This is a genomic window from Pseudomonas sp. R11F (assembly GCF_050312575.1).
Taxonomy (GTDB): Bacteria; Pseudomonadota; Gammaproteobacteria; order Pseudomonadales; family Pseudomonadaceae; genus Aquipseudomonas; species Aquipseudomonas palleroniana.
In genome coordinates this window covers 1-57315 of sequence record NZ_JBNPJU010000006.1, presented here as the reverse complement: position 1 = coordinate 57315, position 57315 = coordinate 1, and the positions used below count along the sequence as shown (strand labels likewise).

The 57315-nt window shown below is 57.7% G+C and carries 53 protein-coding genes and 1 pseudogene (1 of these 54 only partly in view); 44 read left to right on the top strand and 10 right to left on the bottom strand.

The window, feature by feature from the left end; all coding sequences use genetic code 11:
* On the top strand, positions 1–204 hold the end of the coding sequence (locus ACQRBV_RS01230; protein ID WP_244384011.1) for a nucleobase:cation symporter-2 family protein. Its footprint begins 1299 nt before the window's first position; 204 of the gene's 1503 nt are visible here — the last part of the coding sequence; its start codon lies beyond the left edge, outside the window; its stop codon occupies positions 202–204.
* A 169-nt stretch (positions 205–373) separates the two neighbouring features.
* Here the strand turns inward: ACQRBV_RS01230 and ACQRBV_RS01225 are convergent, their stop codons facing one another.
* Positions 374–1306: a proline iminopeptidase-family hydrolase gene (locus ACQRBV_RS01225; RefSeq protein WP_060753194.1), complete on the bottom strand. Its 933-nt coding sequence runs from the start codon at positions 1304–1306 to the stop codon at positions 374–376.
* Positions 1307–1400: 94 nt separating this feature from the next.
* The gene (locus ACQRBV_RS01220; RefSeq protein WP_104995858.1) at positions 1401–2165 is read right to left on the bottom strand and encodes a LuxR family transcriptional regulator; all 765 of its coding nucleotides are present in this window, start codon (positions 2163–2165) and stop codon (positions 1401–1403) included.
* A gap of 183 nt (positions 2166–2348) precedes the next feature.
* Here ACQRBV_RS01220 and ACQRBV_RS01215 point away from each other — a divergent pair, with 183 nt between their 5' ends.
* Genes ACQRBV_RS01215 through ACQRBV_RS01190 form a run of 6 tightly spaced genes read left to right on the top strand, consistent with a single transcriptional unit; the run spans position 2349 to position 8508 of the window.
* On the top strand, positions 2349–3236 hold the full coding sequence (locus ACQRBV_RS01215) for a proline iminopeptidase-family hydrolase (protein WP_161548802.1): 888 nt from the start codon (positions 2349–2351) through the stop codon (positions 3234–3236).
* A gap of 3 nt (positions 3237–3239) precedes the next feature.
* On the top strand, positions 3240–4187 hold the full coding sequence (locus ACQRBV_RS01210) for an ABC transporter permease (RefSeq protein WP_161548803.1): 948 nt from the start codon (positions 3240–3242) through the stop codon (positions 4185–4187).
* Positions 4184–5041, top strand: a complete 858-nt coding sequence (locus ACQRBV_RS01205) for an ABC transporter permease (RefSeq protein WP_198761439.1) — start codon at positions 4184–4186, stop codon at positions 5039–5041. The genes ACQRBV_RS01210 and ACQRBV_RS01205 overlap by 4 nt, the downstream gene beginning before the upstream one ends.
* Positions 5038–5994, top strand: a complete 957-nt coding sequence (locus ACQRBV_RS01200; RefSeq protein ID WP_090366101.1) for an ABC transporter ATP-binding protein — start codon at positions 5038–5040, stop codon at positions 5992–5994. The genes ACQRBV_RS01205 and ACQRBV_RS01200 overlap by 4 nt, the downstream gene beginning before the upstream one ends.
* Positions 5991–6977, top strand: a complete 987-nt coding sequence (locus ACQRBV_RS01195) for an ABC transporter ATP-binding protein (protein WP_411984520.1) — start codon at positions 5991–5993, stop codon at positions 6975–6977. The genes ACQRBV_RS01200 and ACQRBV_RS01195 overlap by 4 nt, the downstream gene beginning before the upstream one ends.
* 16 nt (positions 6978–6993) lie before the next feature.
* A complete protein-coding gene (locus ACQRBV_RS01190; protein ID WP_411984521.1) occupies positions 6994–8508 on the top strand; it encodes an ABC transporter substrate-binding protein in 1515 nt (504 codons plus the stop codon).
* 64 nt (positions 8509–8572) lie between these two features.
* Here the strand turns inward: ACQRBV_RS01190 and ACQRBV_RS01185 are convergent, their stop codons facing one another.
* Entirely contained in the window at positions 8573–9313 is a 741-nt protein-coding gene (locus ACQRBV_RS01185; RefSeq protein ID WP_411984522.1) for a YciK family oxidoreductase, read from the bottom strand.
* A 33-nt stretch (positions 9314–9346) separates the two neighbouring features.
* Here ACQRBV_RS01185 and ACQRBV_RS01180 point away from each other — a divergent pair.
* Positions 9347–9454 (top strand): annotated as a pseudogene (locus ACQRBV_RS01180) (outer membrane lipoprotein carrier protein LolA); the annotation flags it as partial.
* Between the two features lie 15 nt (positions 9455–9469).
* Here the strand turns inward: ACQRBV_RS01180 and mupP are convergent.
* From mupP to ACQRBV_RS01165, 3 genes are all read right to left on the bottom strand, one after another.
* A complete protein-coding gene (mupP, locus tag ACQRBV_RS01175; RefSeq protein WP_060753203.1) occupies positions 9470–10141 on the bottom strand; it encodes an N-acetylmuramic acid 6-phosphate phosphatase MupP in 672 nt (223 codons plus the stop codon).
* Between the two features lie 4 nt (positions 10142–10145).
* Positions 10146–10844 carry a bifunctional 2-polyprenyl-6-hydroxyphenol methylase/3-demethylubiquinol 3-O-methyltransferase UbiG gene (gene ubiG, locus ACQRBV_RS01170; protein WP_060753204.1) on the bottom strand — a complete coding sequence of 233 codons (699 nt, stop codon included), beginning with the start codon at positions 10842–10844 and terminating at the stop codon, positions 10146–10148.
* Positions 10845–10908: 64 nt separating this feature from the next.
* Positions 10909–12240 carry a TRZ/ATZ family hydrolase gene (locus ACQRBV_RS01165; RefSeq protein ID WP_411984523.1) on the bottom strand — a complete coding sequence of 444 codons (1332 nt, stop codon included), beginning with the start codon at positions 12238–12240 and terminating at the stop codon, positions 10909–10911.
* Between the two features lie 109 nt (positions 12241–12349).
* On the opposite strand from ACQRBV_RS01165, the gene mtnA reads away from it, so the two are divergent.
* The 27 genes from mtnA to ACQRBV_RS01030 all read left to right on the top strand — a co-directional run bounded on the left by mtnA (position 12350) and on the right by ACQRBV_RS01030 (position 43532).
* A complete protein-coding gene (gene mtnA, locus ACQRBV_RS01160; RefSeq protein ID WP_411984524.1) occupies positions 12350–13420 on the top strand; it encodes an S-methyl-5-thioribose-1-phosphate isomerase in 1071 nt (356 codons plus the stop codon).
* A gap of 345 nt (positions 13421–13765) precedes the next feature.
* Entirely contained in the window at positions 13766–16420 is a 2655-nt protein-coding gene (gene gyrA / locus ACQRBV_RS01155) for a DNA gyrase subunit A (RefSeq protein WP_060753207.1), read from the top strand.
* Positions 16421–16651: 231 nt separating this feature from the next.
* Entirely contained in the window at positions 16652–17737 is a 1086-nt protein-coding gene (gene serC, locus ACQRBV_RS01150; RefSeq protein ID WP_104995866.1) for a 3-phosphoserine/phosphohydroxythreonine transaminase, read from the top strand.
* A complete protein-coding gene (pheA, locus tag ACQRBV_RS01145; protein WP_003218812.1) occupies positions 17737–18831 on the top strand; it encodes a prephenate dehydratase in 1095 nt (364 codons plus the stop codon). Before serC ends, pheA begins: the two co-directional genes overlap by 1 nt.
* A gap of 9 nt (positions 18832–18840) precedes the next feature.
* On the top strand, positions 18841–19953 hold the full coding sequence (hisC, locus tag ACQRBV_RS01140; RefSeq protein WP_090366095.1) for a histidinol-phosphate transaminase: 1113 nt from the start codon (positions 18841–18843) through the stop codon (positions 19951–19953).
* 28 nt (positions 19954–19981) lie between these two features.
* Positions 19982–22192, top strand: a complete 2211-nt coding sequence (locus ACQRBV_RS01135; protein WP_060753318.1) for a bifunctional prephenate dehydrogenase/3-phosphoshikimate 1-carboxyvinyltransferase — start codon at positions 19982–19984, stop codon at positions 22190–22192.
* Positions 22189–22878 (top strand): (d)CMP kinase, encoded by a 690-nt coding sequence (cmk, locus tag ACQRBV_RS01130; protein WP_003172653.1) that lies wholly within the window; start codon positions 22189–22191, stop codon positions 22876–22878. Before ACQRBV_RS01135 ends, cmk begins: the two co-directional genes overlap by 4 nt.
* A gap of 119 nt (positions 22879–22997) precedes the next feature.
* Positions 22998–24683 carry a 30S ribosomal protein S1 gene (gene rpsA, locus ACQRBV_RS01125; RefSeq protein ID WP_060753210.1) on the top strand — a complete coding sequence of 562 codons (1686 nt, stop codon included), beginning with the start codon at positions 22998–23000 and terminating at the stop codon, positions 24681–24683.
* 161 nt (positions 24684–24844) lie between these two features.
* A complete protein-coding gene (locus ACQRBV_RS01120) occupies positions 24845–25129 on the top strand; it encodes a hypothetical protein (protein ID WP_060753211.1) in 285 nt (94 codons plus the stop codon).
* 131 nt (positions 25130–25260) lie between these two features.
* The gene (gene ihfB / locus ACQRBV_RS01115; protein WP_003189779.1) at positions 25261–25557 is read left to right on the top strand and encodes an integration host factor subunit beta; all 297 of its coding nucleotides are present in this window, start codon (positions 25261–25263) and stop codon (positions 25555–25557) included.
* A gap of 25 nt (positions 25558–25582) precedes the next feature.
* Entirely contained in the window at positions 25583–25825 is a 243-nt protein-coding gene (locus ACQRBV_RS01110) for a lipopolysaccharide assembly protein LapA domain-containing protein (protein ID WP_161548810.1), read from the top strand.
* Positions 25826–26250: 425 nt separating this feature from the next.
* Positions 26251–27528, top strand: a complete 1278-nt coding sequence (locus ACQRBV_RS01105) for a Wzz/FepE/Etk N-terminal domain-containing protein (RefSeq protein WP_161548811.1) — start codon at positions 26251–26253, stop codon at positions 27526–27528.
* 267 nt (positions 27529–27795) lie between these two features.
* Complete coding sequence (locus tag ACQRBV_RS01100) at positions 27796–28368, top strand: acyltransferase (RefSeq protein ID WP_161548812.1); 573 nt, start codon at positions 27796–27798, stop codon at positions 28366–28368.
* Positions 28352–29497: a dTDP-4-amino-4,6-dideoxygalactose transaminase gene (rffA, locus tag ACQRBV_RS01095; RefSeq protein WP_104996218.1), complete on the top strand. Its 1146-nt coding sequence runs from the start codon at positions 28352–28354 to the stop codon at positions 29495–29497. Before ACQRBV_RS01100 ends, rffA begins: the two co-directional genes overlap by 17 nt.
* Positions 29481–30761: an O-antigen translocase gene (locus tag ACQRBV_RS01090; protein ID WP_244384003.1), complete on the top strand. Its 1281-nt coding sequence runs from the start codon at positions 29481–29483 to the stop codon at positions 30759–30761. The genes rffA and ACQRBV_RS01090 overlap by 17 nt, the downstream gene beginning before the upstream one ends.
* Positions 30746–31876, top strand: a complete 1131-nt coding sequence (locus ACQRBV_RS01085) for an EpsG family protein (protein ID WP_161548813.1) — start codon at positions 30746–30748, stop codon at positions 31874–31876. The genes ACQRBV_RS01090 and ACQRBV_RS01085 overlap by 16 nt, the downstream gene beginning before the upstream one ends.
* Before the next feature lie 15 nt (positions 31877–31891).
* A complete protein-coding gene (locus tag ACQRBV_RS01080; protein ID WP_104995871.1) occupies positions 31892–33103 on the top strand; it encodes a glycosyltransferase family 4 protein in 1212 nt (403 codons plus the stop codon).
* Position 33104: 1 nt separating this feature from the next.
* A complete protein-coding gene (locus tag ACQRBV_RS01075) occupies positions 33105–34337 on the top strand; it encodes a glycosyltransferase family 4 protein (RefSeq protein WP_411984525.1) in 1233 nt (410 codons plus the stop codon).
* 9 nt (positions 34338–34346) lie between these two features.
* Positions 34347–35204 (top strand): dTDP-4-dehydrorhamnose reductase family protein, encoded by an 858-nt coding sequence (locus ACQRBV_RS01070; protein ID WP_244384001.1) that lies wholly within the window; start codon positions 34347–34349, stop codon positions 35202–35204.
* A 15-nt stretch (positions 35205–35219) separates the two neighbouring features.
* Entirely contained in the window at positions 35220–36230 is a 1011-nt protein-coding gene (locus tag ACQRBV_RS01065) for a nucleoside-diphosphate sugar epimerase/dehydratase (protein WP_104995872.1), read from the top strand.
* Positions 36223–37350: a non-hydrolyzing UDP-N-acetylglucosamine 2-epimerase gene (gene wecB / locus ACQRBV_RS01060; RefSeq protein WP_161548814.1), complete on the top strand. Its 1128-nt coding sequence runs from the start codon at positions 36223–36225 to the stop codon at positions 37348–37350. The genes ACQRBV_RS01065 and wecB overlap by 8 nt, the downstream gene beginning before the upstream one ends.
* Positions 37351–37364: 14 nt before the next feature.
* On the top strand, positions 37365–38324 hold the full coding sequence (locus tag ACQRBV_RS01055) for a UDP-glucose 4-epimerase family protein (protein WP_104995874.1): 960 nt from the start codon (positions 37365–37367) through the stop codon (positions 38322–38324).
* Positions 38321–39349: an MraY family glycosyltransferase gene (locus ACQRBV_RS01050; RefSeq protein WP_411984526.1), complete on the top strand. Its 1029-nt coding sequence runs from the start codon at positions 38321–38323 to the stop codon at positions 39347–39349. The genes ACQRBV_RS01055 and ACQRBV_RS01050 overlap by 4 nt, the downstream gene beginning before the upstream one ends.
* 94 nt (positions 39350–39443) lie before the next feature.
* Complete coding sequence (locus tag ACQRBV_RS01045; protein WP_104995876.1) at positions 39444–41438, top strand: polysaccharide biosynthesis protein; 1995 nt, start codon at positions 39444–39446, stop codon at positions 41436–41438.
* A gap of 111 nt (positions 41439–41549) precedes the next feature.
* Complete coding sequence (locus ACQRBV_RS01040; protein ID WP_060753225.1) at positions 41550–41882, top strand: ComEA family DNA-binding protein; 333 nt, start codon at positions 41550–41552, stop codon at positions 41880–41882.
* Positions 41883–42024: 142 nt separating this feature from the next.
* On the top strand, positions 42025–42669 hold the full coding sequence (locus ACQRBV_RS01035) for a GntR family transcriptional regulator (protein WP_060753226.1): 645 nt from the start codon (positions 42025–42027) through the stop codon (positions 42667–42669).
* Between the two features lie 14 nt (positions 42670–42683).
* Positions 42684–43532 carry an urea carboxylase-associated family protein gene (locus tag ACQRBV_RS01030; protein ID WP_060753227.1) on the top strand — a complete coding sequence of 283 codons (849 nt, stop codon included), beginning with the start codon at positions 42684–42686 and terminating at the stop codon, positions 43530–43532.
* Positions 43533–43538: 6 nt separating this feature from the next.
* On the opposite strand, the gene ACQRBV_RS01025 is transcribed toward ACQRBV_RS01030, so the two are convergent.
* Both ACQRBV_RS01025 and eat read right to left on the bottom strand, forming a co-directional pair.
* Positions 43539–43706 (bottom strand): DUF2897 family protein, encoded by a 168-nt coding sequence (locus ACQRBV_RS01025; protein ID WP_076017312.1) that lies wholly within the window; start codon positions 43704–43706, stop codon positions 43539–43541.
* A gap of 109 nt (positions 43707–43815) precedes the next feature.
* Complete coding sequence (gene eat, locus ACQRBV_RS01020; protein ID WP_060753228.1) at positions 43816–45180, bottom strand: ethanolamine permease; 1365 nt, start codon at positions 45178–45180, stop codon at positions 43816–43818.
* Positions 45181–45580: 400 nt separating this feature from the next.
* Between eat and kdpF the strand changes: the two genes are divergently transcribed.
* From kdpF to ACQRBV_RS00990, 6 genes are all read left to right on the top strand, one after another.
* Entirely contained in the window at positions 45581–45670 is a 90-nt protein-coding gene (gene kdpF / locus ACQRBV_RS01015; protein ID WP_057703805.1) for a K(+)-transporting ATPase subunit F, read from the top strand.
* Positions 45671–45679: 9 nt separating this feature from the next.
* Entirely contained in the window at positions 45680–47374 is a 1695-nt protein-coding gene (gene kdpA, locus ACQRBV_RS01010; RefSeq protein WP_411984527.1) for a potassium-transporting ATPase subunit KdpA, read from the top strand.
* A 14-nt stretch (positions 47375–47388) separates the two neighbouring features.
* Positions 47389–49446: a potassium-transporting ATPase subunit KdpB gene (gene kdpB, locus ACQRBV_RS01005; protein WP_411984528.1), complete on the top strand. Its 2058-nt coding sequence runs from the start codon at positions 47389–47391 to the stop codon at positions 49444–49446.
* Between the two features lie 39 nt (positions 49447–49485).
* Complete coding sequence (gene kdpC, locus ACQRBV_RS01000) at positions 49486–50031, top strand: potassium-transporting ATPase subunit KdpC (RefSeq protein WP_090366052.1); 546 nt, start codon at positions 49486–49488, stop codon at positions 50029–50031.
* Between the two features lie 145 nt (positions 50032–50176).
* The gene (locus tag ACQRBV_RS00995; RefSeq protein WP_205344908.1) at positions 50177–52828 is read left to right on the top strand and encodes a sensor histidine kinase; all 2652 of its coding nucleotides are present in this window, start codon (positions 50177–50179) and stop codon (positions 52826–52828) included.
* A gap of 37 nt (positions 52829–52865) precedes the next feature.
* Positions 52866–53555 (top strand): response regulator, encoded by a 690-nt coding sequence (locus tag ACQRBV_RS00990; protein ID WP_411984529.1) that lies wholly within the window; start codon positions 52866–52868, stop codon positions 53553–53555.
* 126 nt (positions 53556–53681) lie between these two features.
* Here ACQRBV_RS00990 and ACQRBV_RS00985 read toward each other — a convergent pair whose 3' ends face one another.
* On the bottom strand, positions 53682–54719 hold the full coding sequence (locus ACQRBV_RS00985) for a patatin-like phospholipase family protein (RefSeq protein WP_060753234.1): 1038 nt from the start codon (positions 54717–54719) through the stop codon (positions 53682–53684).
* Between the two features lie 216 nt (positions 54720–54935).
* Between ACQRBV_RS00985 and ACQRBV_RS00980 the strand changes: the two genes are divergently transcribed.
* The 3 genes from ACQRBV_RS00980 to ACQRBV_RS00970 all read left to right on the top strand — a co-directional run bounded on the left by ACQRBV_RS00980 (position 54936) and on the right by ACQRBV_RS00970 (position 56904).
* Positions 54936–55214, top strand: a complete 279-nt coding sequence (locus tag ACQRBV_RS00980) for a hypothetical protein (protein WP_017734442.1) — start codon at positions 54936–54938, stop codon at positions 55212–55214.
* A 40-nt stretch (positions 55215–55254) separates the two neighbouring features.
* Entirely contained in the window at positions 55255–56016 is a 762-nt protein-coding gene (locus ACQRBV_RS00975; RefSeq protein WP_244383999.1) for a CHAD domain-containing protein, read from the top strand.
* Between the two features lie 90 nt (positions 56017–56106).
* Positions 56107–56904 (top strand): acyl-CoA thioesterase, encoded by a 798-nt coding sequence (locus ACQRBV_RS00970; protein WP_411984530.1) that lies wholly within the window; start codon positions 56107–56109, stop codon positions 56902–56904.
* Positions 56905–56906: 2 nt separating this feature from the next.
* On the opposite strand, the gene ACQRBV_RS00965 is transcribed toward ACQRBV_RS00970, so the two are convergent.
* Positions 56907–57269 carry an Mpo1-like protein gene (locus ACQRBV_RS00965; protein ID WP_090366044.1) on the bottom strand — a complete coding sequence of 121 codons (363 nt, stop codon included), beginning with the start codon at positions 57267–57269 and terminating at the stop codon, positions 56907–56909.
* Positions 57270–57315 lie beyond the last annotated feature (46 nt).

Sequence of the window (57315 nt, the reverse complement as noted above, 5' to 3'; positions counted from 1 at the left end):
AACCACTTCACCGCCGGTAACTCGGACCAGCAATCGGTGTTCGTGGCGGGGACGGAGCGCAGTTTGTGCTTCCACGATGTGGCGGCGTTGCGCGATGGGGATTACTTCAGTGGCGGCAAGTTGTTTGACGCTGAAGGGAAGGAGATTCCGTTGGTGGCCGATGCCCCCAGGAAGGCCGTAAGACCTGAAGCCACCAACGTCTGATGTAGTGAGCGGGCTTGCCCGGCGCTGGGGGGCGAAGCCGCCCTAAACCTTGCCGCTGCGGTGTTTCAGGAAGACAGCGGTGTTTGGTTTTGGGGCGGCTTTGCCACCCAGCGCGGGGCAAGCCCGCTCACTACAAGGGTGGGGCAAAGCCCGCTCCCACATTTGGATCTCAACTGGCTTTCAGTACGTTGTGCGGCACCGAACACGCCTCATCCAGAAACTTCACCACGGTCCCCATGCACGCCTGGCGTTCTTCCACGTGGGGCATGTGGCTGGAATCTTCGAACAGTGCCCAGCGCACGTCCGCGATCTCATCCAGGAACGGCTTGACCACCAGCGGCGTGGCCTCGTCGTGCCGACCGGAGATCACCAGCGTCGGTACGTTGATCGCCGACAGGCGGCCGATCACGTTCCAGTCTTTCAAGCTGCCGATGACGTGAAACTCGGTCGGGCCGCTCATGGCGTGGTACACCGTCGGGTCTGAATCGACCTGGGCGAAGGTACGCGCCACTTCTTCCGGCCATGGGTTGACCCGGCATACGTGCTGGTCATAGAAAATCCGCGAAGCGGCTACGTATTCCGGGTCCTGGTAGCTGCCGGCCTGTTCATGCTTGAGCAGGGTTTCATGCACGCCTTCCGGCAACAATTTGCGCAGGCGGTTGGCCTCACTGACCCAGGTACGCATGCAGGTCGGCGAGTTGGCCGGGATAAAGGCACGCAGGCCCTTGGGTTGCAAAATCGCGTGTTCGCTGCCGAGCATACCGCCCCAAGATTGGCCGAGGATCGCGTAGTTATCGCTGATTTGCAGGTGGTCCAGCAGGTTGTTCAGTTCTTCGAGGAACAGGCTGATGGTCCAGAACGACGGGTCTTTGTCGGGCAAGTGGGTGGAGCGGCCATTGCCCAGTTGGTCGTAGTGAATGACCGCGTGGCCGCTGGCGGCGACGTCCTTGAAGGCGTCGACATAGTCATGGGTGCAACCAGGGCCGCCATGGATGACCACCAAGGGAGTGCGGCCGCTGCTCAGGTCGCCGGTGACGCGGTACCAGGTCTGGTAGGCGCCAAAGGTTGCATAGCCTTCGCGGACTTTGTCGATGAATTCCATTTCGTACCCTGCTGTGAAAAAAAGGATCAGGGACACGATAGTCTGCACGCAAAATTTAGGTAACTAGCAAAACAGATAGGTTTTTGCCGGCGGCTCAATCTTCGAGCAGGCGGTAATGGGTGGCGCGTACCACCGCCTGCACACGGTTCTTGGCCCCCAATTTGTGCATGGCTGAAGTCAGGTGCAGGGTGACCACCGCCAATGAGCGGCTCAGTTGCTTGGCGATCTCGGCGGCGGTCAAGCCGTCGGCGGCCCATTTCAGGCACTCGCGTTCACGCTTGGTCAAATGGATGTGCGGGTAGGTGCGTAGCTCCTTGCTGAACAGCGGGTAGGCCGCTTCCTGCAGGGCATGGGTAATCAGGCTGAAATCCGTCAGGGTTTGCTGGGCATCCTTCAGCACCGTGTGCGCCTTTCCGGTGCGCAGGCCGGTCAGGGAGGCAAAACCGCCACGGGGCAAATGAATAGGCACGCTGACCCCGCAGGTCAGTTGCTGTTCATGTAGGTAGGACGATACCGGCGCGTGGCAGGGGTCGATGATTTTCTGCAAGGCCGTCTCGGCTTTCGCCTCGTAGGACCAGACAAACGGCGACACCGTGCTCAGTGCCAGATGCTGCACCGGGTCAATCTGGTAAAACCCTTCGCTGCACCACAAGGCCTGCCAGTCGTTGGGCGTGTTGCGCAGTTGCAGCACCGAGGGGGTGATGAGCGTGCCATTGAGGTCGATGGGCACCGGGGTGTAGTCATACACCAGTGCATCGAAGCCCAATTGTTGGGCGAGGATGAAAGTGTTGTCCATCTGTTCATCCAGGCTCCTGCCCGGCATGAGGCGATTATTGAAGGCGGTCAGCTTGGCCAGCATCCGTTCTGCTCCCGAATTCATTTGAATCTCGACTTGCTGCAAGTAGAATGCCACGCCCCGGCGAAGGACTGCCAGGCCAAACCTATAAGAAATACCAGGTTATGGCCGCGTGGCATCCTCGGTAGTGTTGGCCTGATCAGCGGCCGCTACCCGCCAGGCCGATACAACACAAGGAATGTATGCATGTGGCGTGAAATTGCCCCCGACCAGCAGTACAACGTGCAAGTCGATGGCCATAACCTCGTGGCCTACAGCTTTGGGGACGGCGATGAGGTGCTCTTGTGTCTCAACGGCGGTCCCGGCTTGCCGTGTGATTACTTGCGCGACGCCCATGGCTGGCTCAAGGACCATAACCTGCGAGTGGTTGCATTCGACCAGCTTGGCACGGGCGCATCAGCCAGACCGACCGATGTTTCCCTGTGGGAAATCCGCCGTTATGTGGAAGAAGTCGAAACCGTGCGCCAAACCTTGGGCCTGGGCCGTGTGCACTTGCTGGGGCATTCCTGGGGCGGTTGGCTGGGCATCGAATACGCCATTCACTACCCCGATGCGCTGAAAAGCCTGATCCTGGAAAACACCGTCGGCGACATCCCGCACCTGTCCCAAGAGCTTGACCGCCTGCGCGGTGCCCTGGGCAGCGAAACCGTGGCCATGATGCAGCGCCACGAAGCCATGGGCACCCTCGAGCACCCGCAGTACCAGGCGGCAATCACCTTGCTCAACTACCGCCACGTGTGCCGCCTGGACGAATGGCCCGAGCCGGTCAAGCGCTCCCTTGGCGACTGGAACATGGGCCCGTACGAAACCATGCAAGGCCCCAACGAGTTCCTGTATATCGGCAATCTCAAGGACTGGAACCGCATCCCCGAGATGGCCGAGTTCAAGATGCCGATATTGATCACCACCGGCCAGCATGACGAGCTGACCCCGGCCTGCGCGATGCGCATGAAGCAAGCCGCCAGGCACGCCGAGTTGCACGTTTTTCCCAACAGCAGCCATATGCCGTTTTATGAGGAGCCCCAAGCGTACTTCCCGGTGTTGCTGGACTTCCTCGCTCGCCACCGAGGCTAACGGATGAACCTGGCGCGCTATCGCTTTGTGCTCTCCCGGCCGCTGCAATTGCTGCCGGTGTTGTTCGGCATCAGCTTGATCACCTTCGTGCTGGTGCGTTCCATTCCCGGCGATCCGGCGCGGGCCTTGCTCGGCTCGCGCAGCACGCCGGATGCGCTGCTGAAAATTCGCGTCCAGTACGGTCTTGATCAGCCTCTGTGGCTGCAGTATTTCTACTTCCTCAAGAACCTGCTCAAGGGCGATCTCGGCCAGTCGTTGTTGTACAAGGTCGATGCCCTGAAGCTGATCGTCACCCGCATCGAACCGACTTTAGTACTAGTGCTGGGCAGCGTGGTGCTGGCGCTGCTGATTGCGCTGCCGCTGGCGACGCTGGCGGCACGCAATAAAGGCGGGTGGGTGGACAACCTGATCCGCGTGTTCACGACGGTCGGCCTGGGCATGCCGGCATTCTGGCTGGGCTTGATGTTGATCCTGTTGTTGAGTGTGCAGTGGGGCTTGTTCCCGGTGTCCGGCTATGGGCGGACCTGGCTGGATAAGGCTCACCATATGCTGCTGCCATGCCTGACCATCGCACTGGCGCTGTCGGCGGTGCTGGTACGCAACCTGCGGGCGAGCATGTTGATGGAGCTGCAGGCCGATCACGTCACCGCCGCGCGCGCGCGTGGACTGTCGGAGGCGGCCGTATTTCGCCGGCATGTGCTGCCCAATTCGCTGGTGCCGGCGGTCAACCTGCTGGCCGTCAACATCGGCTGGCTGATCAGCGGCACGGTGGTGATCGAGAGCCTGTTTGCGATTCCGGGCATTGGCCAATTGTTGGTGCGCGGGATCTTTACCCGCGACTACATGGTGGTGCAGGGCGTGGCTATGGTGCTGGCCTGTGCGACGGTGGTGGTCAACTTCCTTGCCGATGTGGTGACGGTGGCCCTCGACCCGCGAGTGAAGATGCAATGAGCAGTCGCCCACTGATCGCTCCGTGGCGCGTGCGCCTGCGTTTTGGTTTTCGCAATGGTCGGCTGACTGCGGCGTGGGGCCTGTTGATACTGTTCGGCTGGTTTGCCCTGGCGCTGTGCGCACCCTGGGTTGCGCCGTATGACCCGATTGCGCAGCACACTGACCTCAGTTTGCTGGCGCCGAGCCTGGCCCATCCGTTCGGCACGGACAACTATGGCCGAGACATCCTTTCACGGGTGATCTGGGGCGCGCGCATCGACCTGCAACTGGCCATCGTCGGGGTAATTTTCCCATTCATGATCGGCACATTCATCGGCGCGGTTTCCGGCTATATCGGCGGGCGCTTCGACAGCTTTTGCATGCGCGTGATCGACGTGATCCTGGCATTCCCGTTCCTGGTGTTGATGCTGGCGATCATGGCCATTCTCGGCCCGGGCCTGAAGAGTTTTTATATCGCCATGGCGCTGGTGGGCTGGGTGTCGTATGCGCGGCTGATCCGCTCGCAGATCCTGGTACTCAAGGAAAGCGACTTTGCCTTGGCCGCCAAGAGCCTGGGCTTCGGCCATGGGCGCATCCTGTTCAGGCATCTGCTGCCCAACGCGATGTTCGGTTCGATCGTGTTTTCCATGTCTGACGCAGTGCTGGTGCTGCTCAACGGTGCCGCGGTGAGTTACCTGGGCCTGGGCGTGCAGCCGCCGACGGCTGAGTGGGGGACGATGGTGGCCGAAGGGCAAGCGTTTATCACCACCGCGTGGTGGATCTGCACCTTTCCGGGGTTGGCCATTGTGACGCTGGCCATGGGCTTCAGCCTGTTGGCCGATGGCGTGGCGCAAGTGTTGGGGGATCGCTCATGAGCCTGTTGCAGGTCAAGGATCTCAGCGTGATCGCGCATAACGCCGGGCGGGATGTCACGCTGGTTGATCGCGTGTCTTTCGGCCTGGCTGAAGGCGAAGTCCTCGGCCTGGTGGGTGAGAGCGGTTCCGGCAAGACCCTGACGTGTCGCGGGCTGATGCGGTTGCTGCCGTCGCCCAGCCTGCGTGTGCAAGGCGGTAGTGTGCGCTTGGCCGGGCAGGACTTGTTGTCATTGGACGACGCCGGGATGCGTGCCGTACGGGGTGGCCAGTTGGGCATGATCTTCCAGAACCCCAGCAGCCACCTTGACCCCTTGATGCGTATCGGCGAGCAGATCGGCGAAGGCATCCGCTTGCATCAAGGCGCATCGAAAAAAGACGCCCGCCGGCAGGCGATCGAAGTGCTGCGTCAGGTGGGCATTCCCGATCCCCAGGCGCGGGTCGACAACTATCCTCACGAGTTTTCCGGCGGCATGCGCCAGCGCGCGATGATCGCCGTGGCGTTGGGCTGCAACCCGAAAGTACTGATTGCCGATGAGCCGACCACCGCTCTGGATGTGACGGTGCAGGCGCAAATCCTGCGCTTGTTGCTGGACCTGCGCGACCAGCGTGGCCTGTCGATCATCATGATCACCCATGACCTGGGCGTGGTGGCGCAGACCTGTGACTCCATTGCGGTGATGTATGCCGGGCGCCTGTGCGAGCACGGCAGCAAATACGACTTGCTGGCCCGTCCGCAGCACCCTTATACCGCCGGCCTGATCGATTGCCAGCCGGCCCACAGCAGCGGCCACGCCTTGCTGCGCACCATCCCCGGCCAGCCGCCTTTGCTGGATGCATTGCCGGACGGTTGTCGCTTCAACCCGCGTTGCCCGCAGGTGGGCGCGTTGTGCTTCGAGCGGCTGCCCGAAGGCGCGCAAGTGGCGTGTCACTATCCGTTGGGAGGCCGTCCGTGAGCCTGTTGCAGATCAAGGATCTTGAGGTGCGCTTTGCCGCATCCGGTACGGGGTTGTTCGGCTTGAACCGGCAGTGGGTGAGGGCGGTCAACGGGGTTTCGCTGAACCTGGCCGCCGGCGAGACGCTGGGTTTGGTGGGCGAATCCGGCAGCGGAAAAAGCACCCTGGGGCGCGCGATCCTGCACCTCAACCCGATCAGTGCCGGCCAGGTATTGTTCGATGGCATCGACATGGCCCACGGCAGCGCCATTGACATTGCGCGCCTGCGCCATGAAACCGCGATGATCTTCCAGGACCCGTACGCCGCGCTGAACCCCCGCCACACGGTGGGCGAAACCCTTGCCGAAGTGCTGCGGGTACAGCGCAAAGTCGCACCGGCGGGGATTCCACGCCGCGTTGATGAGCTGCTCGATCTGGTCGGCCTGCGCCCCGAGCTGGCCAGCCGCAAGCCCGGCTCCCTCAGCGGCGGCCAGTGCCAGCGCGTCGGTATCGCCCGCGCCCTGGCGGTGGAGCCGCGCTTAATCATCGCCGATGAGTGCGTGGCGGCGTTGGATGTCTCGATCCAGGGCCAGATCATCAACCTGTTGCTGGAACTGCAGCAGCGCATGAACCTGGCGATCCTGTTTATCGCCCATGACTTGGCCATCGTGCGGCGCCTGTGCGACCGCGTGGCGGTGATGTACCTGGGCAAGATCGTCGAAGAAGGGCCGGTGGAAGCGGTATTCAGCGCGCCGCGCCATCCGTATACCGCGGCATTGATCGAGGCGATTCCCGAGATCGACCCGCATCGGCCAATGCCTGCGCAGCTTCTGCCGGGTGAGCCGCCCAGCCCGTTGAATTTACCGGCCGGTTGCGCCTTTCACCCGCGTTGCCGCCATGCCCGGACGGAGTGTTCCGTGGTGTTGCCGCCGACCCATTTCCTGCACGAGCATCGGTACAGTTGCGTGCTTGAACAGCCCTTGAACCTTTCCTGCCATTCATGAACAAGGAGTTATGGACATGCAATCCCGTCACTTGAAGTTGCTCGCCGCCGCTACGCTCACCGCGTGGTCCCTGACAGCCGGGTTGGCACACGCCGCTGGCGTGCTGACCATTGGCTGCCGTGAAGACAGCACCACGTTCGACCCGATCAAAAGCGCGCAAAACCGCGACACCTGGGTATTCGCCAACGTCTACGACACCCTGGTGCGGGTGGATAACCTGGGCACCAAGATGGAAACGGGGCTGGCCGAAAGCTGGGACATTTCCAAGGACGGCCTGACCTATACGTTCAAGCTGCGTGATGCGAAGTTCTCCGATGGCTCGTCAATCACCGCCGACGATGCCGCGTTCAGCCTGTTGCGTATCCGCGACAACAAAGCCTCGCTGTGGAGCGACCCGTTCAGCCTGATCAATACCGCCAAGGCAACGGACGCCAAGACCCTGGTGGTGACCCTGAAAACACCGGCCGTGGCTTTCCTCTCGCAACTGGCGTCGCCGACCGTCTCGATCCTGTCGGAAAAGGCCATGACCCAGATGGGCGAAGACGCCTACTCGGAAAAACCGGTGACCTCGGGCGCGTTTACCGTGGATGAGTGGCGCAAGGGCGATCGGGTGATCCTGAAGAAAAACCCGAACTTCTGGCAAGCCAAGAGCGTCAGCCTGGATGGCGTGGAATGGGTGTCCGTGACCGATGACAACACCCGTATGCGCATGGTGCAGAACAACGAGCTGGACACCGCGATCTTCGTGCCGTTTTCGCGGGTGGAGGAGTTGAAAAAAGACCCGAACGTCGTGATCCACTCCGACCCGTCTACCCGTGAAGACCACCTGCTGATCAACCACGCCCACGGCCTGCTGGCCAAGCAGGAAGTGCGCGAGGCGCTGGACATGGCCATCGATAAGCAATCGTTGGTCAAGACCGCTACTTACGGTCAAGGCACCGTGGCCTATTCCTACATCCCGAAAGGCTCGCTGTACCACTACGCCAACAACCTGCAGCGCCCGTACGACCCGACGGCGGCCAAGAAGCTGTTGGAGCAGGCCGGCGCCAAGGACTTGAAGCTCAACTACGTGGTCAATGCTGGCAACGAAGCCGATGAGCAGATCGCGGTGATCATCAAGGACCAACTGGCCAAGGTCGGCGTGACCGCCAACCTGCAAAAGGTCGACCCGACCCAGAGCTGGCAGATGCTGGTGGACGGTGACTACGATATCTCGGTGATGTACTGGACCAACGACATTCTCGACCCGGACCAGAAAACCACCTTCGTCCTGGGCCACGACACCAACCAGAACTACATGACCCGCTACAAGAACGACAAGGTCAAGGACCTGGTGGCGGCGGCACGTATCGAGGCGAACCCGGCCAAGCGTGAGCAGATGTATGTCGAACTGCAGAAGTTGGCGAAACAGGACGTCAACTGGATCGACCTGTACTACAGCCCGTACATCAACATCTCACGCAAGAATGTGAGCAACTTCCTGCAAAACCCGTTGGGCCGCTTCACCCTCGAGGAAGTGGTGAAGAACTAAACAACACCGCAAAAAAATGTGGGAGGGGGACCCCCTCCCACATTTTGCTTTCCCGGCGTTTCAGTTACTGCGCATCGAACGCCTGGCCATTGATGCCGGCACTGTCCGGCCCCATCAGGTACAGGTACACCGGCATGATCTCTTCCGGTGCAGGCCGTTCCAACGGGTTCTCCCCCGGATACGCCTGGGCCCGCATACTCGTGCGCGTGCCGCCGGGGTTGATGCTGTTGGCGCGGACCGCGGCCACGTCTTCAAGCTCATCGGCCAGGGTTTGCATCAAGCCTTCAGTGGCGAATTTCGACACGCCATAAGCGCCCCAATACGCCCGACCCTTGCGCCCGACACTGCTGGAGGTGAACACCACCGAGGCATCCTGGGACAGCTTGAGCAGTGGCAGCAGGGTGCTCGTCAGCATGAACATCGCATTGACGTTCACGTGCATCACCCGCATGAAGTTCTCGCCGGACAACTGCTCGATCGGCGTGCGTGGGCCGATGATCGAAGCGTTGTGCAGCAGGCCGTCGAGGTGGCCGAATTCCTTTTCGATCATGGCCGCCAGTTCATCGTATTGATGGGGCAGGGCGGTCTCCAGGTTGAACGGAATCACCACCGGCTGAGGCTGGCCTGCGGCTTCGATTTCGTCATACACCTGGGCCAGGTTGGCTTCGGTCTTGCCCAGCAGGAGCACGGTAGCGCCATGGGCGGCATAGGTTTTCGCCGCCGCCGCGCCGATCCCGCGACCGGCGCCGGTTACCAGGATGACCCGGCCTTTGAGCAGGTCCGGTCGTGCAGAGTAATCAAACATAAACAACCTCGACAAAATTCACAGGAAATCCGCATGCTTTCTGTAGGAGCGAGCTTGCTCGCGAAAAACGTCAACGATAGCGCGTGGCCTCTGGATAAACGCGGTGCTCTCAGGTTTTTCGCGAGCAAGCTCGCTCCTACAGGGGGCAGCCATGCCTCAGCAACTGCACAGCGCGTTATCCAGCACCTTGCGCAGTTCCAGCGGGTGATCCACTACCACATCGGCGCCCCAGTGACGTGGGTTATCGTCCGGGTGGATGTAGCCGAATGTGACCGCTGCGGTGCGGGTGCCGGCGTCGCGGCCGGACTCGATGTCACGCAGGTCATCGCCCACGAACAGTACGCTGGCCGGGTCCAGGTCGAGCATCTTGCACGCCAGGATCAAGGGTTCCGGGTCCGGCTTGCTGTTCTTCACGTGGTCCGGGCAAATCAGCAGTGCCGAACGTTCGGCCAGGCCCAACTGCTGCATGATCGGCTCGGCAAAGCGCAGCGGCTTGTTGGTGACCACACCCCAGATCAGCTTGGATTTTTCGATGTCATCCAGCAGCTCGCCCATGCCGTCGAACAGCTTGCTGTGGATCGCGCAGCCCTTGAGGTAGCGCTCGAGAAATTCCAGGCGCAGTTCTTCAAAACCAGGCGACTCCGGGTCCATCGAGAACGTTACGGCGACCATTGCCCGTGCACCGCCGGAGATTTCATCGCGAATGTGCTGGTCATTGATCGGCGCCAGCCCACGGTCGGCGCGCATGGCCTGGCAGATGGCGATAAAGTCCGGCGCCGTGTCCAGCAGGGTGCCGTCCATATCGAAGAGAACTGCTCGCAACTTCACAGGCTTACTCCTCGCGCAGGGTCTGGATCATGTAGTTGACGTCAACGTCATTGGCCAGCTTGTAGTGCTTGGTCAGCGGGTTGTAGGTCAGGCCGATGATGTCCTTGACGGTCAGCCCGGCCTGGCGGCTCCAGGCGCCCAGTTCGGAGGGGCGGATGAATTTCTTGAAGTCATGGGTGCCGCGTGGCAGCAGCTTCATGATGTATTCGGCGCCGATGATCGCGAACAGGTAAGCCTTGGGGTTGCGGTTGATGGTGGAGAAGAACACCTGGCCGCCCGGCTTGACCATGCGAAAGCAAGCGCGGATCACGGAAGATGGGTCGGGCACGTGCTCCAGCATTTCCAGGCAGGTGACCACGTCGAATTGCTCCGGCATCTCTTCGGCCAGGGCTTCGGCGGTGATCTGGCGATATTCCACGCTGACGCCGGATTCGAGTTGGTGCAGTTGAGCCACGGCCAGCGGGGCTTCGCCCATGTCGATGCCCATCACGGTGGCGCCGCGTACGGCCATCGCTTCGCTGAGGATGCCGCCGCCGCAACCGACGTCCAATACTTTCTTGCCGGCCAGGTTGACGCGTTCGTCAATCCAGTTGACCCGCAGCGGGTTGATGTCGTGCAAGGGCTTGAATTCGCTTTCGCGGTCCCACCAGCGGTGAGCCAGGGCTTCGAATTTGGCGATTTCGGCGTGGTCGACGTTGCTCATGGTGAATCCTCTAAAACTGATAAATCGGTTTGCAGGCTTTGAACGCACGGGTTCAAAACCGACGTTATTCGTGTCGCCCGCTGATGCGCCGGCCCCACTCGATCGCCGAGGCGACCAGTTCCGGTTCGTTCATGCGGGTCAATCGCCGGTCGTCGAGCAACTGCTTGCCGGCGACCCAAAGGTGTTTCACACAATCGCGCCCGGTGGCATATATAAGCTGTGAGACCGGGTCGTAGATCGGTTGTTGCGCCAGGCCGGACAGATCGAAGGCCACCATGTCGGCGGCCTTGCCAACTTCCAGCGAGCCAATTTCGCTCTCCAGGCCCATGGCCCGGGCGCCGTTCAGGGTGGCCATGCGTAGCGCGCGATGGGCATCCAGGGCGGTGGCAGACCCGGCGACCGCCTTGGCCAACATGGCGGCTGTGCGGGTTTCACCCAACAGGTCCAGGTCATTATTGCTGGCGGCGCCGTCGGTGCCGATTGCTACATTGATACCGGCTTGCCACAGACGTTCCACCGGGCAGAAGCCGCTGGCCAATTTCAGGTTCGATTCCGGGCAGTGGATGATGCTGGTGTTGCTTTCTACCAGCAAAGCCAGGTCATCTTCGCTGATTTGCGTCATATGAACGGCCTGGAAGCGCGGACCCAGCAAGCCCAGGCGGCCCAGGCGCGCCAATGGTCGTTCCCCGGTCTGATCCACGGCCTGCTGCACTTCGGAGGCGGTTTCGTGCACATGCATATGGATCGAAGCATCCAGTTCTTCGGCGATTATGCGGATTTTTTCCAGGTTCGCATCGCACACGGTGTAGGGCGCATGGGGGCCGAAGGTGATCTTGATGCGCGGATGATGCTTGAGGTCGCCGAACAGCTCGATCCCCTGGCGAATCGCCTCATCGGCGCTGGCGGCACCGGGAATCGGGAAGTCGAGGATTGGAATGGCGATCTGCGCGCGCATCCCGCTGTTGTGTACGCAGTCGCTGGCGACCTTGGGAAAGAAGTACATGTCGGAGAAGCAAGTGATGCCGCCCTTGAGCTGCTCGGCAATGGCCAGGTCGGTGCCGTCGCGGACAAAGGCTTCGTCGACCCATTTGGCCTCGGCGGGCCAGATGTGCTTTTCCAGCCATGTCATCAACGGCAGGTCGTCGGCCATGCCGCGAAACAGGCTCATTGCCGCATGGCCGTGGGCGTTGATCAGGCCTGGGCTGAGCAACATGCCCGGCAGTTCACGCGTCTCTTTGCTGGCGAGTTTCAAGGCGGCTTCGCGAGGCCCGATAAAAGCGATTCGCCCGTCGCGAATGCCCAGGCCATGTGCCTTGAGCACCACGCCGGCGGGTTCGACGGGTACCAGCCAGCTTGGCAGTAACAGTAAGTCGAGGGGGGCGGCAGTGGCGGTCATCGCGGGCTTCTTCCCAGGCAGCTATAAAAGAAGGGCGAAGTATACCCGAGCGTCCTGGCTGGCGGATCGCTATAATCGGCGGCTTTTGTTCATGAGTGCGGGGTAAGGGATGCGCGACCGACTGTTGGCTGCCGAGAAAGTAAAGGCCATCGATTGGCGTGATGGCGCGCTGCATCTGCTCGATCAGCGTGCGCTGCCGTCCCGGGAAAGCTGGGTAACCTGTACCACGGTCGATGAGGTGGCCCAGGCCATTCGCTCAATGGTGGTACGGGGCGCGTCAGCGATCGGCATCAGTGCTGCCTATGGGTTGGTGCTGGCCGCCCGCTCTCGACTCGCAGAGGGCGGTGACTGGCAGGCTGCGTGGGAAGAGGACTACGCACTGTTAGCCGATTCGCGCCCCACCGCGGCGAATTTGTTCTGGGCCCTGCAGCGCATGCGTGACCGTCTGGATCGCCTCAAAAAGCCTGCCGATCCTTTGGCGGTGCTGGAGGCCGAGGCCATTGCGATTCATGAGAGCGACCGGGAAGCCAACCTGGTCATGGCCCAGCTGGGTGTCGAGCGGATCCGCAGGCACCAGGGCAACGTCCAGGCGATCCTCACTCATGGCAATGCCGGTGCCTTGTCGACAGGCGGCGTGGGCACGGCGCTGGGGGTGATTCGCGCGGCGTTCCTGGAGGGGCTGGTCGAGCAGGTCTACGCCAACGAAACCCGCCCCTGGCTGCAGGGGTCGCGGCTGACCGCCTGGGAACTGGCGGGCGAGGGCGTTCCGGTGACGGTCAATGCCGACTCCGCCGGCGCGCATATTCTCAAGACCAAAGGCGTGACCTGGGTCGTCGTCGGTGCCGACTGCATTGCCGCCAATGGTGATGTGATCGGCAAGATCGGCACTTATCAGCTGGCGGTATGCGCCATGCATCATGGCGTGCGCTTCATGGTGGTGGCACCCAGTTCCACCCTCGACCTGATGATGGCGACGGGGGAAGATGTCGCCCTGGAAGAGCGTGATCCGGACGAGTTGCGTGACATCGTCGGGCAGCGGTTAGAGGTGGATGCGTACAACCCGGTGTTTGATGTGACGCCGGCGGACCTGATCGATGTGATCGTGACGGAAAAGGGCATCGTCGAGCGGCCGGATGCGGCGAAGCTGGCGAAGTTGATGTGCCGCAAGCGTCTGCATTGACGAGGGATGGCCCCCGATTGGCCCTGGAAGTCAATAAAAGCCTTGGATTTACCCTCAAAAATTGACCCCAACTCAGCTCTGAGCCCCTCTCGTCGCCCTCAAGCCTGTCATCCGTCAACTTACTACGCTCCATGCGCATCAGGGGGATAGGTGCGTGGCGGCGATTGTGATAACATCCGGCGGTTTCCAGGGCCACCCCGAGGGGTGGCCTATAACGCGCAGATCCGTGTCATAACTCGTTGATTTGTCGTAAGTCGTTGTCAGGCACCCTGCCGGCAGCGGCGAGCTTCGTTCGTCCCATATGGATGTGACGAGGTTTCACCCGAAAAAGGAATCAGGCTTCTCATGGGCGAACTGGCCAAAGAAATCCTCCCGGTCAATATCGAAGACGAGCTGAAACAGTCCTACCTCGACTACGCGATGAGCGTAATTGTCGGTCGGGCACTGCCTGATGCGCGCGATGGCTTGAAGCCCGTGCACCGGCGTGTGCTGTTCGCGATGAGCGAGCTGGGTAACGACTGGAACAAGCCGTACAAGAAATCTGCCCGTGTTGTCGGTGACGTGATCGGTAAGTATCACCCTCACGGCGACACTGCGGTGTACGACACCATCGTTCGGATGGCCCAGCCGTTTTCCCTGCGCTACCTGCTGGTAGACGGCCAGGGTAACTTCGGTTCGGTCGATGGCGACAACGCCGCGGCGATGCGATACACCGAAGTGCGCATGACCAAGCTGGCGCACGAGCTGCTGGCCGACCTGCACAAAGAAACCGTGGACTGGGTGCCGAACTACGACGGCACCGAAATGATCCCGGCTGTCATGCCGACCAAGATCCCCAACCTGCTGGTCAACGGTTCCAGCGGTATCGCCGTGGGCATGGCCACCAACATCCCGCCGCACAACCTCGGTGAAGTCATCGACGGTTGCCTGGCCCTTATCGACAACCCTGAGCTGACCGTCGATGAGCTGATGCAATATATCCCCGGTCCGGACTTCCCGACCGCCGCGATCATCAATGGTCGCGCCGGTATCATCGAAGCCTACCGCACCGGTCGTGGCCGTATTTACATGCGTGCCCGTTCGATCATCGAGGACATCGACAAGGTCGGTGGCCGTCAGCAGATCGTCATCACCGAGCTCCCGTACCAGTTGAACAAGGCGCGTCTGATCGAAAAGATCGCCGAGCTGGTCAAGGAGAAGAAGCTCGAAGGCATCACCGAGCTGCGCGACGAGTCCGACAAGGACGGTATGCGCGTGGTGATCGAGTTGCGTCGTGGCGAAGTGCCTGAGGTGATCCTCAACAACCTCTACGCCCAGACCCAGCTGCAAAGCGTGTTTGGTATCAACGTCGTGGCCCTGATCGATGGTCGCCCGCGCATCCTGAACCTCAAGGATCTGCTGGAAGCGTTCGTGCGTCACCGCCGCGAAGTGGTGACCCGTCGTACCGTGTTCGAGCTGCGCAAGGCCCGTGAACGCGGGCATATCCTGGAAGGCCAGGCGGTTGCGCTGTCGAACATCGACCCGGTGATTGCGCTGATCAAGGCTTCGCCAACGCCGTCGGAAGCCAAGGAAGCGCTGGTCAGCACGCCTTGGGAATCCAGCGCCGTGGTGGCCATGGTCGAGCGCGCCGGTGCCGACTCCTGCCGTCCCGAGACCCTGGACCCGCAATACGGTCTGCGCGAAGGCAAGTACTTCCTGTCGCCGGAACAGGCCCAGGCCATCCTGGAACTGCGCCTGCACCGCCTGACGGGCCTGGAGCACGAGAAGCTGCTGGCCGAGTACCAGGAGATCCTCAACCAGATCGGCGAACTGATCCGTATCCTCAGCAGCGCCGTGCGCCTGATGGAAGTGATCCGCGAAGAGCTGGAAGTGATCCGCGCCGAATACGGCGACGTGCGCCGCACCGAAATCCTCGATGCCCGCCTCGACCTGACCCTGGGTGACATGATCCCGGAAGAAGAGCGCGTGGTGACCATCTCCCACGGCGGCTACGCCAAGACCCAGCCTCTGGCTGCGTACCAGGCCCAGCGTCGTGGTGGTAAAGGTAAATCGGCTACCGGCGTCAAAGATGAGGACTACATCGCTCACCTGCTGGTCGCCAACAGCCACACCACGCTGCTGCTGTTCTCCAGCAAGGGCAAGGTGTACTGGCTGAAAACCTACGAAATCCCGGAAGCTTCCCGCGCCGCCCGTGGTCGCCCACTGGTCAACCTGCTGCCGCTGGACAGTGATGAGTACATCACCACCATGCTGCCGGTCGAGGAATACACCGAAGGTCACTTCATCTTCATGGCGACCGCCAAAGGCACCGTGAAGAAGACCCCGCTGGAATCCTTCAGCCGTCAGCGCAGCGTGGGCCTGATCGCCCTGGAACTGGATGAAGGCGACGTGCTGATCTCCGCAGCCATCACCGATGGCGAGCGTGAAGTGATGCTGTTCTCCGACGGCGGCAAGGTGACGCGTTTCAAGGAATCCGACGTTCGCGCCATGGGCCGTACCGCCCGCGGTGTGCGCGGTATGCGCCTGCCGGAAGGGCAGAAGCTGATTTCGATGCTGATCCCGGAAGAAGGCAGCCAGATTCTCACTGCCTCCGAGCGTGGTTATGGCAAGCGCACGGCCATCAGCGAGTTCCCTGAGTACAAGCGTGGCGGCCAGGGCGTGATCGCCATGGTCAGCAACGAGCGTAACGGCCGTCTGGTCGGTGCGGTCCAGGTGCTCGATGGTGAGGAGATCATGCTTATTTCCGACCAGGGCACCCTGGTACGTACCCGTGTGGCTGAAGTCTCGAGCCTGGGCCGTAACACTCAGGGCGTGACCCTGATCAAGCTGGCCAAGGACGAGAAACTGGTCGGCCTGGAGCGTGTCCAGGAGCCGTCGGAAGTCGAAGGCGAAGAGCTGGAAGGCGAGGAGTTTGATGGCGAAGTGATCGCAACCGGCGATGACAACGTCGACGAGCCAACCCTCGATGCTGCCGCAGACGACGAAGAACCGCAGGAATAAGCGGACACACAGGGGGCGGATGAAGATTCGCCCCCTTGTTGTTTGTCCGGATGGAAATATCGACAACCATGGAGATCCCTTGTGGGAACGGGCTTGCTCGCGAAGGCGGACTGACATTCACTCCAGATGTCGGTTGTTAGATCGCTTTCGCGAGCAAGCCCGCTCCCACACCGGGTCCGGTGTCGGCTGATATGTTTGCGTGACTACCACCAGATCAGAGTGAGATTGGATGTGAGCAAGAGAGCCTATAACTTCTGTGCCGGTCCCGCGGCGCTTCCTGAAGCAGTCCTGCAGCGTGCGCAGGGTGAACTCCTCGACTGGCATGGAAAAGGCCTCTCCGTGATGGAAATGAGCCATCGCAGCGATGAGTTCGTGTCCATCGCCACCAAGGCCGAGCAGGATCTGCGCGACTTGCTGGACATCCCATCCAACTACAAAGTGCTGTTCCTGCAGGGCGGCGCGAGCCAGCAGTTCGCCCAGATCCCACTGAACCTGCTGCCCGAAGAGGGCACTGCCGACTATATCGACACCGGTATCTGGGGGCAGAAGGCCATTGAAGAGGCCTCCCGTTACGGTCACGTCAATGTAGCGGGCACCGCCAAGCCTTACGACTACTTCGCCATTCCGGGTCAGAACGAATGGAAGCTGTCGAAGGATGCTGCCTACGTGCACTACGTCGCGAACGAAACCATCGGTGGCCTCCAATTCGACTGGGTGCCGGAAGTGGGCGACGTACCGCTGGTGTGCGACATGTCCTCGGACATTCTTTCGCGCCCGATCGATGTGTCCAGGTACGGCATGATCTACGCCGGCGCGCAGAAGAACATCGGCCCAAGCGGCATCCTGGTCAACATCGTCCGCGAAGACCTGCTGGGTCGTGCCCGTTCGCTGTGCCCGACCATGCTCAACTACAAGGTCGCGGCGGATAACGGCTCGATGTACAACACCCCGCCGGCCTTCGCCTGGTACCTGTCGGGCCTGGTGTTCGAATGGCTCAAGGAGCAGGGCGGCGTGGCGGCCATGGCCAAGCTCAACGAACAGAAGAAGCGCGTCCTGTACGACTTCATCGACGCCAGCGGCCTGTACAGCAACCCGATCAACCTGACTGACCGCTCGTGGATGAACGTGCCGTTCCGTCTGGCTGACGACCGTCTGGACAAGCCGTTCCTGGCCGGTGCCGACGAGCGCGGCCTGCTGAATCTCAAGGGCCACCGCTCGGTGGGTGGCATGCGCGCCTCCATCTACAACGCTGTCGACATCCACGCGATCAACGCACTGGTTGCCTACATGGCAGAGTTCGAAAAGGAACACGGCTAATGTCTGAACAAGAGCTCAAGGCCCTGCGCGTACGCATTGACAGCCTGGACGAGAAAGTCCTGGAACTGATCAGTGAGCGTGCGCGCTGTGCCCAGGAAGTGGCACGGGTGAAGATGGCGTCCCTGGCGGAGGGCGAGGTGCCGGTGTTCTACCGTCCCGAGCGTGAGGCCCAGGTACTCAAGCGCGTGATGGAGCGCAACAAGGGCCCGCTGGGCAATGAAGAAATGGCGCGATTGTTCCGCGAAATCATGTCTTCCTGCCTGGCCCTGGAGCAGCCGCTGAAAGTGGCCTACCTGGGTCCTGAAGGCACCTTCACCCAAGCGGCGGCCATGAAGCACTTCGGCCACGCGGTGATCAGCAAGCCGATGGCGGCCATCGACGAAGTGTTCCGCGAAGTGGCGGCCGGTGCGGTGAATTTTGGTGTAGTGCCGGTGGAAAACTCCACCGAAGGTGCCGTCAACCACACGCTGGACAGCTTCCTTGAGCACGACATGGTGATCTGCGGTGAAGTCGAGCTGCGTATTCACCACCACCTGCTGGTGGGCGAGAACACCAAGACCGACAGCATCAGCCGTATCTACTCCCACGCCCAGTCCCTGGCCCAGTGCCGCAAGTGGCTGGACGCCCATTACCCGAATGTCGAGCGTGTTGCGGTGTCCAGCAATGCCGAGGCAGCCAAGCGGGTCAAGGGTGAGTGGAACTCGGCGGCCATCGCCGGTGATATGGCGGCGGGCTTGTATGGTCTGACGCGCCTGGCCGAGAAGATCGAGGACCGCCCGGACAACTCCACGCGCTTCCTGATGATCGGCAGCCAGGAAGTGCCGCCGACCGGCGACGACAAGACCTCGATCATCGTCTCCATGAGCAACAAGCCGGGCGCGCTGCATGAGCTACTGGTGCCGTTCCACGATAACGGGATTGACCTGACGCGCATCGAGACGCGCCCTTCGCGCAGCGGTAAATGGACCTATGTGTTCTTTATCGACTTCGTCGGCCATCACCGTGACCCGCTGGTCAAGGGCGTGCTGGAGAAGATCAGTCAGGAAGCCGTGGCACTCAAGGTGCTGGGCTCTTACCCGAAAGCGGTTTTGTGAGGCTTTAACATGAGTGGCAACTTTCTCGCCCTGGCGCAGCCGGGCGTGCAACAACTGTCGCCTTACGTTCCGGGCAAGCCTGTGGACGAGTTGGCGCGTGAGTTGGATCTGGACCCCTCCAATATCGTCAAGCTGGCGAGTAACGAGAACCCATTGGGCCCAAGCCCTAAAGTGCTGGCGGCGATTCGTGAAGAGCTGGCCGAGCTGACGCGTTATCCCGACGGCAACGGCTTTGCCCTCAAGTCACTGTTGGCGCAAAAGTGCGGTGTCGAACTGAACCAGGTGACCCTGGGCAACGGTTCCAACGATATTCTTGAGCTGGTCGGCCGCGCTTACCTGGCTCCGGGCTTGAACGCCGTGTTCAGTGAGCATGCGTTTGCGGTCTATCCGATCGTCACTCAGGCGGTGGGCGCTGATGCGAGAGTGATTCCAGCCAAGGACTGGGGGCATGATCTGCCGGCCATGCTGGCGGCGATCGATGCGCAAACGCGTGTGGTGTTTATCGCCAACCCGAACAATCCGACCGGCACCTGGTTCGATGCCCAGGCGTTGGACGACTTCCTGCAAGATGTGCCTGCGCACGTGTTGGTGGTGCTGGACGAGGCGTATATCGAGTACGCCGAAGGCAGTGACTTGCCGGACGGCCTGGATTTCCTGGCAGCCTATCCGAACCTGTTGGTCTCGCGCACGTTCTCCAAGGCTTATGGCCTGGCCTCGCTGCGGGTTGGCTACGGCCTGTCCACGGCGGTGGTTGCCGATGTGCTGAACCGCGTGCGCCAGCCGTTCAACGTCAACAGCCTCGCCTTGGCGGCGGCCTGTGCGGCGGTAAAGGATGTCGAGCACCTGGAAGAAGGTCGCCGCATCAACGAAAGCGGCATGCTGCAGTTGCAGGAAGGTTTCCGTGAGTTGGGCCTGGGCTGGATTCCATCCAAGGGCAACTTCATTTGCGTCGATCTGGCTCAGGTGGCCGCCCCGGTATTCCAGGGCTTGCTGCGCGAAGGTGTGATCGTGCGTCCGGTGGCCAACTACGGCATGCCGAACCATTTGCGTATCACCATCGGTTTGCCGGCTGAAAACAGCCGCTTCCTGGAGGCGTTGGCCAAGGTCCTGGCCCGTGGTTGATGTCACCGCATTGCAACCTGTTGTGCCTATGATCGGTCGCCTGGTGGTGGTTGGCCTGGGGTTGATCGGTGGCTCCTTCGCCAAGGGCCTGCGTGAAAGCGGGCTGTGCGGCGAAGTGGTCGGTGTGGACCTGGACCCGCAATCGCGCAAGCTGGCGGTTGAGCTGGGGGTGGTCGATCGCTGTGAGGCGGACCTGGCGCTCGCGTGCCAGGGCGCCGATGTGATCCAGCTCGCCGTGCCGATCCTGGCGATGGAGAAGTTGCTGGCGGTGCTCGCTGGTATGGATTTGGGGCAGGCGATCCTGACGGACGTCGGCAGTGCCAAGGGTAATGTGGTGCGCGCAGCGCAACTGGCCTTTGGCGGCATGCCGGCGCGCTTTGTGCCGGGCCATCCGATTGCCGGTTCCGAGCAGAGCGGGGTAGAGGCGTCCAATGCGCAGCTGTTCCGCCGGCACAAGGTGATCCTGACGCCGCTTGAGCAAACCGATCCGGCAGCCCTGGCTGTAGTCGATCGTCTTTGGCGCGAGTTGGGTGCGGATGTCGAACATATGCAGGTCGAGCGCCACGACGAAGTGCTGGCGGCAACCAGTCATTTGCCCCATCTGCTGGCTTTTGGCCTGGTGGATTCTTTGGCCAAGCGTAACGAGAACCTCGATATTTTCCGTTACGCCGCGGGTGGTTTCCGTGATTTCACGCGTATTGCCGGCAGTGACCCGGTGATGTGGCACGACATCTTCCTGGCCAACCGCGAAGCGGTGCTGCGCACCCTGGACACTTTCCGCAGTGATCTCGACGCCTTGCGCGACGCGGTTGATGCGGGGGATGGTCATCAATTATTGGGCGTGTTTACCCGCGCGCGGGTGGCGCGTGAGCATTTCAGCAAGATCCTGGCTCGCCGGGCTTACATGGATGCGGCTGTGAACACTGATGAGCTGACGTTTCTGGCCGACCCGGGCGGCCGCTTGAGCGGCAGTATCCGGGTGCCGGGCGACAAGTCGATTTCCCATCGGTCGATCATGCTGGGTTCATTGGCTGAAGGCGTGACGGAAGTCGAAGGTTTCCTTGAGGGCGAAGATGCCCTGGCGACCTTGCAGGCTTTTCGTGACATGGGCGTGGTCATTGAAGGGCCGCACCATGGGCGCGTGACCATTCATGGTGTCGGCTTGCATGGCCTGAAGCCTGCGCCGGGGCCGATCTACCTGGGGAATTCGGGGACGTCGATGCGCCTGCTGTCCGGGCTGCTGGCGGCGCAAAGCTTTGACAGTGTGTTGACGGGTGACGCCTCCCTGTCGAAGCGCCCAATGAGTCGCGTGGCGACGCCGCTGCGGGAGATGGGCGCGGTGATCGAGACCGGGCCGCAAGGCTGTCCGCCGCTGACCATTCATGGTGGTCAGGTGCTCAAGGGCGTGGCCTATTCAATGCCAATGGCCAGTGCGCAGGTCAAGTCCTGCCTGCTGCTGGCAGGTCTGTATGCCGAGGGTCAGACTTCAGTGACCGAGCCGGCGCCAACCCGTGATCACACCGAGCGCATGCTGCGCGGTTTTGGCTATCCGGTGTCGGTGGCAGGGGCTACGGCATCGGTAGAGTCGGGCCATGCGCTGGTTGCAACCCGTATCGAAGTGCCGGGGGATATTTCCTCGGCGGCGTTTTTCCTGGTGGCGGCTTCGATTGCCGAGGGTTCCGAGCTGTTGCTGGAGCATGTCGGCGTCAATCCGACGCGTACCGGGGTGATCGATATCCTGCGGTTGATGGGGGCGGACATCACCCTGGAAAATCCGCGTGAAGTCGGTGGTGAACCGGTTGCTGACCTGCGTGTGCGTTCGGCTGCACTCAAGGGGATCGAGATTCCCGAGGCGTTGGTGCCGCTGGCTATCGATGAGTTTCCGGTGCTGTTTATCGCGGCGGCCTGCGCCGAAGGGCGAACCGTGTTGCGCGGTGCGCAGGAGCTGCGTGTGAAAGAGTCTGATCGCATTCAGGTCATGGCCGACGGTCTGCTTGCGCTGGGGGTGAAGTGTGAACCGACCCCCGATGGGATTATCATTGACGCAGGTTTGATGGGCGGTGGTGAAGTGCATGCCCAGGGTGATCATCGGATTGCCATGGCGTTCAGTGTGGCTTCCTTACGGGCGGCCGCACCGATTCGTATCCGTGACTGCGCCAACGTTGCTACATCTTTTCCGAATTTTCTTACATTGTGTGCCCAAGTCGGCATCCGTGTTGCCCAAGAGGCTCAATTGTGAATATCAAAGCACCGGTGATTACCATCGACGGGCCAAGTGGCTCGGGCAAAGGCACGATCGCTGGCATCCTGGCCAAGCGGCTGGGCTGGTGCCTGCTGGATTCCGGCGCGCTGTACCGCTTGCTGGCGTTTGCTGCACGCAACCATGGCGTCGACCTGACCAACGAAGAATCCTTGAAGCTGCTGGCGGCGCACCTTGATGTGCAGTTCGTCGGCGCGACGGAGGGGCATCCCCAGCGGATCATCCTGGAAGGGGATGATGTGACCGACGACCTGCGTAACGAGCAGGTAGGTTCCTGGGCCTCCCAGGTTGCCGCGTTGCCGGCAGTGCGTGATGCATTGCTCCAGCGCCAGCGGGCGTTTCAAGAGCCCCCGGGCCTGGTGGCCGATGGCCGTGACATGGGCACGGTAGTATTTCCCGAGGCGCCGCTGAAGATTTTCCTGACTGCCAGCGCCGAGGAGCGGGCTCGTCGGCGCTACTTGCAGTTGAAGGGAAAAGTCGATGGTGTTAGTCTGTCGAGTCTGCTAGATGAGATCCGTGCGCGCGATGAGCGTGATACCCAGCGTGCAGTAGCCCCGCTCAAGCCGGCGGCTGATGCAATACAGCTGGATTCCACGGAGTTGTCCATCGAGCAGGTGCTGGAACGCATCTTGAGTGAAATCGCCATTCGCGATATCGCCGGGTGACCAAGAAGGCTGCAGGGGACCAGTCATAGTCCTGTAGTGCTTCTTTTAATTGAAACTGACCCACACCGTCTGGGGTGTGGAGATGGGCGTATTCTTCGCCCTTATCAACAGGAATTAAAATGAGCGAAAGCTTTGCGGAACTCTTTGAAGAAAGCCTAAAAACCCTGAACCTTCAGGCAGGCTCCATCATCACCGGTGTTATCGTTGATATCGATTACCAAGCTCGCTGGGTAACCGTTCACGCTGGTCTGAAGTCTGAAGCTCTGATCCCGCTGGAACAGTTCTACAACGATGCTGGTGACCTGACTATCAATGTCGGTGACGAAGTTCACGTTGCTCTGGACTCGGTTGAAGACGGTTTCGGTGAAACCAAGCTGTCCCGTGAAAAAGCCAAGCGCGCTGAATGCTGGATTGTTCTCGAAGCAGCCTTCGCAGCTGAAGAAGTGGTCAAGGGCGTTATCAACGGTAAGGTTAAAGGCGGCTTCACTGTCGACGTTAACGGCATCCGTGCGTTCCTGCCAGGTTCTTTGGTCGACGTTCGTCCAGTGCGCGACACCACGCACCTGGAAGGCAAAGAACTCGAATTCAAGGTCATCAAACTCGACCAGAAGCGCAACAACGTTGTCGTTTCCCGTCGCAGCGTCCTGGAAGCAGAGAACTCCGCCGAGCGTGAAGCTCTGCTGGAATCCCTGCAGGAAGGCCAGCAAGTCAAAGGTATCGTCAAGAACCTCACCGATTACGGCGCATTCGTCGATCTGGGTGGCGTCGATGGCCTGCTGCACATTACCGACATGGCTTGGAAGCGTATCAAGCATCCTTCCGAAATCGTCAATGTTGGCGACGAGATCGATGTCAAGGTTCTGAAGTACGATCGTGAGCGTAACCGCGTTTCCCTGGGCTTGAAGCAGCTGGGCGAAGATCCATGGGTTGCTATCAAAGCTCGTTACCCAGAAAGCACTCGCGTAACTGCGCGTGTAACCAACCTGACCGACTACGGCTGCTTCGCTGAGCTGGAAGAAGGCGTGGAAGGCCTGGTACACGTTTCCGAAATGGACTGGACCAACAAGAACATCCACCCTTCGAAAGTCGTACAAGTCGGCGACGAAGTGGAAGTTATGGTTCTGGACATCGACGAAGAGCGTCGTCGTATCTCCCTGGGCATCAAGCAGTGCAAATCTAACCCATGGGAAGATTTCTCTGGCCAGTTCAACAAGGGCGATAAAATCTCCGGCACCATCAAGTCGATCACCGATTTCGGTATCTTCATTGGTCTGGACGGCGGCATCGACGGCCTGGTTCACCTGTCCGACATCTCCTGGAACGAAGTGGGCGAAGAAGCTGTTCGTCGTTTCAAGAAGGGCGACGAGCTGGACACCGTTATCCTGTCGGTTGACCCAGAGCGCGAGCGCATCTCCCTGGGCATCAAGCAACTGGAAAGCGACCCGTTCTCTGAATACGTTCAGGACAACGACAAAGGCGCGATCGTTAAAGGCACTGTGAAAGAAGTTGACGCCAAAGGCGCCATCATCGTTCTGGCCGACGATATCGAAGCGACTCTGAAAGCCTCCGAAATCAGCCGTGACCGCGTTGAAGACGCGCGCAACGTTCTGAAAGAAGGCCAGGAAGTAGAAGCCAAGATCATCAGCGTTGACCGCAAGAGCCGCGTGATCCAGCTCTCCATCAAGTCGAAAGACGATGCTGAAGAGAAAGAAGCGATCCAGAACTTGAAAGCTGCTCCAGAAGCTGAAAGTACTGACACCACCATGGCGGCACTGCTGCGCCAGGCAATGGCTAAGCAGAACTAAGTTCTGTAAAGCTATAGAAAAAGGGCGACTTCGGTCGCCCTTTTTTGTGCCTGAAATTCGTTGAATCAACAACAGAGAGTTGAGGTCTACAGCCCAGGATGGGAACTGGCTATAGTTTTCAGGAGTATGACTGTTCTGTTGTTTTTTCAATAAGGAATTAAATGAAGAGGCTGATCGTAGTGCTTGCGGTAGCGATGCTCGTGGGGTGTTCTGCCACTAGCGCCAAGACTCACGCCAAGCGCGGGGTGAGTGGCATAGAGATCGACTGCTCAGGGCTTGGTTCTGGCTGGGACAAGTGCGAAAAGCGCGCTGCGCGCGAGTGTAAGGCGCAAGGCTACAAGGTCGTCACTCGGTCCAGTGATGCCAAGGATGAAGAGGGCGACTACCTGTTTGGGTGGAACCCTGCCGGCGCGGTAACGCGTACCATGCTGGTCATCTGCAACTGAGGTCGTAAGGTGTGTTTGCAGGTGTCCGTCGTACCTGGAGATAAGTCACCGTATGGGCTGTTCAAATTCATCAAGTCATGCTAAAACCTTCGGAGCGCTTTTCCTAGCTGCTTGAAAAAGAAGGGAAAAATATGACGAAGTCGGAGTTGATCGAACGTATTGTCACCCATCAAGGGCTGCTCTCATCCAAGGATGTGGAGTTGGCCATCAAGACCATGCTTGAGCAAATGTCCCAGTGCCTGGCTACCGGAGATCGTATCGAGATCCGAGGCTTTGGCAGTTTCTCATTGCACTACCGTGCGCCGCGTGTTGGCCGTAACCCAAAGACCGGTCAGTCCGTCAGTCTCGACGGTAAGTTTGTTCCCCATTTCAAACCGGGCAAGGAATTGCGCGATCGGGTGAACGAAGAAGAGGAAGAAGGCGTCTGAGTCTTTTTGGGGTTAGGAGAAGGTTATGCGTGGGTTTAAGCGCGTTGTGCTGCTATTGGTTGTACTGGTTGCAGTCCTAGCTGTCTTGGGTTTTGTGCTGGAAAACCAGCAGGGTGTTTCTCTCTCATTCCTAGGCTGGGCAACTGTGCAGATGCCGGTAGCGGTATTTGTCGTGTTGGCATTGATTGCTGGGATGCTGATAGGGCCGCTATTGGGGGTTGTGGTTGGTGGTCGCCGACGTAAAGCGGTGCCTGCGGAGCGTGGCTAAGAGCGATTCTTTTGCTTTTATGCGTTCGGCATGTCGGGCTTAGGCGCCGTCTGTCAGAAAATCTTCTTCATGCATTTTGATTGTCGCGCGGTCTCGTGATTTTGCCGGGCTGGTAGGTTGCTAGTCGGGTCGCGATATTGTGCGCTTGTCTCCTCGCTTGATGTCTCTCTTTGCTCCGGGCCTAGTTTTCCTACAAGCTTATGAACTGTATCTCTCGCCAGTCAGGAATCATCCTACGGCTCTGTCAAGACTTGTAATATGTCAGGGAGATGGCAGAATGGAATCTGTTCTCGATAACGGGCATTTTGTGCGCTCAAAATTTGGCAGAGACGCCGGGTTTTGACGGTCATATAACTAAAATAATAAATACATAAAATTGTCTGCATAACGAGCCCGCAGTTTCTCTTTGAAGGCAGGTTTTTGTTGTGAGTAGTAGTTTTCGCGCGCCCTCGCTTTATCCCTCTGACGAAATAAATCTCGTCGCGCTTTTTCAGACTGTCAAGCAGCAAAAAAAGCTTATTGTCTTGGTGACTTCTGGCTTCGTGCTTCTTGCTGCCGCCTACGCCTTTTTAGCGACTCCGGAGTATCAAGTCAGCAGCGTGCTAAGGCCGGTTGCAATCAACGAGTTGGATGCATTGAATCGCTCAGAGGTCTACAAGCTCCCTCCAGGCGAAGCGCTGGCCAAGCTGGGAGCGTCCCTGGAGTCATATGAGACTCGTTTGGGGTTCTTTAGGGAAAATCAACCGCTGTTCAGTGAATTTGAGCGCCCAGGGCGTACGCTTGAGCAGAGCTTCGAGGAGTTCAATCGAGACTCGATAAACTTGATTTTGCCTGATCCAAAAAAAGCGGATTCTTTAAGTGCTTATATCCGGCTTGAAATGAATTATCCGAAAGGCGTTGATGGTGTAACTATCCTCAATAACTTTGTGCAATACGCTATACAAAGTGAGAGAAAACAGATAGCGGCTGATTTGAATGTTATTGTTAAAAACCGTCTAAATGAGATTTCTGGAAAGTTTAATGCTGCTCGCGCCAGTTATGAAACCAATAAGGAAGCCAAGATAGCTTCATTGCTCGAGGCGGATAATATTAAGCGTGCGCGGTTGCAGGATGAACTTAAAGCGTTGCGCGCTCAACTCAAGACACTGCGCGTCGATCGCATCGCACAATTGAACGAAGCGATTGGTATTGCCCGATCATTGGGGATTGTTAAGCCAACCACACCTTCTTCGCTTGGTGATGTAGCCCGGACTGGCTCAAGCAGCGTAATGCGCACAGAGATCAATAATCAGCAGATACCGCTCTATTTTATGGGCGTGGATGCACTTGAAGCTGAACGCCGTGCGCTTGCTCAACGAGGTTCCGACGATTTTTCCGAAGCTCGTATAGCTCAAATTGCCAAAGAGTTGCAGTTGCTTCAGTCCAACCGAGAAGTCGAGGTGCTGAAGAGTCGTGAGAATGAAGATATTTTTCTCGCTGATGTCGAACCGCTGCGCGCCGAAATGGCTCGTTTGCGCAATCTGAACATTGATATGGATAATCTCAAGCTGGTCTCTATAGACCGTGCCGCACTGGAGCCTTTGAGTGCATACAAACCCAAAAAAGCTTTTATCATTGGTGGCGGTTTGATAGCAGGCTTGGTGTTAAGTATAGCCTTGGCCCTATTCCGTTCTGTCTTGCGGGTGAGGACGGAAATTAAGTAGTGCGTGCGCGGTCAAAACCACCCCATGCAGCATGAGCGGAAATCCGGCTATGATGGGAGGCTGCGATTTTCTGGCTGGCACTGGCCATTTGGCCGTGCCTTTTTGACGGTGACTGAAGCGGCGTGAGCGCTTGGTGATTATGCTATTGCCTTTGCGTAAAAATGTCTAAAATCGCCATCAGATTTCAGAAGGCCGAACAGCGCTATGGGGCGTTGCGGTAAGGTCACTGAAGAAATCCTGGCCGTGTGGGCTACTTGTAGGGAATTTATGGCATATTTATCAAACGATCAGTTAGCTAAAATGGGGTTTAAGAGCCTCGGCAAAGAGGTCAAGATCAGCGATCGTGCCAGTATTTATAACGCTGATGAAATGGAAATTGGCGACTTTTCTAGGATTGATGACTTTTGTGTTATCTCTGGGAAAGTAAAGCTTGGCAAGTTTAATCATATAACCCCAATGTGCCTTATCGCCGGTGGAACACCCGGTGTTTTTTTGGATGATTTTTGCACGCTGGCATATGGAGTTAAAGTGTTTTCTCAGTCTGATGACTACAGTGGGGAAACGCTGACCAATTCCCTCGTTCCCAAAAAATACAAGAAAGAAGTGTTTTCGGCAGTTCATCTGCACAAGCATGTCATCGTAGGTGCTGGAGCCGTTATATTTCCAGGCGTAGACGTGGCCGAAGGTTGTGCCATCGGAGCGATGGCGCTCCTGACTAAAAGCACAGATGCCTGGGGTATCTATGCTGGTATCCCTGCGAAAAGGGTCAAAGAACGAAAGAAAGATTTACTTCAATTAGAAAAAGAATTTAACGGTGAGCATGATGAAAATTCCATTTAATAAACCGCCTTATACAGGTAATGAAGATCAATACGTGACCCAGGCGATGCGCAGCGCCAAAATGTCGGGCGATGGTGATTTTACCGTTAGTTGCCAGCGCTGGTTTGAGGAAACGTTTTCCTGTGAAAAGGCGCTCCTGACCCCTTCATGCACCCAAGCGCTCGAAATGGCCGCTATCTTGATTGATATTCAGCCGGGCGATGAAGTCATCATGCCTAGCTTTACTTTTGTCAGTACGGCGAATGCATTCGTATTGCGCGGGGCAAAGATTGTATTTGTCGATATTCGCCCAGATACGATGAATATTGATGAAACCCTGATCGAAGCTGCGATTACTGAAAATACCAAGGCGATCGTACCCGTTCATTATGCCGGCATTGCCTGTGAAATGGATGTGATCATGGACATTGCGCAGCGCCACGGCCTGTTTGTCGTGGAGGACGCCGCACAGGGCATGATGTCCACGTATAAAGGTCGTAAGTTGGGCACTATAGGCCATTTGGCGGCCTATAGTTTTCATGAAACAAAAAACTATACGAGTGGCGGTGAAGGAGGATTGTTGCTGATCAATGACAAGCGTTTCATTGGTCGCGCTGAGATTATCCGCGAAAAAGGCACCAATCGTAGCCAGTTTTTTAGAGGCATGATTGATAAATATACTTGGGTTGATATTGGGAGTAGTTATCTTCCAGGCGAGTTACAGGCGGCCTATCTGTTTGGTCAACTTGAACGTGCCGATGTAATCAATGACTTCAGATTAAGTGTTTGGCAGCGGTATAACGCTTCGTTGTCGGGGTTGGTGGCAGAAGGTTTGATTGAGACACCGACTACGCCAAGTGACTGTGTCGGTAATGCCCATATGTTTTACATTAAAGTAAAAAATATCAAGGCTCGCACAGCCTGTATTAAACACTTAAATGCAGCTGGGGTCGGTGCAGTATTCCACTATGTACCTCTGCACAGCGCTCCAGCAGGCGTCGTATTGGGGCGGTTTGCTGGTGAAGATCGTTTTACTACCCAGGAAAGTGAGCGCCTGATTCGTTTGCCTATCTGGTACGGCATGTCAGATGCCGAAGTGCAGCACGTAATTGACTCCGTAATAGGAGCCGTTGATGCCGCCGGCCGGTAAATTAAACAACGCAGGTAGTGGCATGTTGGCCGGCGCTTTTTTTACGAGCGCCGCCCAAGCATCTAAAATACTTGTTGGGTTTTGCATACTCAAGCTGATTGCTTTTTACCTGGGTGCAGATGGCTTGGGTAAATTGGGTCATTTCATGAGTCTGGTATCGATTGCCGTCCTATTGGCCGGCGGCGGAATTAGCCATGGTGTGATTAAGTACGTTGCGGAGTTCAAGAATAATCGATTCAAATTGGATCGATTGTTTTCGACATCGGTTTTTTATGCCGCAGGTTTTTGTGTTGTTTCGTTATTGCTGTTAGGAGTATTTTCGGAAAGGATATCTGCATTTGTTTTTGGAGAGGCTGAATATTATTGGGTGGTTTTACTGCTTGCGTTTTCTCAGCTATTTTTTGCATTTAATATTTTGTTTTCCGGCTTTTTCAACGGTCTGGGAAAGTTAAAAGTTAATGCAATGGTTCAAGTCGTTTCCAATCTACTTGCACTTCCCGTCATCTGGTGGTTGATTTACGCATTTGGCTTACCCGGCGCCGCTATCGCCATGTTGGCAATATTTTCCATACCTGTGCTTATTTCCCCGATTTTTCTAAGGGGATTACCACTGGTGAGGATGCTCAAATGGCGCAGGTTCGACATGCCCCTCGCCAAGAGTTTTTCCAGGTTCGGGCTGATGCTACTGGTCAGCGCAGTGATGTTCCCGGTCGTGGAAATTGTCATCAGGGAGTCGCTTATCACGCAGGTAGGTTATTCTGAAGCGGGGATTTGGCAAGGCAGCATAAAATTATCGAGCGCGTATATCGGTTTTTTCAGCGTCTTCCTGGCTTCTTATTTCATGCCCATGATTTCGGCCATTCAGGACAAGGGGCTCATCACTACCCACGTTGTGAAATTCATGCTGCTGGTGATGGCAGTATTTTTGGCGGGAGGGAGCGTCTTGTACTTCGGACGTCACTTTTTTATTCCGCTGTTGCTGTCTTCTGAATTCCACGATCTGGAAAACTTCATCATATTTCAATTAATCGGTGACTTTTTTAAGGTGGCCGCTTATGTCGTCGGTTTTGTTGCTGTTGCGAAAGCGGCGACAAAGTTGTACATCCTGTCTGAGGTAGTACAGGCACTTCTATTTGTCGGGTTGACATTTTCTGTGGGGAGAGATGTAGGTGGCGTCCACGGCGTCATGTATTCCTATATGCTGGCCTATATTATTTTCTTTGTGATTTCCATCGTTGGCTTTGTTTATTGGGCGCGCAGATAATGGGGTTGGAATTTGTACTCCCGTTGTACCTCGTATTTGGATTCTTAGTAATCGTTGCGGCGTTTGACGTGCTTAGTGATCGGCGCCTGCCGTCTGTGGTCATATCAGTCCTGATGGGGGCCCCCCTGATACTGTTAGCGACGTTGAGAGCAGCAGGTGTGGGGAGCGATGACCTCGCTTACTTGCAGATGGCGAATGAAATTCCGTCGTTATTGGATTGTAAAAATATTTACTGTGATTACAGCTACTCGACATTTAATGTCGAGTTTGGCTTTTTCATGTTTCTCTCCTTGTTGGCGGTGATTGGAAAAAACTCGTTTGTCTTGTTTGGGTTCAGTTCGCTGTTTGCGGTAGTGCTCAATATAAGAAGTATACGGTACTTTTCTCCTTATTTCGCTTTGGGTGTTTTGGTCTATTTTACACATTTTTATCTTGCAAAAGAATTGAATGCAATACGCTTGGGTATTGCCTCCGGATTGCTATTTTTAGCAGCGATGTATTTGCATAGACAACGTTACATGAAGCTGGCATTTTATGTTATTGCTGCCACTTTGGTGCACGTTTCATCGGTATTTTTCATTATCCCCCTTTCGCTTTATAAGATGAAGCCAAAAAGGATTTTGTACTTGTTCGTCAGTGTCATACTTGTCTTGATGGCAATGCTGATTGACTTTAAATCAGTGCTGCGCCAAGCGGCACTGTTTGGGTTTGTAGGCGAAAAAATTGAACTTTATCTTAATGCTGACATGTACAGTTACGCGTTGCCGTTGTTTGATATGGTTAATATAAAAAATTTATTAATCATATTGCTTTCGCTGATATGTTGGCGAAAGTTGGAGGTGCGCTATCCCACCTTTAATCTGGTTTTCTGCATGTTTTATTGTGCTGCTTTCTTTCGGATTGTGCTGGGTGATTTCGCCATTTTGGCCGGGCGTGGGTATGCAAGCATATCGATGTTTGAATATGTTTTGCTTCCAATGATTGCTGTTCATCTGCTCGGCAGGAAGCTCGGATTTTTGGCGGTTTGTCTTTATGCTTTTGGAACGTTGTACCTGAACTTGAGTACTAACTCGGGCTGGACGGGCGGGTCTGAAGTGTTTTTTGATTTTCTATGATTTTCTGGTGAGTTTATGAAGAACATTCTGTTTGTGATGGGCGGGTTGGCCATTGGTGGGGTTGAGACCTACGTTGTCCGGCTGGCGAAGTATCTCAGTCTGGCGGGACATAAGGTCACCGTGACGCTGCTCTCAAACAAGAGTGACGCCGGTCTGTTCGAGGAACTATCTCGCTACGCGACCGTCAATGTCGTGGAACACGTGCCTTTCTTTTCGGCATCAAGTTGGATTAACGCACTTATTCCTGCAAAAAAAGATCAGGCCCATTACGACATTGTGCATGTGGTAGATATTTTAACGTTGGCATATGTTTTTCTTAATAAGTCACGTCTTCGTTTTACAGCATTAAGTATTGGTATTTACCATTCCAAAGAAATTTGCTGGTGGCGTGGGCGAGATATCTATTTCAGAAGGAAGATGCTAGAGCTCTATGATCGCAATGTGGAGTTGACGCTGTTTCCGAACGAAAGGACCGCTGAGATGGCGTCTGCATTTGCCAATGTCGAAGTGAGCAATTTAGATATTCTGCCACTGGGTATTTCCTTTGAGAGCTATGCCAATCGACGTCCGCTGCAGTCTTCTCTGCGGATTGTTTCAGTAGGCCGTCTGGTTGATTTTAAGGTCTATAACAAACATGTGATTTCACAGCTGGCCGAGCTGCGCAAACAGGCCGATTTTGAGTACTTTATTTATGGTGATGGCCCTGAGCGAGCGGCTCTTGAGTCTTTGGCGCAGGCGTGTGGTGTCGGTAAATATGTGCATTTCAAAGGGGAGGTGGAGTATGCAGAGCTTCCCTCTATCCTCGAGGGCGCTTTTTGTTTCGTTGGCTCAGGCACAACAATTATTGAAGCGTCGGCCGCCGGTATTCCTTCTGTAGTGGGCATTGAATCCATAGAGGAGCCATTGACCTGCGGATTGTTTTCGGATGTTTCTGGCTACTCGTACAATGAAGCGACGGCTACAACTGTACGGGTGGGCATTCTAGATACTATTGCCATGTTGCAGGCTCTAAATCCAGAGCAGTACTTGGAAGTCTCTAACCAACATCGCGTAAAGGCAAAATCATTTGATATCGTCGAAACGTCGGATAAGTTTGTTGAGCTGTCAAGTCGTAAGCCGTCATTTGATATGAAAATGAATCGTTGGGTTGCAATGTTTTCGTTTTTTAAGTCGGTGGTCGTACAGGGCCCGCGTGGGCTGAAATCCAGATTTGATAGTGTGAATTGATATGTCTTTGAATATTGCGATTGTGACTCAGTATTTTTATCCTGAGAGCTTTATTATCAATGATATTGTCGAGGAGTTGGCGGCGTTAGGTCATGACGTGGAAGTTTTCACGGGGCAGCCGAACTATCCGGAGGGTGAAACCTACGAAGGTTATGATCAAAATGCGTGCAGTGAGCATCTGTATAGGGATTCGATAAAGGTTCATCGGGCCCCGTTGAGGCCAAGAAAGGCCGGAGGCGCCAAGAACTTGGTGCTCAATTATCTGTCGTTCGTGACCAATGGGATCAGGTTCTTCCCCAAAAAAAATGCCGGCAAGCAGTTTGATGCAATCATAGTATTCGCCGTTTCACCCATTACTGCGGCCATTCCAGCGATTGTCCTGAAGCGATCCAGTGGCGCCCACTTGATGGTGTGGGTGCAAGACCTATGGCCGGAAACCCTTAAGGCCACTGGATTCATTAAAAATCCTTTCTTGCTCAAGATCGTGGGGCTTCTTGTACGTTTTATTTATGCGCAGACTGATACCATCCTGGTTCAGTCCGAAGCCTTCGTCTCCTCGGCATCAAAGTATGCCGCTAAAGACAAGATTGTTTACTACCCCAATTCTTACCGTGTTCCATCGGTCGATGTGGAAGCGACGGACCGACTACCGCTTGAAATCAACCAATTATTATCATCCAATTTCTGTGTGGTTTTCGCTGGTAACCTGGGCTTCGCTCAGTCTTTGGAAACCATTATTGATGCTGCCAAAGCTTTAGGCCATTTGGATTGCAAAATAGTCGTGGTGGGTAGTGGCAGTCGGCTTGAGTGGATGCGTGAGCAGAAACGCCAACATCACTTGGACAATCTGGAGCTGGTGGGGCGGCTACCATCGTCATTGATGCCCGAGTTGTTTTCCAAGAGCGAAGCATTGCTGGTCACGCTCAAGCGCGACGAAATATTCACTTTGACTATACCCAGCAAGGTCCAGGCGTATATGGCGGCCGGTAAGCCTATTCTGGCTGCGTTGGATGGTGAAGGCGCTAGAGTCGTCGCTCAGGCGGGAGCAGGGCTTTGTTCGCCGGCTGAGGACGCTGCCGCGCTGGCCAGGAATATAGAGATGCTGCATGCGGCAGCTCTGGAAAAAAGAGCCGCTTATGGGGCGGCAGGCTTTAGTTTTTTCTGTAATAATTACGAGATGAAGAACCAGTGCCGTCGGTTGGTCCAAATTATTAAAGAACGTGCGAACTCTTAGAGATTAATGATGAAGATATTAGTGCTTGGCGTGACGGGGATGTTAGGGAGTGCTGTATTCAAGTACATTGCCAATCACACCGAACATAGTGTGTTCGGCACTATGCGTGGAAAAGGAGGGGCGAAGCACTTTGAAGAGAAGCATAGAGATCACTTCTATTCTGATATAGATGTTCTTGATTATGAGTCATTAGTCGGTGTGTTCGAGAAAAATCGCCCGGACGTTGTCATAAACTGTGTAGGCCTGATCAAGCAGTTGGCTCAAGCCAAAGACCCGCTGTCAACGTTGCCATTGAATTCGATGTTGCCGCATCGATTGTCAAAGCTATGCAAGTTGACGGGGGCTCGTCTCGTTCATATTAGTACCGATTGCGTATTTACCGGTGCCAAAGGCATGTATGTTGAGTCGGATCTGTCCGATGCGGAAGACTTGTATGGCAAATCTAAGTTTATCGGTGAGCTGCATGATGAAGAGCATGCGATTACTTTGCGAACCTCTATTATTGGTCACGAGCTGGCCAGTTGCTCCTCTCTGGTTGATTGGTTCCTATCTCAGGAAGGGGCAGTGAAAGGCTTCACGAAAGCGATTTTCTCCGGCGTACCCACCGCAGAGCTGGCGCGCATCATTGTTGATTTTGTGTTGCCTCACAAGGAATTGTTCGGGCTTTACCATGTGTCCGTTGCACCTATTGACAAGTTCACCTTGCTGAATGAAATCGCCAAAGTCTATGAGAAGAATATTGACATCGTAGCTGATGAACAATTGGTTATTGACCGCTCTCTGGATTCGACACGTTTTCGTGAAGCAGTCGGTTATGTGCCACCGGCCTGGCCGGATCTTATTAAGTTTATGCGCGCTCAGCGATAATTTAGGAGTTTTTTGATGTTTGATAATAAAGTTTTAATGATTACCGGTGGTACTGGCTCTTTCGGTAATACGGTTTTGAAGCGTTTTCTTGATACGAACGTAAAAGAAATTCGCGTATTTAGCCGTGACGAAAAAAAACAAGAAGACATGCGCATTGCGCTCGGTAATGACAAGGTAAAGTTTTATATCGGCGACGTACGTGATTACAACAGTATTTCCCAAGCTATGGTTGGGGTGAATTACATTTTCCATGCCGCCGCACTCAAGCAGGTTCCCTCGTGCGAGTTCTACCCGATGGAGGCCGTCAAAACCAACGTGCTGGGTACCGAGAACGTTCTGAACGCGGCGATTGCCAATAATGTGGAACGTGTTGTGGTCTTGAGCACCGACAAAGCGGTTTACCCAATCAACGCAATGGGCATTTCCAAGGCGATGGCGGAGAAGTTGGTAGTCGCCAAGTCCCGCATGATTCCGAAGGCCGGCCCGGTCATTTGCTCCACACGCTACGGTAACGTTATGGCGTCCCGTGGTTCTGTCATTCCATTGTTCATCAATCAGCTCAAGCAGGGCGGTGAACTGACCGTTACCGACCCTAATATGACGCGTTTCCTGATGTCCCTGGAAGACTCGGTCGATTTGGTGCTGCATGCATTCGAGCACGCTGAGCAAGGCGATATTTTCGTTCAGAAAGCCCCGGCTTCCACGGTAGAAGTTCTGGCTCAGGCATTGAAAGAACTCTTCAACCGCTTGAACTCAATTAAAGTCATCGGCACTCGCCACGGCGAGAAACTGTATGAGTCTTTGATTTCTCGTGAAGAAATGGCCAAAGCTGAAGATATGGGCCGTTACTATCGTATCCCGGCGGATAATCGCGACCTCAACTACGAGAAGTATTTCGTTGAAGGCGAAACCGAGATCTCCGAATTGGACGACTATACCTCCCACAACACCGAACGTCTCGACGTGGAAGGTGTTAAAAAGCTGTTGCTCAAGCTGGACTTCATTCAGGAGCAACTCAATGCTTAAGGTTATGACCCTGGTAGGAACTCGCCCGGAACTCATCAAGATGAGCCGAGTGATTGCAGAGTTGGATAAGCAGACTAATCATATTTTGGTCCACTCTGGTCAAAACTATGATTTTGAGCTCAATCAGGTATTTTTTGATGACCTGGAGATTCGCAAACCGGACTATTTTCTAGGCGCCGTCGGTGAGACCGCTGCCCAGACCATCGCACAGGTCATTGAGAAGTCCGATGAGCTTTTTGAGAAGGAAAAGCCGGACGCTCTGTTACTTTACGGTGATACCAACACCTGTTTGGCGGTTATCGCCGCCAAGCGTAGAAAGATTCCAGTGTTTCACATGGAAGCCGGTAATCGTTGCTTTGACCAGCGCGTGCCCGAGGAACTGAACCGCAAGGTATTGGATCACTTGAGCGATATCAACATGGTGCTGACCGAGCACGCTCGTCGGTACCTGCTTGATGAAGGCGTACGCCCGGAAACCATTATCAAGACGGGTTCCCACATGGAAGAAGTCTTGAACCATTACATGCCTAAGATCGAAGCCTCGGACGTGTTGGCGCGAGAAGGGCTGGAAACGGGGCGTTATTTCATTGTCAGCACGCACCGTGAGGAAAACGTTGATACCCCAGAGAACCTTCGCGACTTGCTGGGTTCCCTGAAGGCTTTGGCTGACCAATATCAATACCCGGTGATCGTGTCTACGCATCCACGTACGCGCAAGCGTCTCGAGGCGTTGGGTGAGTCGCTTGATCATCCATTGATTCGTTTCGTCAAGCCGTTCGGCTTGCTGGACTACATCAAGTTGCAGATGGGCGCTTACTGCATTCTTTCTGACAGCGGCACAATCACTGAAGAAGCTTCTCTTCTGAATCTGCCGGCCGTCACGATCCGTAACGCCCATGAGCGTCCGGAAGGTATGGACGAGGGTACGCTGATCATGTGTGGTTTGAAAACCGAGCGCGTTCTCAACGCTGTTCGTGTGGTGACATCACAACATGTACGCGGCGAGCGCAATATTGCGGTGGTCGATGATTACCTCGGCGGCGCCGTGTCCAAGAAAGTCGTACGAATCGTGCACAGTTATACCGATTACATTAACCGCACCGTTTGGTCGAAGTCATAAGCAAGGAGCTTTGTGTGCAGATATTTGTGACTGGAGCATCGGGATTTGTTGGTGGTCGGTTGGTTCGAGTTTTAGCCGCTCGCACTGATATTCGAGTCACTGTAGCTGTAAGAGGGGCGAATTTTACTTGCCCTGAAGCAGAGCAGGTCGTCCGGTTCGACGACCTTTCGACCGCGAGCTTTTCATCCGAACTCAATGGTATTGATACCGTGGTGCATTGCGCGGCTCGCGTACATGTCATGAACGACCAGGAAGCTGACCCGCTGGAGGCTTTTCGTCGTGCGAATGTGGAAGGTACTCTAAACCTTGCACGTCAGGCTGCTGCAGCGGGCGTAAGGCGGTTTGTGTTTCTCAGTTCGATCAAGGTCAATGGCGAAAGCACTGCACCGGGTGCACCTTTTACAGCCGACCAAGCGGGTAATCCGTCAGACCCTTACGGTGTTTCGAAGATGGAAGCTGAGCAGGGGTTGCGTCAGTTGGCCTCGACCACTGGAATGGAGGTCGTGATTATTCGCCCCGTACTGGTCTATGGGCCAGGTGTGAAAGCTAACTTTCGCAGCATGATGCGTTGGCTGCATAAAGGTGTGCCATTGCCTTTTGGCGCTATTCATAACGCCCGCAGTCTGGTTGCCTTGGACAACCTGGTCGATTTGATCATCACTTGCGTCAGTCACCCGGCTGCGGCTAATCAGACGTTCATGGTCAGTGATGGTGAAGATTTATCAACCACCACATTACTGCGCAAAATGGCATCTGCGTTGGGTAAGCCGGCGCGTCTTCTTCCTGTGCCCGCTGTACTGTTAAGCGTAGGGGCGAACATGCTGGGTAAGCGTAGTTTGTCACAGCGCTTGTGTGGTTCATTGCAGGTCGATATCGCCAAGACACGTTCCGTCTTGGGATGGATGCCTCCACTGTCGGTAAATGAGGCGTTGAAGGTCACTGCGTCGGATTTCATGGAAAATGAAAAGAAATGAGTTACTGGTGGATTGTTCCTGCTGTTGCGTTGGTCTCATTTGTGATGACCGCTGTCATCCGTCGATACGCGCTTTCGCGAAGCATCATTGATATCCCGAATGCGCGCAGCTCGCACTCGGTACCCACGCCTCGAGGCGGTGGGGTAGCGATTGTGCTTGCCTTCCTTGCTGTTATTCCGCTGCTGGCATGGCTTGGGCTGGTATCTACGGACTCGTTGGTTGCAGTAGGGGGGGCCGGAGCCCTGGTTGCAGTGCTGGGCTTCATGGACGATCACGGGCATATCGCTGCTCGTTGGCGTTTGGTTGGCCATTTTTCCGCAGCCATTTGGGCATTGTTCTGGCTCAACGGGCTCGCTCCGCTGAGCGTTTTTGGATGGACTCTGGAGCTCGGTATAGTCGGTAGCGTACTGGCTGCTGTGTATATGGTGTGGATGCTCAACCTCTATAATTTCATGGACGGAATCGATGGTATCGCCAGTGTTGAGGCAATGTGCGCATGTCTGGGAGCCTGCTTGCTTTATACGATGAGCGGACATCAGGATATGATCTGGTTGCCCTTGCTATTGGCTGCTGCGGTGGGAGCGTTTCTGCTCTGGAATTTCCCACCCGCAAAAATATTCATGGGTGATGCCGGAAGTGGGTTTTTGGGTGTCATCTTAGCCTGCTTCTCCATCCAGGCTGCGTGGACCCAATCGTCATTTTTCTGGGCCTGGTTGATATTGCTGGGGGTATTTGTGGTCGATGCAACCTTCACTTTGGTACGGCGCTTATTGCGCGGTGATAAGGTTTACGAAGCTCATCGCAGCCATGCTTACCAATTTGCTTCGCGTACATTCGGCAAACATCTGCCTGTGACTTTGGCAGTGGCGGCCATCAATGTATTCTGGCTTTTGCCCATATCCATGGGTGTTGTTTTATACGGTTTGGATGGCGCCTGGGGGCTGGTTCTCGGCTATCTACCGCTGGTTGCTCTGGCGATAAAATTTCATGCTGGCGAGCTTGAGAAGCCGAGTGTTGGCAAATAAGTAGTATCTGCAGCCAGACTGGACGTTATGACGACTCCATATTTGGCGCTGCGAGCACAAGGCATTGGAGTGTATAGAGGTGTTTGAAGAGGCTATGGATAAGTTACGGGCGTATTTGGTCGCGCTACCTAGACGAAAAAAACGACTGATTCAGATTGGTACTGATGTATTTTTGGTTTGGTTAGCCTTGTGGCTCGCGTTCGTCGTACGCCTGGGCGTTGACGAACTGGTTAATCCGGTTCGTGTGCACCTCTGGCTGTTCATTGCCGCTCCTATTGTCGGAATCCCTCTGTTCGTACGCTTCGGTATGTATCGAGCGGTGATGCGTTACTTCGGTAACGATGCACTTATCGCGATTATTAAAGCGGTCAGCCTGTCGTCACTGATTCTCGGTGTGGTCGTCTACTGGTACAGCAACCACCAGAACGTGGTTCCACGTTCCATAATTTTCAACTATTGGTGGTTGAGCCTCATTATGGTTGGTGGCCTGCGCCTGGCAATGCGTCAGTATTTTCTGGGTGACTGGTTTGCCGCGTCACAGCATGTCCCGTTCACAAGTCGTGACGATGGCCTGTCGCGTGTTGCCATCTATGGTGCTGGTGCTGCGGGGAACCAATTGGTTGCTGCTTTGCGTATGGGCAGAGTGATGCGTCCAGTCGCCTTTATCGACGATGACGTCAGTATTACTGATCGCGTTATCTCCGGGCTGCAAGTCTATAAGCCAAAGCACATCCAGCGAATGATCGACGCCACTGGCGCTCAAGAAATCCTGCTCGCAATCCCTTCATCGAACCGTGGACGCCGTCGCGAAATCCTGGGGTTCCTCGAAGGCTTTCCTCTCCACGTACGAAGCGTTCCAGGTTTCATGGACCTCGCCAGCGGCCGTGTAAAGGTGGATGACATCCAGGAAGTCGACATTGCCGACCTGTTAGGGCGTGACGCGGTGCCTGCACAAGGCGAATTGCTGGAGCGCTGCATTAAAGGAAAAAGTGTCCTTGTGACCGGCGCGGGTGGGTCGATCGGATCCGAGCTATGCCGACAAATCCTGGCTTTGCGACCGACTACATTGCTGCTGTTCGAACACAGCGAATTCAACCTCTACAGCATCCTTTCGGAACTGGAGCAGCGAATCACCCGTGAGTCGCTCCCGGTGAAGCTGTTGCCGATCCTGGGCTCTGTGCGCAATCAGTCTAAACTGCTTGATGTGATGAAAACCTGGCACGTCGATACGGTCTATCATGCCGCCGCCTACAAGCATGTGCCCATGGTTGAACACAACATCGCCGAGGGGGTGTTGAACAATGTGATCGGCACATTGAATACCGCCCAGGCTGCATTGCAGGCGGGAGTGGAGAACTTTGTTCTGATCTCGACGGACAAGGCAGTTCGTCCTACCAATGTCATGGGCAGTACCAAACGCTTGGCTGAGTTGACTTTGCAAGCCCTGAGTCGCGAATTGGCACCCGTACTGTTCGGTGACAAATCAAATGTCTCGCGGGTCAATAAAACTCGTTTCACCATGGTGCGTTTTGGCAATGTGCTGGGTTCTTCGGGCTCGGTGATTCCGCTCTTCCACAAGCAGATCAAGTCGGGTGGCCCGCTCACGGTGACCCACCCCAAGATCACCCGTTACTTCATGACTATCCCTGAGGCCGCGCAGTTGGTGATTCAGGCAGGCTCTATGGGCCTTGGTGGTGATGTATTTGTGCTGGACATGGGGGAACCGGTAAAAATCGTCGAGCTCGCGGAGAAGATGATTCACCTGTCTGGCCTGAGTGTTCGCTCAGACAAGAACCCGCACGGCGATATAGCCATCGAGTTTTCCGGCTTGCGGCCTGGTGAAAAACTTTACGAAGAGTTGCTGATCGGTGACAACGTGGTCGCCACCCAGCACCCGATGATCATGAGCGCCAACGAAGACCATCTCGCTTGGGACGTACTCAAAGGGAAGCTGAGCGAGCTGCTTGCCGCCGTGGATGAGGACGATTACACCCGAGTCCGCCAATTACTGCGCGACACCGTCAGCGGCTACTCTCCCGACGGCGAAATTGTCGACTGGATCTACCAGCAGCGTCGCCTCGAGCCCTGAGCTAACACCCTGTTACTCACTCACTTTTGACTCTCTCCTAACATCACCTAAGTTAGAAAAGCAGCTTCGGAAAAGCTGCTTTTCTCTTACCGATGTCATGGAGCGTCACCAATGCAAAACGCGTACATCTCTTCCCTTATCTTCGCCTTCCTCACCAGCTTCTCAGTCGCTACCATCGCGGCTCCATCCGCCAAGCCGGAAGCTCCGGCCGCCGTTGCGGCGCAGAAGGTCCAGGTCGAGCAATCCGCCAAGGTCAACCTTAACGCCGCTGACGCCGAAACCCTGCGTCGCGATCTGTTTGGTATCGGAGCGGCCAAAGCCAAGGCGATCATCGCCTATCGTGAAAGCAACGGCCCCTTCACGGCGGTAGATGAGTTGTTGGAAGTGAAGGGCATCGGCAAGGCGTTGCTGGAGAAAAATCGCGACAGGCTGATCATCAATTGAATATGTGAAAAATCGCCCAGGAGGCCGGTCATTGACCGGCCTTTTCTGCATCTGAAACCTTATCGGCAGGATGTCCCAACAACCTTGGCATGAAAAGTGATTACCTCTGTTCCCGGCATTGTTCAACAATCCTGAGGTAACGATGACTCTCAATTTGTCCCTGGCTGACCAGATCGCCCTCGAATTACGTGCCGATATCATCGGCGGGCGTTTGCTGCCAGGTATGGCGCTGGTCGAAGGTGACCTGGTCAAGGGATACAACGCTTCGCGCAATACCATCCGCGAAGCGCTGCATCGTCTAGGGCAGGAAGGGCTTACGCGCTATATACGCAACAAAGGTGTGATGGTCCGGCGCTTGGAAAGGGAGGAGGTGCGCGACCTGTTCGTCGTACGCCGCACTCTGGAGCTGCAGGCTATTGCCCAGAGCGGCGCGCTGACGACTGATCAGGCCGCACACATGCAAAACGCGATTGAGGCAACCAGTCTTGCCCGTGAGCGTGAGGATTGGCGAGCAGTGGCCACTCACAGCCTGCTGTTCCATCAGCAGATTGTCAGGCTGATGCGCAGCCCGTTGTTCGATGAGTTTTTCGCCCAAGTGATTGCCCAACTGCGGTTGGTGTTCTGTGCCGCCCCTGATGAGCAGCGTTTCCAGTCGCCCTGGCTGGAGCGCGACCGTGAGATTTACCAGTTACTGATCCAGGAAGATAAACCGGCGGCAGGGGAGGCGATGAGCCTGTACCTGGACGATTCCGAACGCCTTTCCCTTGCCTTGTTTGATCACCCTTGAAGGAGGGTTGCCCCATGTACAAAGACTACCCAGCTGCTTACCAAGTCAGCAAAGGCTCTGCGCTGCAAGTCGATACGGCGTTCTATGAGCGTATTCGTGACCGGGCCGGCCAGCGTACGCTGATCGAACAGTTCGAGGTGCCAATTCGGACGGGGAGGGCGTGGAAGGTGCCGGCCGGGCATGTGTTCCGTGTCACTACGCCGGTGGGGCCGCAGGTGGGGGACTTCAACGTGTGGAACGCCAATGACCCGCGCGAACGTCTGTGGGCGGCGCGTACGAGGCAATTGCAGGGCGCCCATGTCAGCACCCACGACCGGTTATGGTCCAACCTGCCATTTTTAAGACCTCTGGTAACGATCACCGATGACAGTCTGGCCGGCTATGGCATCGACGAACATGGCGGTCGTTTGCATGATCTGCTGGGCACGCGCTGCGATCCGTATGTGAACCGCATGCTGACAGGCGAGGACTTCCATCATCATTGCCACTCCAACCTCACGCGTGCGGTATTACCCCACGGCCTGACGGAATTCGATGTGCATGACGTGCTGAATATCTTCCAGTGCACCGGGCTCAATCATGACGATATGTACTTCATGAAAGCCTGCCCGGCGCAGAAGGGCGACTACCTGGAGTTCTTCGCCGAGATCGATCTGCTATGCGCATTGTCGACTTGCCCTGGCGGAGATCTCTCGCTGCCGATGTGGGGGCCGGACGCGCAGGACCCGTTGACGGTGTGCCGTCCGCTGGGGGTCGAAATCTACCGATTGGAGGATGAGTTATTGGACGGCTGGACTCAGCCTGAGCGTGCTGCCTACAGGGGGCAGCACGGTTTGCACATTGCCAAGGCGGCCTGGGAGTAAACCGGCTTAGCGATCCTGCGCATCCTTGGCGTCCGCCTGGGCGTTGCGTTCGGCCACGCGTTTACGTTGTTCTTCGGTGAGTTCCACCTTGTTGGCGCTGTCACGCAGCATCAGCAGCCCACCGACGATCGACCCGATCGCTACCACTAAAATCAACCACGCATACCACGGCATAAGGCTCTCCTTGAGGCGGACTATCGTGGGAGAATTTTCCCACAGTAGTACCGCTTTGAGTCACGGGCATTCTGAGTAGTTCAGTGTAGGCCCGTTCCGCCTCAATATCTCAGAGCCCGGTCAACATCGCATCCGCCGGTGCGTCGGCGCGGTCCTGTGCGGTCATCTGGAAGTACACGAACCCCACCAGCATGAAACCCAGGAAGATCAAGCCGATCAGCGCATTGAACCAGGCCATGGCCACCAGGCACACCACGGCCAGCACCAGCGCAATGCCCGGCACGATGGGATAGCCCGGCGCGCGGAACGTACGTTCCAGCAGTGGCTCGGTCTTGCGCAGCTTGAACAGGCTGAGCATGCTCATGATGTACATCACGATGGCACCGAACACCGCCATGGTGATCATGGCCGCTGTCAGTGTCATGCCGCCCAGGTTGATCAGGCCATCGCTGTAGATGGCGGCGATGCCGACCACGCCACCGGCGATGATCGCCCGGTGCGGTGTCTGAAAACGCGACAGTTTGGCCAGGAAGGACGGCAGGTAGCCCGCACGCGCCAGGGCAAAGAACTGACGCGAGTAGCCGAGGATGATGCCGTGGAAACTGGCCACCAGCCCGAACAGGCCAATCCAGACCAGCATGTGCAGCCAGCCCGAACCGTTACCGACCACGGCCTTCATGGCTTGGGGCAGCGGGTCGTTGATGTTCGACAGCGCACGCCAGTCGCCCACGCCGCCGGCAAAGAACATCACGCCCATGGCCAGGATCACCAGCGTCAGGATGCCGCTGATATAGGCTTTCGGGATGGTGCGTTTCGGATCTTTCGCCTCTTCGGCCGCCATGGCGGCACCTTCAATAGCCAGGAAGAACCAGATGGCGAAGGGGATCGCCGCGAACATCCCGGCGATCGCCGGCGCGCCGAAGGTGTCCGCACCGGCCCAGCCATTGAGGGCAAAGTTGCTGAAGCTGAATGCCGGCGCGACCACGCCCATGAAGACCAGCAATTCGGCGACCGCGAGTACACACACCACCAGTTCGAACGTGGCTGCGAGCTTCACCCCGAGAATGTTGAGGCCCATGAACACGATGTAGGCACCGACGGCTGCGTGTTTCGGGTCCAGTGCGGGGAACTGCACATTCAGGTAAGCACCGATGGCCAAGGCGATGGCGGGGGGCGCAAACACAAACTCGATCAAGGTCGCGAGGCCGGCGATCAAGCCGCCTTTTTCACCAAAGGCGCGGCGGCTGTAGGCAAACGGCCCGCCAGCATGGGGGATGGCAGTCGTCAGCTCGGTGAAGCTGAAGATAAAGCAGGTGTACATCGCCGCGACCATCAGCGACGTCACCAGAAACCCCAGCGTGCCTGCCACGCCCCAGCCGTAGCTCCAGCCAAAATACTCGCCGGATATCACCAGGCCGACCGCGATGCCCCACAGGTGCAAGGTGCCCAAAGTGGGTTTGAGTTGTGTGTTCATTATGGGGTGCTCCCTGAACTGGTTGGAATGATTCAAGGTGTTGCAGCGGCCATGCCAGCCCACGCAACCGTGTCGTAAAGACACGCGACTGTCGTCGGGGGAACGGTTTGGCGTTTGAAAGTCGCTGGAGTTGCACCAGCAAAGTGCGGCAGAGACTCGACTGGCGCTTTCGCGAGCAAGCCCGCTCCCACACTTCACCGAGGTTCATCAGAAAATACGCGGTCAAGTGTGGGAGCGGGCTTACTCGCGAAGAGGCCCTCCCAGCCCCTGTAAACCTCCTGTAAAGCCACTCTTTACGCCGTCTTTACGCCCCGCCCACGCCCTCGGTCTCGTTCCTTTACGCCGCTCCTGCGGACAATTGCCTCACACGCGGCAATCGCCGCAAAACGGAGAGACTTCCATGAGCGTTCTGGACGCGGTGTCACTGCTATTGGCCGTGGCGCTGTTCATTTATCTGCTGGTTGCGCTGTTACGCGCGGATCGGAACTAGGAGCGGGCTATGCACAGTTATGACTATTGGCTGATCATCGCCTTTTTTGCCGTGGTGCTGGTGCCGGCGCCGTTCCTGGGGCGGTTCTACTACAAGGTGATGGAAGGCCAGCGCACGTGGTTGAGCCCGGTTCTGACGCCGGTGGAAAAAGCCTGCTATCGCCTGTCGGGCGTCGACGAGCACCAGGAGCAAAGCTGGCAGAAGTACACGCTGGCGCTGATCGCGTTCAACCTGGCCGGTTTTGTGTTGCTGTTCGCGATCCTGCTGTTCCAGGACTACCTCCCACTGAACCCGCAGAAATTGCCGGGGCAGGAGTGGACGCTAGCCTTCAATACCGCGGTCAGTTTCATGACCAATACCAACTGGCAGAACTACAGCGGCGAAGCGTCCCTGAGCTACCTCAGCCAGATGGTCGGCCTGACCGTGCAGAACTTCGTCAGCGCCGCCACCGGCCTGGCCGTCCTGGTCGCGCTCTGCCGCGGTATCGGTCGCAAGTCCACCAAGACCTTGGGTAACTTCTGGGTCGATATGACCCGCGCCACCCTCTATGGCCTGTTGCCCTTGTGCCTGGTGCTTGCGCTGTTCCTGGTATGGCAGGGCGTACCGCAGACTTTCGCGCATTACGTGGACGCCGTGACCCTGCAGGGCGTGGATCAAGTGATTCCGCTGGGCCCTGCGGCCAGCCAGATTGCGATTAAACAACTGGGCACCAACGGCGGCGGTTTCTTCGGCGTCAACTCCGCCCACCCCTTCGAAGATCCGACTGCGTGGGCCAACCTGTTTGAATTGGCCGCGATCATCCTGATCCCCGTGGCACTGGTGTTCACCTTCGGTCACTACGTCAAGGACCTGCGCCAGAGCCGCGCGATCCTGGGCTGCATGCTGGCCCTGTTCCTGATTGGTGGCGCGACTTCGCTGTGGGCCGAATACCAGCCCAACCCGACCCTGACCAACCCGGCGGTTGAGCAAACCGCACCACTGGAAGGTAAAGAAGCGCGCTTCGGCACCACCGGCACCGTGCTGTGGTCGGTGACTACCACGGCGGCGTCCAACGGTTCGGTCAACGGCATGCAAGACAGCCTCAATCCCCTGAGCGGGATGGTGGCGCTGGTCAACATGATGGTCGGCGAAGTGATCTTCGGCGGCGTCGGCGCGGGCATGTACGGCATGTTGCTCAACGTGTTGATCGCGGTCTTCCTCGCCGGCCTGATGATCGGTCGTACTCCCGAATACCTGGGCAAGAAGCTGCAGGCCAAGGAAGTGCAATTGCTCGTCGTGACCCTGCTGGTCATGCCGGTGGGTGTGCTGGTACTCGGCGCTATCGCCGCCAGCCTGCCCGGCCCGGCCGGTGCCATCAGTAACCCAGGGCCGCACGGCTTCAGCCAGTTGCTGTATGCCTATACCTCGGCCAGCGCCAACAACGGCTCGGCCTTCGGCGGTTTCAGTGGCAACACCGCGTTCCATAACCTGATGTTGGGCCTGGGCATGTTGATCGGCCGCTTCGGCTACATCCTTCCGGTACTGGCCCTGGCCGGTAGCCTGGCGATGAAGAAGACCGCGCCGATCGGCCAGAACAGCTTCCCCACCCACGGCCCGCTGTTCGTGACGTTGTTGACCGTGACCATCTTGCTGGTGGGCGGCCTGACTTTCCTGCCGACACTGGCGTTGGGCCCCATCGCCGAACACTTGAGCATGGGCTTCTGATAAGGGATATGACAATGAATATGCCTGCAAAAAATGCGGCTTCCGTAGCCACCCAGGAACCCGCCAAAACCGCCATCTCCGCCCTGTGGCGCCCGGCGCTGGGCCAGGCTTTCGTCAAGCTGGACCCACGGCAGCTGCAACGCTCGCCGGTCATGCTGGTGGTTGAACTGACCGCTATCCTGACGACCGTGTTGTGCTTCGTGCCCGACACCGCCGTGCCGACCTTTGTCGCTGTGCAAATCGCGGTGTGGCTATGGTTCACCGTGTTGTTCGCCAACTTCGCCGAAGCCTTGGCCGAAGGTCGCGGCAAGGCCCGCGCCGACAGCCTAAAGGCCGGCAGTGAAGGCCTGAGCGCACGGCGTAAAGAGGCCGATGGCAGTTTCAAGGTGGTGCCGGCCACCAGCCTGCGCAAAGGTGACGTGGTCCGCGTTGCCGCCGGGGAAATGATCCCCGGTGACGGCGAGGTCATCGAAGGGATTGCGGCGGTCAACGAAGCGGCGATCACGGGCGAATCCGCGCCGGTGATCCGCGAGTCCGGCGGCGACCGTTCGGCCGTCACCGGCAACACCCGGCTGGTGTCGGACTGGTTGCTGATCCGCATCAGCGCCAACCCCGGTGAGTCGACCCTGGATCGTATGATCGCCCTCGTGGAAGGCGCCAAACGTCAGAAAACCCCCAACGAAGTCGCGTTGGACATTTTGCTGATCGGCCTGACCCTGATCTTCCTGTTGGTGGTGGTGACCCTGCAGCCGTTCGCTCACTTCGCCAATGGCAGCTTGCCGCTGGTGTTCCTGGTCGCACTGCTGGTGACGTTGATTCCTACCACCATTGGTGGGCTGTTGTCGGCCATCGGTATCGCCGGCATGGACCGCCTGGTGCGCCTCAACGTGATTGCCAAGTCCGGGCGTGCCGTGGAAGCGGCGGGGGATGTACACGTATTGCTGCTGGATAAGACCGGCACCATCACGTTCGGCAACCGTCGCTGCGCGGCCGTGCTCGCAGCGCCTGGCGTCAGCGGTCGGGACCTGGCCGAAGGTGCCTTGCTGGCGTCGCTGGCGGACGACACGGCCGAAGGCAAGTCCATTGTCGAATACCTGCGCGCCCTGTACCCCCAGGCCGAGCCGACCCTGGATCAACTGACCGCCGTGCCGTTCAGTGCCGAAACCCGTTTATCGGGTGTCGACTACCAGGGCCGTGTGTACCGCAAAGGTGCCGTGGATTCGCTGCTGGCATTCATTGGCCAACAACGTCGTGATCTGCAACCGGCACTGTCCCGCGAAATCGACAAGATCGCCCAGAGCGGCGGCACACCGCTGCTGGTGTGCGCCGATGGCAAATTGCTGGGTGCGATCCATCTCAAGGACGTGGTCAAGCCTGGCATCCGCGAGCGTTTCGCCGAGTTGCGCAAACTGGGCATCCGCACGGTGATGGTCACCGGCGACAACCCGCTGACCGCCGCCGCGATTGCCGCCGAGGCGGGTGTGGACGACGTGCTGGCCGAAGCCACGCCGGAGAAGAAACTTGCCCGCATTCGCCACGAACAGAACGACGGCCGGTTGGTGGCAATGTGCGGTGACGGCGCCAACGATGCCCCGGCACTGGCCCAGGCCGACGTCGGCATGGCGATGAATGATGGCACCCAGGCCGCTCGGGAAGCCGCCAACATGGTCGACCTCGACAGCGACCCGACCAAGCTGCTGGACGTGGTACAGATCGGCAAGGAATTACTGGTCACCCGTGGTGCGTTGACCACCTTTTCCATCGCCAACGACGTGGCCAAGTATTTCGCGATCCTGCCGGCGCTGTTTGCCGCGATCTACCCGCAGTTGGGCGTGCTCAACGTCATGCACTTGCAGAGCCCGCAAAGCGCGATTCTCTCGGCCATCGTGTTCAACGCGCTGATCATTGTGGTGCTGATTCCGCTGGCGCTGCGCGGCGTGCGCGTGCAGGCGGCGAGTGCGGCGGCGCTGTTGCGGCGCAACCTGCTGATCTATGGGCTGGGCGGGATTCTGGTGCCGTTCGTGGGTATCAAGGCGATCGACATGCTGTTGACCGCACTGCACTTGGTGTAACCCACCCCACTGGTTTGTCGATTTATTGAGGATGTGAAGATGACTAACATGATCCGCCCGGCCCTGAGCCTGCTGGTCCTCATGACCCTGATCACCGGCGTGGCTTACCCCTTGGTTGTCACCGGTGTCGCCCAGGTGGCGTTTCCCGACCAGGCCAATGGCAGCCTGGTGCGCGATGATAGCGGCAAGGTGCGCGGCTCCAGCCTGATCGCACAGGACTTTACCGGTGACAGCTGGTTCCATCCGCGCCCGTCGGCCGGTGCCTTTGCGACGGTGTCCAGCAGCGCCAGCAACCTTGGCCCAAGCAATCCGGCGCTGGCGACTCGCATTTTTGATGACGCGAATAAACAGTGGGTGCCCAGCCAGGGCCCGGTCCCTCTGGCATCGCTGACTACCTCCGGCAGCGGTCTTGATCCACACTTGCCACCGCAGGCAATTGCCTATCAACTGGCGCGGGTGGCGGCCGCGCGGAATGTGCCGGTCTCGACCTTGCAGCGGTTGTTGGATGAACATATCGAAAGCCCGTTGGTGGGGCCGCCGGTGGTTAATGTATTGGCACTGAACATGGCCCTGGAAAAACTCTGATCCCGTGTGGGAGGGGGCTTGCTCCCGATAGCGGTGTCTCAGCTACAGATAGTGCAACTGACCCACCGCTATCGGGAGCAAACCCCCTCCCACCGTTGATCTTCATCGAGCCAGATTAGATAAATACCTGAAGGACACTGCCCGCATGAGCGACTCCGGCCGCGCCGATGCCTTGTTAGCCGAACTGCCCCGGGACGGCCGTGGCCGGCTCAAAGTTTTCCTCGGTGCCGCGCCGGGTGTGGGCAAGACCTACGCCATGCTCCAGGCCGCGCACACCCAGCTGCGCCAGGGCGTGCGGTTGATCGCCGGGGTGGTCGAAACCCACGGTCGCGCCGAAACCGAAGCCCTGCTCAGTGGCCTGCCGCAGCAACCCTTGGTACGCAGCGAATACCGCGGCGTGATGCTCGAAGAAATGGACCTCGACGGCCTGCTGACCGCCAAACCCAAGCTGGTGCTGGTGGACGAACTGGCCCACAGCAACGCCCCCGGCAGCCGTCACGAAAAACGCTGGCAGGACATCCAGGAGCTGCTCGCCGCCGGCATCAACGTGTTCACCACGGTCAACGTCCAGCACCTGGAAAGCCTCAATGACCAGGTCCGTGGCATCACGGGCGTGCAAGTGCGTGAAACCCTGCCGGACTGGGTGCTGCAAGAGGCTGACGAATTACTCTTGATCGACCTGCCATCGCGCGAGCTGCTGGAGCGTTTGCGCGACGGCAAAGTCTACGTGCCGGAACAGGCGCGCGCGGCGATCGACGCGTTTTTTACCCAGACCAACCTGATGGCTTTGCGCGAGCTGGCGATGCAAACCGCCGCCGCGCACGTCGATGATGACTTGGCTCAAGGCTATCGTCAGCTCGGCCAGGCGGCACCGACGGTACGCGGACGTTTGTTGGTGGGAGTCGATGGCGATGCCCAGGCCGAACGTCTGGTACGGCACGCCAGCCGCGTGGCCCAGCGCCGGCATTTACCCTGGAGCCTGGTGCATGTCGACAACGGTCGTGCGCGCGATGAGCAATCGCGCCTGCACCTGCAGAATGCCCAGCAACTGGCTGAACGGCTCGGGGGGGAGGTCGTCCTGCTGCGGGCGGGGGAAGTGGCGAAAACCCTGATCCAGCATGCCGCCGAACGTCGTGCCAGCCTGTTGCTGGTGGGGCAGTCGCGGATGCGTTGGCGCCGCCGCTTGTTTGGAGGTGGCCTGGCGGCGCGCTTGCTGCGCAATGCGCGGGGCCTGGAAATCAACGTGCTCGACAGCGACGACATGCCCGCACCGCCGCGCCTGCCGGATGTGCGCGGGCTGGTCTGGTTCGACTACGGCCTGGCGGTGCTGGCGACCATCGTCGCGGCGGCGTTGGCCTGGGCGGTGGCCAGTGTGTTGCCGCTGCCGAATATCTCCCTGGTGTTTCTCGCGGCCGTCTTGCTGGTGGCGGTACGCAGCAGCCTGGGACCGGCCCTGGTGTGCGCCGCGTTGTCGTTCCTGACCTACGACTTCCTGTTTATCCCACCGAATTTCTCGTTTGCCATCCAGCGTGAAGAAGACGTGCTGACCCTGCTGTTCTTCTTGTTGATGGCGGCCTTGACCGGCAACCTTGCTGCGCGCCAACGCCGGCAATTGCAGGCCCTGCGCGATACCCAGGAAGAAACCAGTGAACTGCTCGACCTGTCGCGCAAACTCACTGCCGCCACCGATCGCCAGGCGGTGATCAGCGCGGCGGCGCATCATCTGGAAGGCTGGAGTGACCTCGACCTGTGCCTGGTCAACCGTGACGGCCAGGGCGGTTGGAAGGTCGAGACCGGCAGCCCGCTGACCCTGACCGAAGCCGAACGCGCCGCCGCCGATTGGGCCTGGCAACACGATCAACCGGCCGGCATGGGCACGGGCACCTTGCCATTCGGGCGCTGGTGGTGGTGGCCGTTATCGGGTGAGGAGGGGCCTTTGGGGTTGCTCGGTGTCAGCCCCAAGCCCGGTCTGGAGTTGAGCGGCCAACGCCGTCGCTTGCTCACTGCGTTGAGCCAGCCGCTGGCGCAGGCGTTGGCGCGGGCTCAGTTGGGCCAGGAACTCGAATCGGCTCGGCTGCATGGCGAAACCGAACAGTTGCGCAGCGCGTTGCTGGCGTCGGTGTCCCACGATTTGCGCACGCCGTTGACCTCCATGCGCGGCAGCATCGACAGTCTGTTGGCTCTCGGCGAGGCGATCCCTCTGGAAGATCGCCGCGAGTTGCTTGAGGGCACCCGCGATGAAGCCGAGCGCCTCGACCGTTACATCCAGAACCTGCTGGATATGACGCGCCTGGGGCATGGTGCATTGAAGCTGGCGCGCGATTGGGTGTCACCCGGCGATATCGTCGGCAGTGCTCTCGCTCGTTTGCGCGCCGTGCTGGCGCCGTTGCGCGTAAGCACCGATGTGCCGGCTGAATTGCCGCTGTTGTATGTCCATGCTGCGTTGATCGAACAAGCCTTGGTCAATGTGCTGGAAAACGCCGCACGTTTTTCGCCGCCCCAGGGCCGCTTGCAGCTGTCTGCCGGCGTGGCGGACGAGCAGCTGTTTTTCGCGGTGGCCGATGAAGGCCCGGGGATTCCCGAGGATGAGCGGGCGAAGATTTTCGATATGTTCTACACCGCTGCCCGTGGCGACCGGGGCGGGCAGGGCACGGGCCTGGGCCTGGCAATCTGCCAGGGCATGGTTGGCGCGCACGGTGGGCATATCAGCGTGGCCGATGGCATCGACGGGCGGGGCACTTGCATCACTTTGTTCCTGCCTTTACCGACACAACCTGGCTTGGAACACGGGGCCTGAGCTACCCTCTTTTCTCCACGGATTTTGATTGGACACCATGAGCCAGACCGCGACGATTCTAGTCATTGATGACGAACCGCAGATCCGCAAATTCCTGCGCATCAGCCTGGCCTCCCAAGGCTATAAGGTGATCGAAGCCGGCACCGGCAATGAAGGCCTGGCCCAAGCGGCGTTGAGCAAACCGGACTTGCTGGTCCTTGACCTTGGCCTGCCCGACATGGACGGCCAGCAAGTGCTGCGCGAGTTTCGCGAGTGGTCGACCGTGCCGGTGCTGGTGCTGTCGGTGCGGGCCAGCGAAGGTCAGAAGGTCGAGGCCCTCGACGGCGGCGCCAATGACTACGTGACCAAGCCGTTCGGGATCCAGGAGTTTCTCGCCCGCGTGCGTGCATTGCTGCGCCAGGCGCCGGTGGGTGAGGCCCAGGAGGCCGCCTTGAATTTCGGCCCCCTGACGGTGGACCTGGCCTATCGCCGCGTGCTGTTGGACGGTGCCGAAGTGGCGCTTACCCGCAAGGAATATGCGGTACTGGCGCAGCTGGTCCGGCATCCGGGACGGGTGATCACCCAGCAACAACTGCTCAAGGACATCTGGGGGCCAACCCATACCGAGGACAGCCACTACCTGCGCATCGTCGTGGGCCATCTGCGGCAGAAGCTGGCGGACGACCCCACTCAGCCAAGGTTTATCGTGACCGAGGCGGGCGTGGGGTATCGGTTGTTGAATGCCTAGATTGCGGGTGCCTGTTCCGACGCCATCGGGAGCAAGCCCCCACATTTGAGCACATTCCAAAAGTAGAGCTCGGTCCCCTGTGGGAGGGGGCTTGCTCCCGATGAGGCCATCAGCTACAGCTCAACTTCAGTGCTGCTCACTCTCATACCGATCCAGCGTATCACTGGCAATCTCCCGCCCCAGCGCGATCAACTCCGGCGCTTTGTAGAACTCGAAAAACCGGCACACCCGTTTCGGCACGTTGATCAGCACGTCGGGCGGGTAACCGGCAATCTTGTACTGCGCCAATGACGTCTGCATCACCTCGAAACTCTGGTTGATCAGGTCCAGCAGTGACGCCGGGCCGACGTTGTCGATGATGAACGACCCGGTTGCGGACTTCGGTGCGCCTTCTTTTTCCGGCGCTGCGGCGGGCTGCTGTGCTTCGGGTTCGGCCGACTCCAGCCATGGGTTGATCTCTGCCGCTTCGGCCTGCAATGCCTCCTGCTCCAGCTTCAGTAACTGTTCAGCCTGTTTACGTCGAAACGGCAGGTGTGAGCCCAGGGATCTTGCCAGATTATTGAAGCGGCTCTTGAACGCAGGCGGGCGCTGGATCACCGGCAACTGGTAGTGTTTTTGATTGGTGGCATTGAGGTTGACCGCGATGATCAAGTCGCAATGGCTCGACACCACCGGCACGATCGGCAAAGGGTTGAGCAGGCCGCCGTCGACCAGCATGCGGTTGCCCTGCATCACGGGGGTAAACAGGCTGGGGATCGCCGCGGAGGCGCGCATGGCTTGGTGCAGGCAGCCTTCCTGGAACCAGATTTCCTGTTGGTTGGTCAGGTCGGTGGCGACGGCGGTGTAGGGAATGCGCAGCTCTTCGATATTGAGTTCGCCAACGATCTTGCGGATCTGCCCGAACACTTTCTCGCCACGAATCGCGCCCAGGCGAAAGCTCACATCCACCAGGCGCAGTACGTCGAGGTAGTCGAGGCTTTCGATCCAGTTTCGATACTCGTCCAGCTTGCCGGCGGCGTAGATCCCACCCACCACCGCGCCCATGGAACAGCCGGCGATACAGGCGATGTCATAGCCACGCCGTTCGATTTCTTCGATCACGCCGATATGGGCGTACCCTCGGGCTCCGCCGGAACCCAGTACCAAGGCCACACGTTTCTTCATGAGCTGATCCTTCGCAAAACAGTTGACCACAATGCGCTCATCCGAGGGGCGGCTCAATCTTCGTCGATGTGCGGAATATTTTTGCTGCTTGGCCAGGGCGCTCGGGTATGCTCTGGCGATCGTCAGTTATGCTTTTGGGCGGCCAGACAAGGCACTTTTCCTTGTAGGCAACGTCTACAGCCTACGACTGTTTCTGTTTATTTTGAGGTGTCATCGATGAAAGCCTGGATGTGTGTGCCTGTGATCGTGTTGGCCCTGGCCGGTTGCGCCGGGAAAACGGCTTACCGTGATAGCTGTGGCACGCAATTGGATGCCGCCTGGCATGAGCTGGACCTGGCCAAGGCTGAAGGCTTTGCCGGGACCGTCAGTTACTCCAAGGCCCTGTCTTTGTTGACTGGCGCCAAGACCCAGCAGCAATTCGAAGCCTTTGAGGGGTGCGCCAACAAGGCCGAGAAAGCACGCTTCTATATTCGTGAGTCGCGTGCCGGCCGATAAGCCGTAGCGACAGAGCATTTCATCGTCAGCGGAGGAAGGGATGTCAGCTTTGGTCGATCAGTTAGTCGCTCAGGTCATTGGCCTGGAAGTAGGGTTACTGAGCTGCCAGGCTCGCCTCGCTGCCGTCACCGACGATGAAGCCCTGCATGATCTGCGCACCACCGTGCGGCGTCTGCGTAGCCTGTTGCGGCCCCTGCGCGGCTTGCCGGGGGTGGAGCAACTTGAATTGGCCGCCAGTGCGGTGGGTCAATTGACCACGCCCCTGCGCGACCGAGAAGTACTGGCCGCCTACCTGCACCAGCAGGGTTATCATGAGGCGGCTGCGCGGCGTTTGCGCTTGCAGCCCGAGGCTTATCGGCAGGTTGCGCAATGCCCCGAAGTGGCCCATCTGCTGTTGATCCTCGATGCTTTCCCAAGGTTTATTCGTGCGTCCGAGCACCAGAAGTTGCTCAAGGGCTTGCGCCCGCGCATCGAAAAGCGTCTCGCCAAGCAATGGCAAAAGCTCGGTGACGCCTTGAAGGACCCCGATCATGACCGTCACCGTCTACGGTTGCTGATCAAGCGCGTGCGCTACGCGGCCGAGGCGTATCCCAACCTGGACAAACTCCCCGCCAAAGCGATGTCCCGTCTCAAGCGTGCCCAAAGCGCGTTGGGCGATTGGCACGACTGCTGGCAGTGGCTGGCCCAGGCCGAACACCAAGCGGATTTGCAACCCTGCGTTGCGGTGTGGCATCGCACCATGGCCCAGGCAGAAGGGCACGCGGATCGGGTGCTGGATAAACTCAGCGCCGATTGTTTCTGAACCGGTCCGGTTTTTGGCCGGTATGGGCGCTGTGCAGTCACCCCACGCTGGTTAAGATCACCCCATCCGTGTTCTTGATGTGAGGTCCCGATGCGCTTTAGTGATTTGCTCGATGCCGCCCGTAGCAACCCGCTGGATGTGACCATTCCGGCCGAATGGGGCCAGGGCCGGGCTACGTTTGGTGGGTTGGTCGCCGCCTTGCAATATGAAGCCCTGCGCGCGCAGGTACCGGCGGACCGCCCGTTACGCTCACTGGCGATCACCTTCGTCGGCCCGGTTGAGCCGGAGGTAGCCGCCAGTTACCACGTGGAAGTATTGCGCGAAGGCAAAGCCGTCAGCCAGTTGCTCGGCCGTGTGGTGCAGAACGGCGAAGTCGCGACCGTGGTCCAGGCCAGCTTTGGCGCCGCGCGTGAGTCGCAGATCAACGTCGCAAGCGAACCTGCACCGGCGTTCAAACACTGGGATGAATGCCAGGAGTTGCCGTACATCAAAGGCGTCACCCCTGAGTTCATGCGGCACCTGGCCATGCGATGGAGCGTCGGCGGGCTGCCGTTCACCGGCAATAAATCACGTGATATGGGCGGTTGGGTGCGCCTGCGCGGAGATGTGAAGGAAGAGGCGTTGACCGAGGCGCATATCCTCGCTCTGGTGGACGCTTGGCCACCGGCCTTGCTGCCGCACCTGAGCAAACCCGCGCCGGGCAGCACCCTGACCTGGACCATCGAATTTATCCAGCCGTTGCAGCACCTGACCACCCTCGACTGGTGCCAGTACTACGTCAATATCGAACACGCCCGCGACGGCTACGGGCATGCTGCTGCCGCACTCTGGAGCCCGAGCGGCGAGTTGATCGCCATCAGCCGCCAGAGCGTCGTGGTCTTCGCCTGACCTCAATGCCGGTGGCGCTGTCGCCAGGCACGCCACCAGCCACCGCTCAATACAAAACGCGGAAACGTCACGAACTGTTCGACCACCAGCCGTTGCACCGCATCTTTACGATCACTGAAGGGCTCGCTGGCCTGGGTTTCCAGGCTATGGCCATGGCGCTGCAACGCCAGGCCGGCCAGGATGCCGATGATGCCTACGGCAACACTGGCCAGGCTCAGGCTGAACACCCCGGATACGATCAACAGAAACCCGATGATAAACAGCGGCACGGCAATCAGGTGCAGCGCCAGGTTGGTCGGGTGTTGATGGTTCTGTGGGTAGTTACGCCATTGCCAGGCGGGGAGATTGGGGTGACGTTTGCCCATGATGGTGAATCCTCTGTCCGTTGAAACAACATGCAGAGGAGTTTAG

Coding starts and splice junctions, on each gene's coding strand:
- ACQRBV_RS01040 (WP_060753225.1), top strand. CDS start 41,550: ATGCAAAACGCGTACATCTCTTCCCTTATCTTCGCCTTCCTCACCAGC.
- ACQRBV_RS01110 (WP_161548810.1), top strand. CDS start 25,583: ATGCGTGGGTTTAAGCGCGTTGTGCTGCTATTGGTTGTACTGGTTGCA.
- ACQRBV_RS01080 (WP_104995871.1), top strand. CDS start 31,892: ATGAAGAACATTCTGTTTGTGATGGGCGGGTTGGCCATTGGTGGGGTT.
- ACQRBV_RS01225 (WP_060753194.1), bottom strand. CDS start 1,306: ATGGAATTCATCGACAAAGTCCGCGAAGGCTATGCAACCTTTGGCGCC.
- ACQRBV_RS01210 (WP_161548803.1), top strand. CDS start 3,240: ATGAACCTGGCGCGCTATCGCTTTGTGCTCTCCCGGCCGCTGCAATTG.
- kdpB (WP_411984528.1), top strand. CDS start 47,389: ATGAATATGCCTGCAAAAAATGCGGCTTCCGTAGCCACCCAGGAACCC.
- ACQRBV_RS01220 (WP_104995858.1), bottom strand. CDS start 2,165: ATGCTGGCCAAGCTGACCGCCTTCAATAATCGCCTCATGCCGGGCAGG.
- kdpA (WP_411984527.1), top strand. CDS start 45,680: ATGCACAGTTATGACTATTGGCTGATCATCGCCTTTTTTGCCGTGGTG.
- ACQRBV_RS00965 (WP_090366044.1), bottom strand. CDS start 57,269: ATGGGCAAACGTCACCCCAATCTCCCCGCCTGGCAATGGCGTAACTAC.
- ACQRBV_RS01190 (WP_411984521.1), top strand. CDS start 6,994: ATGCAATCCCGTCACTTGAAGTTGCTCGCCGCCGCTACGCTCACCGCG.
- pheA (WP_003218812.1), top strand. CDS start 17,737: ATGTCTGAACAAGAGCTCAAGGCCCTGCGCGTACGCATTGACAGCCTG.
- kdpF (WP_057703805.1), top strand. CDS start 45,581: ATGAGCGTTCTGGACGCGGTGTCACTGCTATTGGCCGTGGCGCTGTTC.
- rffA (WP_104996218.1), top strand. CDS start 28,352: ATGAAAATTCCATTTAATAAACCGCCTTATACAGGTAATGAAGATCAA.
- ACQRBV_RS01065 (WP_104995872.1), top strand. CDS start 35,220: ATGTTTGATAATAAAGTTTTAATGATTACCGGTGGTACTGGCTCTTTC.
- ACQRBV_RS01100 (WP_161548812.1), top strand. CDS start 27,796: ATGGCATATTTATCAAACGATCAGTTAGCTAAAATGGGGTTTAAGAGC.
- ACQRBV_RS01035 (WP_060753226.1), top strand. CDS start 42,025: ATGACTCTCAATTTGTCCCTGGCTGACCAGATCGCCCTCGAATTACGT.
- ACQRBV_RS01090 (WP_244384003.1), top strand. CDS start 29,481: ATGCCGCCGGCCGGTAAATTAAACAACGCAGGTAGTGGCATGTTGGCC.
- ACQRBV_RS01165 (WP_411984523.1), bottom strand. CDS start 12,240: ATGACCGCCACTGCCGCCCCCCTCGACTTACTGTTACTGCCAAGCTGG.
- ihfB (WP_003189779.1), top strand. CDS start 25,261: ATGACGAAGTCGGAGTTGATCGAACGTATTGTCACCCATCAAGGGCTG.
- gyrA (WP_060753207.1), top strand. CDS start 13,766: ATGGGCGAACTGGCCAAAGAAATCCTCCCGGTCAATATCGAAGACGAG.
- hisC (WP_090366095.1), top strand. CDS start 18,841: ATGAGTGGCAACTTTCTCGCCCTGGCGCAGCCGGGCGTGCAACAACTG.
- ACQRBV_RS01185 (WP_411984522.1), bottom strand. CDS start 9,313: ATGTTTGATTACTCTGCACGACCGGACCTGCTCAAAGGCCGGGTCATC.
- ACQRBV_RS01045 (WP_104995876.1), top strand. CDS start 39,444: ATGGATAAGTTACGGGCGTATTTGGTCGCGCTACCTAGACGAAAAAAA.
- ACQRBV_RS01075 (WP_411984525.1), top strand. CDS start 33,105: ATGTCTTTGAATATTGCGATTGTGACTCAGTATTTTTATCCTGAGAGC.
- ubiG (WP_060753204.1), bottom strand. CDS start 10,844: ATGAGCAACGTCGACCACGCCGAAATCGCCAAATTCGAAGCCCTGGCT.
- ACQRBV_RS01070 (WP_244384001.1), top strand. CDS start 34,347: ATGAAGATATTAGTGCTTGGCGTGACGGGGATGTTAGGGAGTGCTGTA.
- ACQRBV_RS01205 (WP_198761439.1), top strand. CDS start 4,184: ATGAGCAGTCGCCCACTGATCGCTCCGTGGCGCGTGCGCCTGCGTTTT.
- ACQRBV_RS00995 (WP_205344908.1), top strand. CDS start 50,177: ATGAGCGACTCCGGCCGCGCCGATGCCTTGTTAGCCGAACTGCCCCGG.
- ACQRBV_RS01135 (WP_060753318.1), top strand. CDS start 19,982: ATGATCGGTCGCCTGGTGGTGGTTGGCCTGGGGTTGATCGGTGGCTCC.
- ACQRBV_RS01030 (WP_060753227.1), top strand. CDS start 42,684: ATGTACAAAGACTACCCAGCTGCTTACCAAGTCAGCAAAGGCTCTGCG.
- ACQRBV_RS00970 (WP_411984530.1), top strand. CDS start 56,107: ATGCGCTTTAGTGATTTGCTCGATGCCGCCCGTAGCAACCCGCTGGAT.
- eat (WP_060753228.1), bottom strand. CDS start 45,180: ATGAACACACAACTCAAACCCACTTTGGGCACCTTGCACCTGTGGGGC.
- wecB (WP_161548814.1), top strand. CDS start 36,223: ATGCTTAAGGTTATGACCCTGGTAGGAACTCGCCCGGAACTCATCAAG.
- ACQRBV_RS00985 (WP_060753234.1), bottom strand. CDS start 54,719: ATGAAGAAACGTGTGGCCTTGGTACTGGGTTCCGGCGGAGCCCGAGGG.
- ACQRBV_RS01025 (WP_076017312.1), bottom strand. CDS start 43,706: ATGCCGTGGTATGCGTGGTTGATTTTAGTGGTAGCGATCGGGTCGATC.
- ACQRBV_RS01215 (WP_161548802.1), top strand. CDS start 2,349: ATGTGGCGTGAAATTGCCCCCGACCAGCAGTACAACGTGCAAGTCGAT.
- kdpC (WP_090366052.1), top strand. CDS start 49,486: ATGACTAACATGATCCGCCCGGCCCTGAGCCTGCTGGTCCTCATGACC.
- ACQRBV_RS01050 (WP_411984526.1), top strand. CDS start 38,321: ATGAGTTACTGGTGGATTGTTCCTGCTGTTGCGTTGGTCTCATTTGTG.
- ACQRBV_RS01120 (WP_060753211.1), top strand. CDS start 24,845: ATGAAGAGGCTGATCGTAGTGCTTGCGGTAGCGATGCTCGTGGGGTGT.
- ACQRBV_RS00980 (WP_017734442.1), top strand. CDS start 54,936: ATGAAAGCCTGGATGTGTGTGCCTGTGATCGTGTTGGCCCTGGCCGGT.
- ACQRBV_RS01200 (WP_090366101.1), top strand. CDS start 5,038: ATGAGCCTGTTGCAGGTCAAGGATCTCAGCGTGATCGCGCATAACGCC.
- ACQRBV_RS00990 (WP_411984529.1), top strand. CDS start 52,866: ATGAGCCAGACCGCGACGATTCTAGTCATTGATGACGAACCGCAGATC.
- ACQRBV_RS00975 (WP_244383999.1), top strand. CDS start 55,255: ATGTCAGCTTTGGTCGATCAGTTAGTCGCTCAGGTCATTGGCCTGGAA.
- mtnA (WP_411984524.1), top strand. CDS start 12,350: ATGCGCGACCGACTGTTGGCTGCCGAGAAAGTAAAGGCCATCGATTGG.
- rpsA (WP_060753210.1), top strand. CDS start 22,998: ATGAGCGAAAGCTTTGCGGAACTCTTTGAAGAAAGCCTAAAAACCCTG.